The sequence below is a fragment of the Tenacibaculum sp. Bg11-29 genome, assembly GCF_002836595.1.
Classification (GTDB): Bacteria; Bacteroidota; Bacteroidia; order Flavobacteriales; family Flavobacteriaceae; genus Polaribacter.
In genome coordinates this window covers 3,617,844-3,675,514 of record NZ_PJBB01000003.1, presented here as the reverse complement: position 1 = coordinate 3,675,514, position 57,671 = coordinate 3,617,844, and the positions used below count along the sequence as shown (strand labels likewise).

Genomic DNA, 57,671 nt, shown 5'->3' with positions numbered 1-57,671 from the left:
GAGATATTTAATAGATTTAAACCTTTGTTTTTAGCGTATAAGAATAGCGCATCAAAAGTGATTAATAGAATAAGTAAATTATCTAAAAAATATCACAAACCACTTATTATAAACCCGTTAAATGAGGTTACTAATGTTCTTTTAACAGAGAGCGATATACATTGGTTAGATAATGCGACGCCTTTTGCTTTATTTAAAGCATTAAGTGCTTGTTATACAAGAAAAAAAGGACAGGACACTTTTTTATATCGTATTAGAAACGGAAAATCGTGGGTAAAATTAAATGCAGTAAATTATGTAAACGAAGTAAACTATAGTTTCTTAATAAGATATTTACAGAAGCGAGTTAATTTATCAGGAAAAAAAATATTTCTACCAAAAAATATAAATTATGCGTTGCCTACCTCCGAAAAAATGTTTGTAGGAAATATTCCTACAGGAACTAAGTTTTATGGTAAAAAATTAGCTATTGGTATTTATTGGAAAGATGCTTGGGGAGCGGATGATTTAGATTTATCAGGATTAAATATTGGAGGTAAAATAGGTTGGAATAGTACTTATAACCAAGAAGAAAGTAATTTAATGTATTCAGGCGATATAACTTCAGCACCTAATGGAGCTGTTGAATATTTATATGCAAATAAAGGTTTAAATGCACCTACGCTGATTAATAGTAATGTTTATTCAGGAGAATCAGACTGTGATTATAAAATTGTAATAGGTAAAGGAGATAGTATCTCTAAAGATTTTATGATGAACCCTAATAACCTTTTTACAGAGATTAAATGTAAATCAATACAACAACAAACCATTCTAGGAATATTAATACCTAAAAAAGAAAAGCAATGTTTTGTTTTATTGAATTTTGGAGCTGGTCATACTAGAGTTTCTGGTACTTCTGAAATTTCTAACCTTGCTACAAAAGCTTTATATCAGCAATGGAACAAGCCTTTATCTTTTAAAAAAATAATAAAAGAATTGGGGGGTGAAATTGTTAAAAAGAGCGTAGAAGCAGATTATGATTTTTCTTTAGATACTTTACAAAAGGATAGTTTTATTTCAATTTTTAAATAAAATTTTAGCTACGTAAAAAGATTGCGCACTTATATAGAATATTTGCAACAGAATTATAAGAAAGATATTAATTCTTTTAAAAGTAATCGCTTCATAAAACAAGGAGTTTATGGAGCACAAATTAAATACGATGGAAAATAAAACAACGATAACAGGAAAAGAAATAGTAGCAATGGGGTTTAAACCAGCAAAATGGTTTCCAGAAGCAATGGAGTATATCAATACAAATGAATTAACCAAGGAAGAAATAGGAACATATTTAGAACAATTTCGTTCAGAACCAGAAATTCCGTTGTTAGATAATTCAGTAGAATTTAAGGTCAATATTAAGGCAGAAAACGAATTGGAAGAAACCAATGTGAATTCTGTTATAGGTTCTATGGAAGTATTAATGAAAACACCAACGATTGTAAATGGTGCTATTATGCCTGATGCTTGCCCGATTGGCGGAACTGGAACAATACCTGTTGGTGGAATTGTGGTAGCAAAAAATGCCATTCATCCAGGTATGCATAGTGCAGATATTTGCTGTTCTGTAATGTTAACAGATTTTGGAAATGCAAACCCGAAAGACGTTTTAAATGCTGCACATTCAATTACGCACTTCGGGCCAGGAGGAAGAGATAGAAGTACACAATTTCGTTTTCCTATGGATTTGTTAGCTGAAATAGAAGCAAACCCGTTTTTAAACAATCAAAAATGTATTTCAGCAGCAAGAAGTCATTTAGGAACACAAGGAGATGGAAATCACTTCTTATTTGTAGGGAAATCTAAGAATACAGGAAACACTATGTTGGTTACACATCATGGAAGTAGAGGTTTTGGAGCTAATTTATATAAAAGAGGAATGCATATAGCTGAACAATTTAGAAGAGAATTGTCACCACAAACATTAAAACAAAATGCATGGATTCCGTTTAATACTGAAGAAGGAAAAGCATACTGGGAGGCATTGCAAATTATAAGAAAGTGGACAAAATTGAATCATGAGGTTTTACACGATTCGACGTTAGAAAAATTAGGTGTAGAAAAGGAAAATAGATTTTGGAATGAACATAATTTTGTATTTAAAGAGGGTGATTTGTTTTATCATGCAAAAGGAGCAACACCTTTAGATACTAAGTTTATGCCAGATATTACAGGACCACGTTTAATTCCGTTAAACATGAGTGAACCAGTATTAATTGTAGAAGGAAAAACAACGACAAACAATTTAGGGTTCGCTCCACACGGAGCGGGACGTAATGTTAGTAGAACACAACATAGAAAAAGTAAAACAGGCACAATTCAAGAGATTTTTGAAGAAGAAACCAAAGGGTTAGATATTCGTTTTTTCTCTGAAGAAATTGATATTACAGAATTACCATCTGCATACAAAAATGCAGCAACAGTAAGAAATCAAATGGAAGAGTTTGGTTTAGGAGAAGTAATTGATGAAGTATTACCTTATGGTTGTATTATGGCAGGAAACTGGCAGAAAAATGCTCCTTGGAAGAAGCAAAGGAGGAGATAGAAGATAAAAAACCTCACAGGTATTTGAAACCTGTGAGGTTTAATAAACAAGAAATAGTGAACGAAGAATTAACACAAAAAGCATATCAATTATTAATAGATAAAATTGATGTAGATACTTTTGAAAAGTATCTATATGAATTGGTTGAAATAAGTCAATTTAATAGTAAAACATTAATTTTTGATTTTGTGAATATCAATTATAAATTAGGAAACTATAAGAAGCCTTTATTTAATTTACTTGAATGTTATTGCTCTGATGAAGAATTATTAAGTTTTAAAATATATTTTTCATGTTTAAATTTATTGAGTAGTGATACAGATAAATTTATTTTAGAATTGATTAGTGATTTATCTAGTTTATGGGTACAAAATGATTATGAACTTGATATGTTACATGAATTTTATATGTTAAATATTAGTATGCCATCATCATTTGGTGACGATTATTATCATCTATCTGAAGCGGAAGGGATAGCTAAAGCTATAATGTACTCTAAAGAAGTTATTTTAAAATTTAACTTTTTTAAAAAAAGTCATGATTGGAAAGGTTTTTTAAAATGTATAATTGAAAAAGAAGAAGAGCATAAAAACAACATTATAAAAACTAAGTATACTTCAATAGAACAAAGTAAAAGTCTGTCGAATAAAATTATCGATTTATTGAAAGGAATACTAGGTTTAATATAAAATAAAAAAAGAATACAGTAGTAAGTTTTAATATAAAATGAGGAAATTTAAATACTTTAAAGTTAAGAAACTTTCCTTATAAGTGCGAAACGATAAACTATATTTTAGTAGAAAGAAACGGGAGAAATTAAAGAAAAATAATGGGAAAGAGAATTTTAGAACACTTAGAGAAAATAGAAAAAGATAATAATATCGAAATTTTATTAGCAGTAGAATCGGGAAGTAGAGCTTGGGGCTTTGCTTCTCCAGATTCCGATTATGACATTCGTTTTGTATACAAACATAAAACAGCTTGGTATTTGAACCTTTGGGAACAAAAAGATACGATTGAATTTATGACAGAAGATGATTTGGATGGTGTTGGTTGGGACATAAGAAAAGCACTACGATTATTATCTAAGTCGAATGCTTCATTTACAGGCTGGTTATTTTCACCTGTTGTTTATAAATCAGATGCTGTTTTTCTAAAAGAAATTAAACAATTAGCGAATGATAATTTTAATCCTGTTGCTGGCTTTTATCATTTCCATTCTATGAATAAAGGTTTTGAAGAAACTTTAGGAACAGAAAGTATGACCTTGAAGAGTTTTTTTTATACAATTCGTACAGCACTTTGCGTGAATTGGATTGTAAAGAAAAACACAATTCCTCCAGTATGTTTTAAGTACTTATACGAATTGGTTGACGAAAATTTTCATGGTAAAATAGATGAATTGATTCAACTAAAAAGCAAACGAATTGAAAAGAGTACTGAAAATGTAGCAGAAGAGTTGATTGATTTAGTTAGAGTGATTATAGCAGAGAATAACTCTCTTAAAAGTAGTTTAACAAATAAGAAATCGAACCCTAACAAGTTCAATGCATTTTTTCTAAAATATATTTAAAAAAATCGTTGCGAATACAACGAAGTGAAATAATCTATTTATCAATAAACGGATTGCTTCGTATCTCGCGCTGACAATAAAAAATTGTATAATGACACTAGAAGAACTAAAAAAATCAGGAAGTATTATTTTTGAATGTATAAGTGGGAGTAGAGCTTATGGTTTACAAACACCAACCTCTGATAGAGATATAAGAGGCGTGTTTGTTTTACCAAAAGAACAGTTTTACTCTTTAGATTACATTGGGCAAATAAATAATGAAACGAATGATATTGTTTATTATGAATTAAGAAAATTTATGGAGTTATGTTCAAGAAATAATCCGAATATTTTAGAAATGCTAAACGTCCCTGAAGATTGTACTTTATACAAGCATCCATTATTTAATGAGATTAAAAAAGAATATTTTTTATCTAAATTATGTGAAAACACTTTTGCTAATTATGCATTTACACAAATTAAAAAAGCAAGAGGATTAAATAAGAAAATTGTTAATCCTGTTGAAAAAGAACGTAAAACAATAGATGATTTTTGTGTTATAAGAACAGACAAGAGAGCTATAAAAATTGAAGACTTTCTAAAAGAAAAATCATTAGAAAAAGAAAATATCGGATTAGCAAAAATACCGAATATGAAAAATTGCTTTAATTTATTTTATAGTAAGTCTTCAAATTACAAAGGAATCTCAAGAGAAGGTGCAAATGAAGTTTGTACGAGTTCTATTTCAAAAGAAGAACAACCAATAGCAATGTTATATTGTAATTTGGATGGTTATTCATCGTATTGCAAAAAATATAAAGAGTACTGGTCTTGGGTTGAAAAAAGAAATGATGAACGCTATAAAAGCAATATTTCTCATGATAAGAATTATGATGCTAAAAATATGATGCATACTTTTCGATTATTGCACATGGCAAAAGAAATTGGAAAAGATGGAACTATTAATGTAAGACGAAACGATAGAGAGTTTTTGTTAGCTATAAAAAATGCTGAATATGAATATGATGATTTGGTAAGTAGAGCAGAAGAAATGAAAGAAGAATTAGAGTTGGTTTATCACGCATCGGATTTGTTAGAAAAACCAGATTCACAGAAAATTAATTCACTGTTAATTTCTATAAGAAACGAACACTACACACAAAATGGCTAAAAATAGAGGTAAAGTTGGCAGAGACGATTATTTATTTGGAGAAGTATTTATGCAGCGAAAAATAAAAGAAGCTGTATTTGATATGTCTTTTTTATTAGAACGAGGTTATGGTGAATCATCTTCATGTGAATTGGTAGGAAATCGTTATAAGCTTAATAAACGGCAGCAACAAGCTATAAAAGGAATGGCAGCAAGTAAAACAGCTGTTGTTAATAGGCAAAATACTAAAGTAACTGTTGAAGTGTTAGAAGGAGCGACATTAATTATTGACGGATTTAATCAATTAATATTATTAGAAAGTATATTATCTGGAGCCTGTGTTTTTAAAGGAAGAGATGGAGCGTATAGAGATTTATCAAATTTATACGGAACTTATAAAAGCGTAAGCCAAACTCAAATTGCAATTGAAACTTTTGCAGCATTTTTTAAAAAATATAAAGTTTCAAAAGTTATTTGGGTATTTGATGCCCCAGTTTCTAATAGTGGACGTATGAAAACAAAGCTAATTGATTATGCAAAAGAAAAAGAACATAATTGGGAAGTTGTGCTATTGAATAATCCAGATAAATTTATTGCTAATAGTGAGTTCATTGGAGTAAGTTCTGATGCTTGGATTTTAGATAAAATAAAATCATGGAGTAATATTATAGAAATTATAATCCCTAAAAATTACTCTAGTTTAATAACTTGCGAATAATAATGAAATGGAAAAAGAAACTCTAAAGAATAAATTAATAGAAATACAAAAACAGTATTTGTATCAAAAAAAGGAACATTACATATTAAAGTGCCAAGAAGAACATCTTAAAATGATAGCGTGTAATTTAACGAACTATTTTACAGAACAAGGTTTTCTTAAAAAATATGAATTGCCTTGTTTTGAAGAAGAAATTAAAATGAATAGAAGCATAGCTTTTAATAAATTTCAGTTTTTAAAAGAAGAAGAGCATATACTTGAAACAATGCAAAAGTTTCAAGAAATAAATATTAACGACTTTCTAATTGTTTTAGGGCAAAGAATAACATCGGCAACAATTAAAAATGAAAAAGCAATTCCACCTATAAACAAAGAAGTTTATGACGCAAGTTTTGAAATTTTTAATGCCCAAATTACGAAAGCGGTAAGAGCTTTTGAAAAACATTCAGAAAGAATCACAAATAATTTTTGGGGAAAAGCGATTGGAAATCCAGCTGAAAAGGAAAAAAAAGTACGGAGTTTATTGACGAACATGTTAAAAAATAAAACTTGGTGGAATGTATATTATCATTACAAGCATGAATTAGTTTATGAAGTAAGAATAGCATCAGGACATGGTGCACGTTGGAAAAAAGAAGACTTAGAATTTATTGGTTTTGTAGAGCCTTTTTTTAAGTGAAATTAAAGAAATATAATTTTTACTGTGCCTTTAGAATATTTTTTTGAACGATCAATGTTGTTGAAAAAGAAACACCCTAATTTGCATAAAATGTTGTCAGACTGCTTTATGCCTTCAGTAAAAATTAAATTAGGGTGTACTTAAAAATGAAGGGGTAATTATTTCTTTTTTTTGAGATTAATATATTTAGTCTATTTCAAAAATTAAAAACCCGTAATAAGTTTAATTATTACAGGTTCTTAATAATATATTTATGCAGATATTTCACGAGTCAACCATCCACTCTTACCTGCAGTAGCAATAGCGTATGGAGTAATCCAGAATAATCCAAAAGTATATAAAATACTATAAGAATATGCCCAGAAAGCTTCTTTTGAATCATATCTTTTAGCATAAAATAAAACGGGGAACGTTGATACTATCAAAATACTAAATAAAGTAGAACTTATAAATAAAACGGGGTGAGTTAATAAGAAATATAGCATAAATAATAAAAAAGGATATGACATAATCATTTTTATTGACTGGGTAACAAATAATAATCTTGCCCCAAATTTATTATCTTCTTTAAAATTTGTAAATACATATTTAGACATCGCAATGTTTTCTCGAACATTACTTCTATCCCATCTAATAAACATTTTATATAAGCCTATATAATCTTCAGGTACATTTGTATATGCATATGCATTTTTTTGAAATAAAACGCTATAGCCTTGTTTTAAGATCATGTTTGTTAACGCTCTATCTTCACCAATATCAGATGATTTACCCATAAATTTTTGATCAATCCATTCTGGTAAACAAGCAAAAACGGCAGTTGATCTGTAAGCAGCTAATGCACCAGGAGTACATAAAACAGAATTTAAACTACTTTCAGCAGAGCGTTTAAATTCAAAACTCATTACAAAACTTACATTTAGCATTTTAGGTAATAAAGCTTTTTTGTTATTTAATACTTGAATGTTACCAGCTACAGCGCCACATTTTTTATCAATAACTATTGGGCTTACTAAATTACGAAGCGTATCTTTTTTTACTATTGAATCACTATCAACTGTTACAAAAACTTCTCCTGTACCAATATTAAAACCACGATACAAGGCATGACGTTTACCCATATTTTTAGGTTGTTGCATTATAGTAACTTGACTACCTAAAATTCTTTTAGCTTCTTGCATCCAATACCAAGTATCATCTTTACTACCATCATCAATAGACAATAATTGTAATTTTTCTTTAGGATAATCACTTTTATCTAAACTTTTTAAAGTTTCTAAAACCTGTTTACCTTCATTATAAGCAGGTACTATAACAGTAATAGTAGGCAGTTCGTTATCATTTACAGATGCTATTGGCTTGTATTTAAAATATAAGTATAAATCATAAATAAAAGTCATTGCTCCAAAAGCAAACAATGTGGCAGCAAGTATAAAAAAGGTAAAACCCCAAGTTGTATTTAATCTTTCGAAATTGAATTTTGAAAAATCATCTTGTAATAAGTAAACAGAATAAGTAGCACTAATCATAATAGCAAATGAACTCACCATAATAAGAAGAGCTCGAAAGTTAATTGGAGTCGTTTTTTGGTTTGCTCTAGGATATTTGGTATGTAATGATTTTAAATTAATAGTTCCTATACTCATATTATAGTTTTATTTAAGTCCATTATATCAATTTACATACCATTAGTAATTAAAGCCTATTTGCTAGTTATTATAGGTTTCAGATTATTTTTTGTGTATATTTATTACACGTTAATCGTGCAACTGTATATTTTTTACACACTAATTATGTTGCCGCTCCTTTTTAAAGGAAGTAAACGAGGTTTATAAAAGGAAAGAATTACGGAACTAGAATAATATTAGTATTTTGTTAAAACGTTTTAAGACAGGTAATTTAAGAATTCTACCGATAAAACAGAATTGAAGAATATTCTTAATTATTGGCATGTACTGAGAAGAATTATTTTTTTAGGGATACGAAAGCTAGAATAATCTAAATATTAAAACACTTAGAATTTATACATATTATTTTTTAATAGACGAATGTTGTCATATTATTTACGCTTTTTCGTAGCTCGGGAAAATTAAATTTGGAGGTAATCTATTAATTATCGCATCTTTGCAGTAGTTCATTGAAAAGGTTCTTTTATAGTTTATGAGATATGTAGCACAGTATTGCGCTACATAATTTATAAAATATAATAAATATGAATTGGAAAATTCAAAAATTACTTAATGATGAAACCATTATTTCAAAAGAACCAGGTAATTCTATGTTACCACTTTTAAAGTCGAAACAACCAGTACGGTTACAACCTATTGTTTGGGGAAATTGCGAAGTTGGAGATATTGTTTTTTGTAAAGTTCGTGGAAACTGCTTTACGCACCTTGTAAAAGGTAAAAATGACAAACGAGGATTGTTAATAGGTAACAACCGAGGGAGAATTAACGGATGGACAAAAAATGTGTATGGAAAAGTAGTAGAAATACTATAAATACCATAGACATTCTTAAAAGAAAACAAGTAAAGAGCGTTAAAACGCTTACATATATTTTATAAATTAATTAAAAAACTAAAATTTAAACCTATGATAATACAAAAAATCACATATCAGGACGCAAAAATGCGACTTTGTGAGTTGTATTTTAGGTAGAAATTTATACCATAAAAAGTAAAAGCGTCCAAAATTAAATTTTGGACGCTTTTTTTTATAAAAAATTTAAAAGCCTGAAAACCAATTTGAATCGTGTAGCAAAAAAGGTACTTAACAAAGAATCAGTCAATTAAAGAATCTACAAAAAGTGGGCAGGAAATCTAATGCCTATATTGTTTTTAACTGGTTGATTTTTAGGTAATTATTATTTAATTTTATTTGTGTAATTCAAAAACACGTTATAAGTTTGCATCGCAATAAAGCACAAAACATTATTATTGAAATGTTACCTTAAGTACAGTATAAAGATCTTTCAATAAAATTAAAAACGAAGTACATGTTAAATACATTATTCAACAAAAACATACAAAGAGAACTAGGTTCTTTTTATTGTTTACTTCGCGACTTTCCACACTATACATAGCAAACACTATTATATATGAAAAGTCCGAAGTTTTAAAATTTCGGACTTTTTTTATGGAGTTTATTTCCAAGGGATTTTTTCGAAGTTTATAGTTTTCCTGCCTAAGTAGGAATTTTAAAAGGAAACCAATTAAAAAATTGGCTTCCGTAGAAAAAACATCTCAAAATTAAATCATGGGAAATAAATTAAAGGGAAAAGACCTAATAAAATTAGGGTTTCCAAAGAATAATAGTATCAATATTGCTTTAGGTCAAATAAACAGGTACCGTAAAAAAGAAAAGAAAGAACGCATTTTAGAAGAAGCGAAAGAAGTGCTGTTAACACCAGAAAAGTTTCAGGGAAATGCCATTTGGGGAAAAGTAGTTGAAGGATTAATAAAACCCGTAGAAGTACGTTTTCATCAATTAAAAAATACCAGAGCACCCTTTACAATTTACGGAGAAAACGAAATTGACGACTTAGCAAAATATCAATTGTATGATGCTTTAAAATTACCAATAGCGGTACAAGGCGCTTTAATGCCCGATGCACATGCTGGGTATGGCTTGCCAATTGGCGGAGTCTTAGCTACTAAAAATGCAGTAATTCCGTACGGAGTAGGAGTAGATATTGGATGTAGAATGTGTTTAACAATTTACCCGATAAAAGCATCTTATTTAAAAGGAAAACGACACCAGTTAGAAAATATCTTGTCGGAACATACCAAATTTGGAATGCGTGAAACACACAATGTAAAACACGATCATGAAATATTTGAACGTACTGAATTTAATGATATTCCGTTATTAAAACGCTTAAAAACCAAAGCCTATAAACAATTAGGAACCTCGGGAGGAGGAAACCATTTTGTGGAGTTTGGAACTGTAAATATTACAGATGCGAATAATGAGTTTGATTTACCAATTGGTGAATATGTAGGGTTATTAACCCACAGCGGAAGTAGAGGTTTTGGAGCTAACATAGCCAAACACTACACGTATTTGGCAACAAAACAATGTCCACTTCCTAAAAATGTACAGCATTTGGCGTGGTTAGATTTAAATACCCACGACGGACAAGAATATTGGTTGGCAATGAATTTGGCTGGAGATTATGCAAAGGCTTGTCATGATAATATTCACAAACGTATAGGTAAGTTATTAGGTGCAAAAGCTATTGCTAAAATAGAGAATCATCACAATTTTGCTTGGAAAGAACAAATAAATGGACAAGAATTAATTGTACATAGAAAAGGAGCAACACCTGCAAATAAAGGACAGTTAGGTATTATTCCGGGTTCTATGACAGCGCCAGGATATATTGTTAGAGGCTTAGGAAATAACGAAAGTTTAAATTCTGCTTCACACGGTGCAGGACGCTTGTTTTCTCGCAAAAAATGTAAAGAAAAATTTACCAAAAGTGAAATTAAGCATCAATTAAAAATGAATGATGTAAGTCTTATTGGGGGCGGAATTGATGAGGCACCAATGGCGTACAAAAACATTAAAAAAGTAATGAGTAATCAACAAGAATTGGTTGAAGTGTTAGGAACATTTACACCTAAAATTGTTCGAATGGACAAATAGCATTCTTTGGGCGTTACCTAAAGGTCGGGCTTTACACTATATCTTTTTATAGCTGTCATTGCGAAGTTTACTGTTTTGTAAACAGTGGCAATCTTATAATCGATTAACAGATTGCTTTGTACCTCGCAATGACGCGTATTTATATAAGCTATAAAAAGGATGCCGCTTCAATCCCTAACGCAAGTGTACTTGCAAAGGTATTAGCATAAATAATAAGAAATAATGAAAACTAAAATAATACAATTAACAGCTGCAAAAGGACCCGCAGAATGTGCTTGGGTAGTAGCCAAAGTGTTAAAACTATTTTTAAAAGAATTGATACATAATAAGATTGTATATCAGATTCTTCACAAAGAAAACGGAATAGAGAATGGCACGGTACAATCAGTTAGTATAGAATTAAAAGGAAAACAACTTCCCGAATTTTTAAACGATTGGTTAGGCTCAATTCAATGGATTGGCACATCAACATTCAGAAAATATCATAAACGTAAAAATTGGTTTATAGGATGTTATGAATTACATCAATTTGAAGAAAAAACAATCAATGAAAATGAAATTCAATTTCAGGCTATTAGAAGTTCTGGAGCTGGCGGACAACATGTAAACAAAGTAAGTTCTGCTGTAAGAGCAAAACATACACCAACAGGAATTCAAGTTTTGGTAATGGATAGTCGTTCTCAACATCAAAATAAAAAAATAGCGATAGAACGCTTAAAAGAAAAGATTCGAGAGCACAATACAAATCAGTTAAAAGAAGCTGTAAAAAGTGAATGGGAAAACCATTTAAGTTTAGAAAGAGGAAACCCTGTAAGAATATTTACAGGTTCTGATTTTAAACAAAAAAAGCAAGAGAAATCTTTTAAAACAAAACGAAGTCAGTTAAAAACCGATTTAAGAAAACAATTAGAATAAATACGTCATTACGAGGAAGAATAACGAAGTAATCTGTTAGATTAAATGAAAAGATAGCTTCGTATCTCTCACAATTAGAAACAAGAAACAATATGGGGAATAGTATAAATAATTACGTTTTTAAAGCACTAGATTCTTATCACTACGATTTAGAAGAAACAATGGAGTCCTTAAATTATGCCTTATCATATGATGATAAAAATACCATGGCATTAACATTAATGGGTAGGGTATATGCCGAAAGGTTATATAAGTATACTGAGGCGATTGGTTATTACAAAGAGGTACTAGCAATAAATATCAATGCTTTTGAGGTATATACACATTATATTAATGTGTTATTATGGAATGAAGATGTAAAAGAAGCTGATACTTTTATTGATTTTGCATTAACGGTAAAAGGATCAGATAAAGCACTATTATACTTAAAAAAGGCAGCTTTAAATGAGCAACTTAAAAAGTACAAGATTGCATTGAGTTTTATCAAATTAGCTAAAGAAAACGCTTTTAATTCAGAGTTTATACAAACTATAAAAGAACAGAAAGAAAGAGTTAAAGAAAAAATGCCAAAGAAAAAGAAGAGCAAACGTACTAAAACAGGCAAAAAAGCGAAAAAAAAGTAAACTAAATTATACTACGCAAATACAATGCGTAATAGCATTGCATATTTGTAGTGTTATTAAGAAAAAGAAAAAATGAATTAAAATAAATATGTCGTTATGAGGTAATATAACGAAGTAAGCTTCTAGTTTAAAAGAAAAGATTGCTTCGTTTCTCTCGCAATGACATTTAAAAATATCAAGCAAGTCTTGTTGTGTGTTTCTGTATAGCACCATTGTATAAATCTGTACAGTTTTTGTATTCGGTTTTTATATGCAACTAGTCTTGAAGGTTTCGATTATTTCCCAAAAAATAATCTCACTCTATATACGAAGGTTCGAATCCTTCCATAACGAAAGTTATGTAGCACAGTCCGGTTAATGCAATAGAAAAATTCGTGGGTTCGAATCCCACTATCCGAAAGGATATGGCAGAGCGGTCAAATGCACTAGATTTCGGTTCTAGTAATTATGGTAAGCCTCAGGGCGAGTTGGTTCGAGTCCAACCTCTTGGCTTGAGTAAAGCCCCTTAAGCTAATCACCTTGTAAAACTGATTATTAAAAAATAAAACGATACGTTCTAAATGAGTTTTTTAATAAACACTTAAAAAAGAACTTTGAAGTTTTTAGTTTTAAAAATAGTAAGGAATAACTTTTTATAAATCAGTTGATTTTATTTATGAATTCAATCCATTTTTAAAAAGAAGTTTCAAACTTTTTTATACCAATCACTTCCGTAATTTGTTAAGCATTTTAGCGTATCGTTTTTAAAATTAACACATATTTCTCCGTTACAGAGAATGTTATATAAAATGAATCATTCTGAAATTAATAAAGAATAAATTATCAGAATTTAAAAATTATAAAAAATGAAAAGAGTAAGAATTAATACAGGAAAAGTAGGATTAATATTTAAAAATGGAGATTATCAAAAGGTAATTACACAAGGAAGCCATTGGTTATTTTTAAACCAAAACGTAATTATATATGATTTAACAAAAGAATTTAATGCGGCTGTAGCGATAGAAATTTTATTAAAAGACATTGTTTTAGCTGAAATGCTCGAAGTTGTTAATGTAAAAGATAATGAATTGGTTATTATTTATGAGAATGATAACTTTACGAGGGTCTTACAAGCGGGGAGATATTTTTATTGGAAAGGTTTTGTAAATAGAAGATTTCAGAAGATTGACATCAGTAAAATTTATATTACAGAAGCTATTGATAAAGCATTGTTTAGTAACTATGAATTTAACAAGTACATTAGAATATTTGAAGTAGCAGCTTATGAAAAAGCAGTATTACTAGTTAATGATGCACACATTAAAACCTTAACAGGTGGAACGTATCGATTTTGGAAAAATGATACAACTATTAAAATTGCAAAAGCAGATATGAGGCAATTACAATTAGAAATAGCAGGACAAGAGTTATTAACCAAAGATAAAGCAACGATTAGAATCAATTTTTACACACAATATAAAGTTGTTGCTATTGAAAAAGCGTTGTTAGAAAACAAAGAGTATGAAAAGCAATTATATATATTAATGCAATTGGCATTAAGAATGTATGTTGGTACGTATACTCTAGATGAATTATTAGCTGAAAAAGAAAATATTGCAACAGCTGTATTTAATGAAGTATCTAAAAACACCGATGAATTGGGGGTGAAAATTATTAACTGCGGAATTAGAGATGTAATTTTAACTGGAGATATGAAAGAGATTATGAATCAGGTTTTAATTGCTCAAAAAAAGGCACAAGCTAATATAATTACTAGAAGAGAAGAAACAGCTTCTACTAGAAGTTTATTAAACACTGCTAAATTAATGGAAAGTAACGAAATGTTATTCAAATTAAAAGAAATGGAATATGTTGAGAAAATTGCAGATAAAGTAGGAGAGATTTCTGTTTCTGGAAACGGAAATATGGTAAAGCAATTAAAAGAAATTTTTGCTGCGAATAAATAATAAAAGGTTGTCGTTTATTGACAGCCTTTTTTTGATGTTATTCATGAGTTTATAGTATAAAGGGAGTAATTTAAGTAATGTTTATTTTTAACCTAATGAGTATTTTTTATTGGCAGTTTTTTGAACAACTATATTTCTTAAAATATTAGTGTCTTTATGGTATAATTAATCAATATATGTTAAAATCAGATGTTGAAAATTATCAATTTTTAATTAGATTTTTTTTACGGTTTTACCTTACTTTTTTTACGGTAAAATACTTATAGGTGCATTTTAAATTAGTTATTATTGTATGTTTATGTTTTAGGTTTTACGTAAAACATTTTTTTTTTGTGAAAAAAAAAATGTTAAAATTACCTTAAAAATAAGTACTTTTAATAAATTATAAACCACCAGTCACATATAAATAGTATGAAAAAAAAAAACTTAATTGCTTCTTTTTTTAAATCAAATATTTTCTTTTTATTCCTTCTGTTAAATCTAGTGCAAACTATAAATGTTTACTCCCAATCTTGTACAGTTATAGCAGGATTACCACAAACTATATGTGCTAATGAACCTTTGGTTTTACAAGGTATAAGAAATGGAACTTTTACAGATGGTCCAATTTGGACTCAAATTTCAGGACCATCTGTAGTAATTAGTAATCCAAATATTGATGAACCCATAATTACAGGATATACAGGTGGTAATGTTTATAAATTTAGGTATTCAGGAACTTGTGGAAATGGAAATACACCTTTTCAAGATGTAACAATTACAGTAACAAATATTACAGTTGCTGATGCAGGAAATGATGTTGCTTCATGTCCAGATAATTCGGGTTCTTTAGTTATTATTGGTAATGAGCCAAATGTTATTTCTGGTGAAACAGGAAAATGGACGTTCTTGAATGGAGATAATGCTGCAGGTGTTGTAATAACAAATACAAATTCTGCTTCGACTGTAATTACACTACCAAAAACAAATGGAGGAGTAACAACATTAGTATGGACGATAACTTCATCATCAGGTAGTTGTGAATCTTCTGATCAGATTACAGTTACTAATTATGGAGGATTAGATCCAGTATTTGCAGGAGCAGATGATGAGTTAGATGGTTGTTATACTGTAAGTCAATCAACAAACTTAGCAGGTAGTTTTGGTGGTAGTGGTTTAAATGGTCAACAAGGAACATGGTCATTTGTTAGTGGGCCTTCTTTACCTACGATTGCAAATGTTAATCGGAATAATACAGGAGTATCAAATTTAATGGAAGGTGATTATGTTTTTAGATGGGATGTCGTTGGACCGTGTGCATCAGGTAGCGATACAGTAACTATAAAAATTCTTCCAGCTACGCAAGATGTAACAGTAGCGTCAACAAGTGGGAGCCAAAGAATCTGTGACGCTTCAGTTACAGAAGTTACATTATCTGGATCTTTACCTAATTTTGCAGATGAAACTGTTTTATGGGAACAAGTAGATAGTCATGCAGCTGTAACAATTGTAGATGATGGTAGTAGTACTACTCAAGTAACTGGTTTGGTGCCACCTGGTGGGACAAATAAAACATATGAATTTAAATATACGATAAAAAATATAGTAACAAATTGTGAAACATCTGCAAATGTTTTTATAAGGTATAATGTATCAAATATTAGTATTGTAGCTAACGGAGGGGCAGATGTAGTTTTAGACTGTGATATCAATGAAATAGCTATTCCTTATACTTCTGTAGGGGGCAATAGAACAGTATATACAATAACCGATGGACCTACTGCTTCTTTATTAGCATTCCCTGTGTCATTAGGTACAAGAAGCGGTGCAAATGGAACAAGAAAGGTAACTGGTTTTGATGTTCCTGGAATGTATACTTTAAAATTAGTAAGAGAAAGAACAGGGAGCCTATTATTGGGGTGCGATGAAGCAAGTAGTACTATAAAAATTTATGTATCTAAAAGCCCGTCAGGAGCTGTTACAGGTACAGATCAACAATTTGTTTGCGGTCAAGTTGATGGAAGTATATCAGGAAATATAGTTGCATTAGGAGAAACATCTTTATGGTCTTTATTAGATGGAGATCACGGTATGACTAATGCCGCTATTGATGATAGATATGCATCAAGTACTAGTATTACAGGACTTATTCCCGGTACTTATGTTTTTCAGTATACTGTTACTTCAGGAGTTAATTGCCCTCCAGCTATAGATACAACTACAGTAATAGTAACTCCATTAAGTAATTATCCATTAGAAGCTGGTTCTCCCCAAGATGTCTGTATTAATGGTTCAGCCCAATTAGCAGCCGACCCTTTACTTGAAAGTCAAAAAGGAGAATGGTCATCACCAGATGGATTAACCTTCTCTCCAAATATAAACGATCCTAATGCAATTGTAACTGGTTTTACACTAGGAAGTAACCCATATACAATTACATGGACTGTAGATGAAGCTGATGGATATAGAGATTGTGGAGCGCCAGCTGTAGACACCGTTGTTATAACAACTACAGCGTTTGAATCACCAACACTTGCAAAAGCAGGTATAGATCAGTGTATTTCATCAGGAAGTACAACAGCAACATTACAAGCTAATAGTTCTTTGCCTTTGAAAGTAAATGAACAAGGTACTTGGACGCAAGTTTCAGGGCCAACAATAGCAACTTTTAGCCCGTCAATCAATGACACAAATGCTAGTTTAGCAAACTTAATAAATGGTCAATATGAATTTAGATGGACAATTGACAGTGTTCCATCTGGTGTAAACTGTAGCTCAACAACCGATACGGTTAATATTGTAATAGCAGATACAAATGTTCCTGTTAGTGCTGGTTCAGATCAAAGTTTGTGTGTAACATCAGTAACTGGTTCATTTCAAATGAATGCTATAGATCCAGCAATATTTGGTGGAATAGGAACTTGGAAATTAGTGTCAGGTAATACAGGTTATATAGTAGATAATATTAATAGCCCTATGGCTGAGTTCTCTAATTTATCAAACGGAACTTATGTTTTTGAATGGGATATTTCATATGGAGGATGTACTTCAAGTCTTCCTTCAGAAACAGTGACAATAAATATAGGGATTGCCCCAACAGCTGCAGTTATTACGACTCCATCAGGAGCAGTTTGTAATAGTAGTCAAACTTTAATAAATGCTAATGCTTTATTAAATCCAAACGAAGAAGTTGGTTTTTGGACAATAGTTTCAGGGCCAAATACGCCAATGATAACGTATCCTGTGGCAGAAGATAAACATAATATAAACGTTAATGGATTAGTTACAGGAAGTTATGTTTTTAGATGGACAACATCAAGTAATTCAATTATTTGTCCTGACGATTCTGCTGAGGTAACGATTAATGTATATAAAGCTTCTACAACAATATCATCAATTAATCTTTGCGAAGTAACAAGCGTTTTTTTAGAAGCTACTGAAGGTACAACGGGTGTATGGAGTTTGGTATCAATTAATACTGTAGTACCTACACCTGCTGAAAATACAGCACATTCACCATCACAATCTCCAAGTAATAGTAATGTTGCAAATGCAAATGTAATTCCTGGGAATACTTATGTTTTTGAATATACAACAGATTATCCAGGTTGTCCGAACTCTTCTGAGCAAGTAACAGTAACGATTAGTGATGGGCCAAGTGAAGCTCCAAATTTAGGGCCACCTGTTACAGTCTGTTTAGATGATCCAACACCAGGAGTAAATACTTCATTAAATGTAATGGCACTTAATGCTGCTATTCCTGCAGATGTAAATGCTGTTGAATGGAAAGTTTTATCAGAACCTACAGGAGCAAGTGCTTCTTTTCCACCTACACCACATACTTTATCATCTACCATCAGTGGATTAACTAAACCAGGTTTATATATTGTTCAACTTAATTTTTCTTCTAGTTTTTGTACAGATTTGGCTGATATTCTTAGAATTGAAGTGTTTGAAAGCCCAAAACCTATAGAAGCAGGTACTGCTAATAATAACGCTTGTCAATTAGATTATAAAACTGATGCAACACCATCAGAATCAGGAATAGGAACTTGGACAATTACGAGTCACCCAATAGGATCAGGAGGAACAGCAACAATTGATAATATTAACAATCCAGTTACTAGTTTATCAGATATAGAGGTTGGAGAATATGAGTTGACATGGACAGTTTCTAATGGCTCACCATATGGAATAGGAACTCCATGTGGCCCTCAATCAGATACTGTTATTGTTACATTTCCAGCTTTACCTCCTTCTACCGCAATAGCTGGTATAGATCAGGAATTTTGTGATGTAACAAGTACTTTTTTAAATGCAACACCTTTAACAGAAGGTACTGGTACATGGACAATAGAGAGTTCGCCAATGGGAAGTGCGGTAAATGTACTTTCACCTAATAACCCTAATAGTTTGGTAAATGGACTTGCTCCTGGTACTTACGAATTTAAATGGACAGCAGTAGGTGGTGGTTGTTCAAATTCATCAATAACAAAAATTGTTGTTTATACAGACCCTATAACGACAGAAGCTGGTCCAAATCAAGCTTTACCAGAATTTTCTAGTGTAACACTCGGAGCAACACCACCAACTGTAGGAGTTGGTACTTGGAGTCAAATATCAGGTCCTTCTACAGTTTCTTTTATAAATGTAAATAGTGCTACCACAGCATTAGGAGGAACACAAGTAGGAACTTATGTTTTTGAATGGAGTATTGATAATGGTTCTTGTAATAAAGCTACAGATCAAGTTACAATAACTATTAACCCAATTTCAGATTTAGAACTCACTAAAACAGTGTCAAATTCTAACGTAAATATTGGTGATGTAGTAACATTTACGATTGCTATTTATAATAATGATTCGAGTGGATCTAATTCAGAGGCAACAGGAGTTAGTGTGTCTGACATTTTACCGATAGGTTATTCTTTGGTGCCAGGAACTGTTTCTAACGGTGGCTCTTTTGATTTGGGAGCTCAAAAAATTACTTGGACAAATTTAAGTATTACAAGTGGGGCTACTATAAATTTAACCCTTAATGCTACAGTTAAAGAAACTGGTCCCTATGTTAATACAGCTCAAATTATTACAAGTGATAATTTTGATCCAGATAGTATACCTAATAATGATGATGGAGACCAAAGTGAAGATGATGAAGATTCAGCAGAAGTAACTATTCAGTCAACAGATTTAAGTTTAGTTAAAGGGGTACAGAATTCAGGAACAGTTTTACCAGCTAATGTAGGTGACATAATTACTTTCGAATTAGTATTAACTAATGCAGGAGTAAATGATGCTACAGGAATTAATATTAAAGATGTTATTCCTACTGGTTATAGTAATATTACGAATATAAGTAATGGAGGAACTTTATCAGGAAATATTATTAATTGGAGTGGATTAGGTTTAACAACAGCTACAGGTACTTTAAGTCTTACGTATGATGTAAAAGTTAATATTCCAGTAAATTTAACTAATGAGTATAAAAATATAGCAGAAATTATAGCAAGTGATCAATTTGATCCAGATAGTACACCTAATAATAACATTATAACCGAAGACGATCAGTCTTCATTTACTATTCCAACCCCTCAAACGGCAGATTTAAGTTTATTAAAAAGTGTAAGTAATGCGAGTCCAAATGTAGGTGATGTAGTAACCTTTACATTATTAGTAAGCAATGCAGGAAATAACGATGCCACCAATGTAAGTGTTGTAGATGTTGTGCCTGCAGGCTATAGCGGCATCACAAACATCAGTGGAGCAGGAAGTTTAGGCGGAAGTACAGATACAGTAACATGGTCTAATTTAACCGTTACCAATGGCGGATCTGTAAGTTTAACTTTTGAAGCAACAGTAGATGCCCCAACAGGCGTATTGAATGAGTATTTAAATGTAGCAGAAATCACTGCAAGTGATCAGTTTGATATTGATAGTGATGTTACGAGTGATGCAAGTGTAGATGATAATGGCGATGGAATATCGGATGATGATGAAAGTTCAGTATCGATAACAATCCAACAATCGGATTTAAGTATTGCGAAGACAGTTAGTAATATGGCTCCAAATGTAGGTGATGTTGTAACCTTTACAATCACAGTAACCAATGCAGGGCCAAATGTAGCAACAGGCGTTTCGATACAAGATATTGTACCAAACGGATATACGATCGGAACGATAAATGATAGTGGATTAGCAACAGGAACCACGATTGATTGGATAAGTTTAAGTGTACCAGCGAATAACGGAACCGTAAGTGTAAGTTATACGGCTACGGTATTAGCACCAGGAGCAGGAGTTGTTTATACGAACAATGCGGAGATTAGCGGAAGTGATCAATACGATCCAGACAGTGATCCAACGGTAGGTTCAGGAGTAGATGATAATGGCGATGGAATTTCAGATGATGATGAAACAAGTGTCACACCAACAGTTGAGCAATCAGATTTAAGTATCACCAAAGGATTATCAGCAGGAAGTGTAACGCCAAATGTAGGCGATGTATTAACTTTTGAGTTAACGATAAGTAATGCAGGCCCAAGTGCAGCAACAGGAGTTGAAGTAGTTGATGTATTGCCATTAGCAGGATATACATTAGGAACGGTAAACAATGCAGGAGTAGCAACAGGAAACACAGCAACTTGGAGTAATTTAGTAATTGCATCAGGAAGCAGTATTACATTAACCTATATGGCAACTGTTAAAGCACCAACAGGTGCCGTGAATCAGTATCGTAATGTTGCAGAGATCACCAAGAGTGATCAGCATGATCCAGATAGTGATCCGGCAGTACAACAGAGTACGACAGACCAAGATGATGATACCTTTTTTAGCATAACCCCACAACAATCAAATTTAAGTTTAGCAAAGAATTACGTTGATGATAATGGCGGCACTATAGAAGTAGGCGATGTGTTAACATTTACCATTGCATTAAGTAATGTAGGCGATGCAGCCACAGGCGTAGATATTGAAGATGTACTACCATTAGGTTATAGTTTAGTGCCAGGAAGTATTGATAATTCAGGAGTTTACAATGCAGGCGCAACAACAATTAATTGGAGTGGATTAAACGTAGCAGTAGGCGCAAGTTCAGTAAGTTTAACCTATAAAGTAACGGTAAATGCCCCAACAGGAGCAGCGAATGAATATCAGAATATCGCTCAGGTAACAGCAAGTGATCAGTATGATCCGAATAGTACACCAAATAATGATGTATCAGCAGAAGATGACCAGGATACAGAAACGGTAACCCCAAGTCAAGCAGATTTAGAATTGGCAAAAACCCCGAGTATATTAACTCCAAATGTAGGAGACGTAATCACCTATACAGTTGTTATAACCAACAACGGATCGAGTGATGCTACTGGAGTAAATGTTACCGATACCGTTCCAAACGGTTTACAAATCGTAAGTGCAGGAACCGGAACCCAAACAGGAAACGTTATTGTTTGGAGTGGCTTAAATGTATCAGCTACGGTAGGAAGTAATACATTGTCGGTAACTTATACAGCAAGAGTATTAGCCCCAGGAACAGGAATAAGTTATATCAATGTAGCAGAGATTACAGCAAGTGATCAATATGATCCAAACAGTAGTCCTAATAATAATGTTTTAACAGAAGATGATCAGGTAGCCTCAACAATTACGCCTCAAACGGCAGATTTAAGTTTATTAAAAAGTGTAAGTAATGCGAGTCCAAATGTAGGTGATGTAGTAACCTTTACATTATTAGTAAGCAATGCAGGAAATAACGATGCCACCAATGTAAGTGTTGTAGATGTTGTGCCTGCAGGCTATAGCGGCATCACAAACATCAGTGGAGCAGGAAGTTTAGGCGGAAGTACAGATACAGTAACATGGTCTAATTTAACCGTTACCAATGGCGGATCTGTAAGTTTAACTTTTGAAGCAACAGTAGATGCCCCAACAGGCGTATTGAATGAGTATTTAAATGTAGCAGAAATCACTGCAAGTGATCAGTTTGATATTGATAGTGATGTTACGAGTGATGCAAGTGTAGATGATAATGGCGATGGAATATCGGATGATGATGAAAGTTCAGTATCGATAACAATCCAACAATCGGATTTAAGTATTGCGAAGACAGTTAGTAATATGGCTCCAAATGTAGGTGATGTTGTAACCTTTACAATCACAGTAACCAATGCAGGGCCAAATGTAGCAACAGGCGTTTCGATACAAGATATTGTACCAAACGGATATACGATCGGAACGATAAATGATAGTGGATTAGCAACAGGAACCACGATTGATTGGATAAGTTTAAGTGTACCAGCGAATAACGGAACCGTAAGTGTAAGTTATACGGCTACGGTATTAGCACCAGGAGCAGGAGTTGTTTATACGAACAATGCGGAGATTAGCGGAAGTGATCAATACGATCCAGACAGTGATCCAACGGTAGGTTCAGGAGTAGATGATAATGGCGATGGAATTTCAGATGATGATGAAACAAGTGTCACACCAACAGTTGAGCAATCAGATTTAAGTATCACCAAAGGATTATCAGCAGGAAGTGTAACGCCAAATGTAGGCGATGTATTAACTTTTGAGTTAACGATAAGTAATGCAGGCCCAAGTGCAGCAACAGGAGTTGAAGTAGTTGATGTATTGCCATTAGCAGGATATACATTAGGAACGGTAAACAATGCAGGAGTAGCAACAGGAAACACAGCAACTTGGAGTAATTTAGTAATTGCATCAGGAAGCAGTATTACATTAACCTATATGGCAACTGTTAAAGCACCAACAGGTGCCGTGAATCAGTATCGTAATGTTGCAGAGATCACCAAGAGTGATCAGCATGATCCAGATAGTGATCCGGCAGTACAACAGAGTACGACAGACCAAGATGATGATACCTTTTTTAGCATAACCCCACAACAATCAAATTTAAGTTTAGCAAAGAATTACGTTGATGATAATGGCGGCACTATAGAAGTAGGCGATGTGTTAACATTTACCATTGCATTAAGTAATGTAGGCGATGCAGCCACAGGCGTAGATATTGAAGATGTACTACCATTAGGTTATAGTTTAGTGCCAGGAAGTATTGATAATTCAGGAGTTTACAATGCAGGCGCAACAACAATTAATTGGAGTGGATTAAACGTAGCAGTAGGCGCAAGTTCAGTAAGTTTAACCTATAAAGTAACGGTAAATGCCCCAACAGGAGCAGCGAATGAATATCAGAATATCGCTCAGGTAACAGCAAGTGATCAGTATGATCCGAATAGTACACCAAATAATGATGTATCAGCAGAAGATGACCAGGATACAGAAACGGTAACCCCAAGTCAAGCAGATTTAGAATTGGCAAAAACCCCGAGTATATTAACTCCAAATGTAGGAGACGTAATCACCTATACAGTTGTTATAACCAACAACGGATCGAGTGATGCTACTGGAGTAAATGTTACCGATACCGTTCCAAACGGTTTACAAATCGTAAGTGCAGGAACCGGAACCCAAACAGGAAACGTTATTGTTTGGAGTGGCTTAAATGTATCAGCTACGGTAGGAAGTAATACATTGTCGGTAACTTATACAGCAAGAGTATTAGCCCCAGGAACAGGAATAAGTTATATCAATGTAGCAGAGATTACAGCAAGTGATCAATATGATCCAAACAGTAGTCCTAATAATAATGTTTTAACAGAAGATGATCAGGTAGCCTCAACAATTACGCCTCAAACGGCAGATTTAAGTTTATTAAAAAGTGTAAGTAATGCGAGTCCAAATGTAGGTGATGTAGTAACCTTTACATTATTAGTAAGCAATGCAGGAAATAACGATGCCACCAATGTAAGTGTTGTAGATGTTGTGCCTGCAGGCTATAGCGGCATCACAAACATCAGTGGAGCAGGAAGTTTAGGCGGAAGTACAGATACAGTAACATGGTCTAATTTAACCGTTACCAATGGCGGATCTGTAAGTTTAACTTTTGAAGCAACAGTAGATGCCCCAACAGGCGTATTGAATGAGTATTTAAATGTAGCAGAAATCACTGCAAGTGATCAGTTTGATATTGATAGTGATGTTACGAGTGATGCAAGTGTAGATGATAATGGCGATGGAATATCGGATGATGATGAAAGTTCAGTATCGATAACAATCCAACAATCGGATTTAAGTATTGCGAAGACAGTTAGTAATATGGCTCCAAATGTAGGTGATGTTGTAACCTTTACAATCACAGTAACCAATGCAGGGCCAAATGTTGCGACAGGCGTTTCAATAAAAGATGTAGTACCAAACGGATATACGATCGGAACGATAAATGATGGAGGGGTAGCAACAGGAACCACGATTGATTGGATAAGTTTAAGTGTACCAGCGAATAACGGAACCGTGAGTGTAAGTTATACCACTACGATATTAGCACCAGGAGCAGGAGTTGTTTATACAAACAATGCGGAGATTAGCGGAAGTGATCAATACGATCCAGACAGTGATCCAAGCTCAGGAGCTAGTGTAGATGATAATGGCGATGGAATAGCAGACGATGATGAAACAAGTGTCACACCGATAGTTAAACAGAACGATATTTCATTAACTAAAGTAGTAACAGATGGTAATTATACACCAATTATTGGGAATGAAATTACATTTGATATTGTAGTAACAAATGATGGGCCTAGTTCAGCAACAGGAGTAAATGTGGTTGATTTACTACCTTCAGGTTATAGTTATGTAAGCCATACAGTATCATCAGGATTTTATACACCAGCAACAGGAATATGGGACGGACTTGATGATATGCCAAATAGTACATCTCAAACTTTAACAGTAACAGCAATAGTATTATCAACAGGTAATTATAACAATATTGCAGAAGTTCTGTTCGTAAATGAGTTTGATGTAGATTCTGTACATGGTAATGGAATTTTGTCAGAAGATGATATGGATGATGCAGTAGTTACACCTATGTTATCAAATTCTGATTTATCACTAACTAAAGTAGTAACAGATGGTAATCATTCACCAGTTATAGGAAGTCAAATTACATTTGATATTGTAGTAACAAATAATGGACCTAACAGAGCAACAGGAATAGATGTATTAGATTTATTACCTTCAGGTTATAGTTATGTAAGTCATACAGTATCATCAGGATTCTATACATCAACAACAGGGTTATGGGATGGGTTAGATGATATGCCAAATAACACATCTCAAACGTTAACAGTAACAGCAACAGTATTAGCAGTAGGAAACTATAATAATATTGCAGAAATAATGTCTTCAAACGGAAATGATTCGGATTCTGTTCACGGTAACGGAATTTTATCAGAAGATGATATGGATGATGTAGTCGTTACTCCAATAATTCCTTTAGCAGATTTATCTTTAACTAAAGCAGTTGTAGATGGAGATATAACACCACTGGTTGGTGATGAAATAACATTTAAATTAACAGTAACCAATGATGGACCAGAAGATGCTACGGGAGTAAAAATAACAGACTTATTGCCATCAGGTTATGATTTCGAAACATTTAGTTCTTCAACAGGAACTTATAATGAAATTTCAGGAGAATGGATTATTGGTAATTTAGCAAACGGAGCTATTGAAACATTATTAATAGATGTAATTGTTAAACCAACAGGTGTATATTTAAACACTGCGGAAATAACAGGTTCTAATATTTTAGATAATGATTCTACTCCAGGAAACGGTTTAACAACCGAAGATGATTATGCAGAGGCTAATACAACACCTATTCAAACGATTGCAGATCTTTCGATAAGTAAAACAACTGTAGGAGGTATAACAACTGCACAACCAGGTGATGCATTACGTTTTCAAATTAATGTAAGTAATGCTGGGCCTAACACAGCAACAAATGTAGAAGTGTTAGATATACTACCAATAGGATTTTCGTATGAACAGTTTAGTACAACATCAGGTGTGTATAATCCAATAACAGGGTTGTGGACAGTAGATAATATTCCAGCAAACGGTTCTCAAACATTATTTATAGATGTTATAGTTAATAACCCTACTAACACTGCAAATGAGTTTATCAACTTTACAGAAATTGTAGCTTCAGATCAAATAGATCCTGATAGTGATGTGAGTAGTGATGCTTCATCTGATGATTTAAATGATGGAATAGCCGATGATGATGAAGCTAATTTTGTTGTGCAAGTAGCATTTGCCGATTTAGAGTTAATTAAATCAGTAGGTAATCAAAATGCAAATGTAGGAGATGTTATAACTTTTACATTAAAAATTAATAATTTTGGACCAAATGATGGAACAGGAGTTGCTATTGAAGATATTTTACCAATTGGTTATAGTGCTATAAATAATATAAGTAATGGAGGCTTATTAAATGGAAATATAATTAATTGGTCTAATTTAAATGTACCATTAACAGGTTTAACAATTACGTACGAAGCCACTGTAAACATGCCAACATTACAAGATGGAGAATATTTAAACATAGCTCAAATAACAGCTAGTGATCAATTTGATCTTAATAGTACACCAGGAAACGATGACGGTGATCAAAGTGAAAATGATGAATCTAATAGTTTTATAAATACACCAACAGCAGATGTAACAGTTACTAAAGAAGTAGATGTTTTAGAGCCATCGATTGGCGATATTATTACTTTTACGATTACTGTAGGTAATGAAGGACAAATAGATGCAACATCAGTAATCATTTCAGAAGTTTTACCTTCAGGATATGAATATGTATCGTCAGTTTCAACTTCAGGTTCTTATGATAATAGTGGTGGTGAATGGAATTTACCAATGGTATCTGTAGGTTCTTTAGAAATATTAGAAATTGAAGTTAAGGTATTAGATATTAAAGATTATTTAAATACGGCATCATTAACATCTTTAGATCAAATAGATTCAGATACAAGTAATGATACTAATAGTGCTGTAATAACACCTATTTGTCTTAAAGTTCATAATAAGTTTTCACCAAATGGAAATACTGAAAATGAAGTATTTTATATTGATTGTATTAGTAATTACCCAAACAATAAATTAGAAATTTTTAATAGATGGGGAAATATTGTGTATTCTAAATTAGGATATGACAATACTTTTGAAGGAACATCTAACGGAAGAGCGGTAGTTAATAAGGATGTGCAATTACCAGTCGGAACATATTATTATGTACTTGATTTAGGAGATGGAACTAAAGTTAAGGTAGGATGGTTATATATTGTTCGATAAAAATTAAAAATAAGATAAAAACCTTTTTTAAAAAATGAAAATGTATTTAAAATTTAAAATATTATTAGTCTTGTTTTTAATTTTACAAACTATAACTTGTTTAGCTCAACAAGACCCTCAGTATACAAATTATATGTTTAACCCTTTATCTGTAAACTCAGCCTATGCAGGATCTAGAGGTCATTTATCGGTAACAGCATTGCACAGAAGCCAATGGGTTGGTGTAGATGGAGCACCACAAACACAATCATTAAGTATAGAATCTCCAATAGGTAAAAACCTTGGTTTAGGATTATCGTTGGTAAATGATCGTTTAGGGCCTGCAAAAGAAATATACATTGATGCTAATTTTTCATATACCATACGCTTAAATAATGAAAGTCAGTTATCTTTTGGAATGAAAGCAGGAGGAAGGTTACTTAATGTTGATTTATTTGATGGTTTTCAAAATCAATCAGACATCGCATCAATTAATAATAAATTTCTACCAACAGTTGGAGCAGGTATTTATTGGCGAAATGAAAAAACATATTTTGGTTTATCAGTACCAAACTTTTTAACAAATAAATATTTTAATAGAGATGATTTTAGCACTAATAATTATAAGGTAAGTGCAGAGCGTTTACATTATTATTTAATTGCAGGTAAAGTTTTTAATATTAGTTCGAGTGTGAAATTTAAACCCGCGTTTTTAGGGAAATTTGTTGCAGGAGCTCCTGCAATAGTAGATTTGTCTGCTAATTTTATGCTCTATGATACAGTAAGGTTAGGAGTTGGATATCGTTGGGATGATTCTTTTAGTGGATTAATAGGAATGCAAATTAGCCCAAGGTTATTATTAGGATATGCGTATGATTTAACAACGACAAGATTAGGCGATTTTAATTCAGGAACACACGAAATAATGCTGCGTTATGAGTTAATAACAAAAGAAAAACAATTAAAATCACCTCGTTTCTTTTAAAGTTTATGAAAATGAAAAAAGCAATTATATTAGTATTAATCTTATGGCTAGGGAGTTCATCTTTTGCGCAAAGCGTTACTACATACAATCAAATAGATAAAAGTTCAACACCTAAAGCAGATAAATTTTTTAAAAGAATGTGGTATAAAGAAGCTGCAAAAATTTATGAAAGAGAATTAAATAGTTTAAGTAAAAAGAAAAACAGAGATATTGATTATTTAAGAGTATTAAAAAAAGCAGGAGATTCTTACTTTTTTAATACAGATATGAAAAATGCGAATCGTATTTACAAGCAATTAATATCAAACTATTATCCAGAAATAGAGGCAGAATATGTATTTAAATATGCGCATAGTTTAGAAGGTATTGGAGAGTACAAAGAAGCAAAGTACTGGATGAAAAAGTTTTCTAGAATAACAAAAAAAACAGATAACAGATCAGAAAAGTACAATCAAGAAAATAAAACAATCGAAGATATACTTGATATAGAACCTCAGTTTATTTTAACTAATTTATCAATAAATACAAAGTATTCAGATTTTGGGCCTATGTATTATAAAGATAAATTAATTTATTCATCAGCGGTAGATTCATCAAATTATCATACAAGAATTTATCATTGGAATGAACAACCTTTTTTGAATATGTATGTAGGTACAATCAATAAAACAGCATCAAACGTTAAAAAGGATGGAGATTTTTCTGAAAATTTAAATACGATATATCATGAAGCAACATTAGCTTTCTCGGCTGATGAAAAAAGGGTTTATTTTACAAGAAATAATTATAATGGTAAATTAGAAAGAGATAATAAAGGAACAAATCATTTAAAGTTATATAGTGCCGATTTAATTAAAACAGGAGAAGGCAGCATAGCTGAGTGGAAAAATGTAAAAGAGTTACCGTTTAATAGTGAAAACTATTCTGTGGGGCATCCCTCAGTGAGTAGTGATGGTAAATTATTATATTTTGTTTCTGATATGCCAGGATCTATCGGAGCAACAGATATTTTTGTTGTTGATATTTTAGAAAATCAAATTAACAATAACAAAGATTCAATATATACGAGCTATTCTAAACCAAGAAATCTTGGAGATAACATAAATACAGCCGGTAGAGAAATGTTTCCTTACATAACAGATAATGCATTGTATTTTGCTTCAGATGGTTATTTAGGTTTAGGAGGATTAGACGTTTATCAAAGTACAGCTAAAGAAAGTAGTTTTAGGAAACCCGTAAATTTGGGAGCACCATTAAATAGTAAATTAGATGATTTTGCATTTATTATTAAAGAAGATAAAAACACTGGATTTGTATCATCTAATAGAAAACTAGGAAAAGGTGATGATGATATTTACTCTTTTGTTAGAGTACCTACAAAATTAATAGAAATACAAGCATGTAATCAATTGGTAAAAGGTTCGGTATCAAATACAATTACAGGAGAAACTATTTCTAATGCTAAAGTAGCACTATATAATAAAAATGAAGAATTGCTAGAAACAACAATAACAAATATAAACGGAGCTTATACGTTTACAAAAGTATTTGATTGTAAAACAAAATATAAAATTGTAGCATCAAAAACTGGGTATCAGCAAAAAAATAAACCATTATTAACAGGAACAAAAACAGGTGAAACAATTGTTCCACTAGGTTTAGAAACACTAAACGAACTTATAGTTGAAGAGAAAGGATTATTAAAAATTAAAATAGGAATTATTTATTTTGCTTTAAATGAAGCACGTGTTAGAATTAATGCAGCTATTGAACTTAATAAAATAGTAATATTAATGATGCAGTATCCTAAAATGGTAATAAGAATAGAATCACATACAGATTCACGTAACACAGATTCTTATAATTTAAGTTTATCAGATAAAAGAGCAAAATCAACTAAAGAGTACTTAATTAAAAGTGGTATTCAACCAAATAGAATTGATAGTGCCAAAGGGTATGGTGAAAGCCAATTACTTAATAAATGTTCTGATGGAGTGAAATGTAGTTCTTTAGAGCATCAATTAAATAGAAGATCAGAATTTATAATTATAAAAATGTAAAAAGCTCTTTTTACATTTTAGCTAATGTTAAGAATATGTTTCTTTTTAATGGATTTTTAACATTAGCTAAATTGGGTTGATAACAAATTAAACTTATTTGTTTCTATTCTTAATTTGAATAACTTGAGCTGCGATACTTACTGCAATTTCTTCAGGTGTTTCACTTTTTATAGATATACCAATAGGTGCGTGAATAGTATCTAAGTCATCTTGAGTAAAACCTTCTTTTAGTAAAACTTCCCACATAGTTTTTAGTTTCGCTATGCTACCTAAAACTCCGATAAATTTATAATTATTTTTAATTAGCTCACCCAAAACTAATTTGTCATCAGTGTATTTATTAGTCATAATAGCAACGTAACTAGAGTTTCCTTGCGGAATATAATTACTAATAGTATGATAGTCAGTTACTAATTTTTGATGTGCAAAACTATTATTTTCTAAGGTGTTTAAGTTTTCTCGATTATCAAAAACAAAAACATAAAATCCAAGTTTTACAAAGATTTCTGAAACAGCAACACCAACATGACCTCCACCAATAATATATAAAGTTTCCCTAAAACCAATATGTTCAATAAACGACCAATCTTTATTCGAGTTTATTTGAAAATCAAATTGATTTTCTATTAATTTATGTGAAAAATAAAATGAATTGGATGTTAAACTTAATGTGCCTTTTTCTCCATTAAGTAAACAATTAATGATATTTTGAATATCAGAAATATATTCTGAATTTAAACAATGAAAAGCAATCGTTTGTTCGCCAGAACAAATCATACCAGAACCATTTTTTATATTTCCTTTATGAATTTTTTTTTTTATAAATGTAGGTTGATTTTTTTCTAGCAGTAATTTTTGTACTTCTTCAACTAAAGAGAATTCCATAACTCCACCACCAATAGAACCAAATATAAAACCATCTTCAGCTACAAGCATTTTAAAACCTTTCCGTCCAGGAGAACTTCCAAAATTTTCAATTACTGTTAAGACATATACTTTTTGATTGCCTTTAAGTTTACTTAATATGTGTTGCCAGAATTTCATTTTTCTTTACTTATTGTCATTGCGAGGAAGTATGACGAAACAATCTGTAACAAGAGACTACTTCACTTTGTTCGAAATAAACATTTAATTAAAAATAGTTTCACTTAATGCGTAATAAATAGCAGTTATAGCAGAGAAAATAGCACTTGCTAAAAAACGCCAACTGAGTTTCACTTTATTTTGTATTAGATAATTTGCAATAAATGAAATTGGGATATTCGCTAAGAAAGACCAAACAGCAATCGTTAATAAATAAGTATTTATTTGGTCGTGATTACCAGAGAATAACTTGATAAAAGCTAAATGCCTAAAAATCCATAAGGGATTAAAATATGCAATTGCTAATATTGTTTTTATTAATGTTTTTTTTATACCGTTAAAAGAAATAGTTTTTTTATCTATCCAAGAAAAATAATTAGGTATTTCAAAAGCATAAATAGTTGCGCCAACGAATACCATTCCTAAGAATCTATAAATAGAAAATTCATTTAATAAAAATGAAGCAATTGTATCTCCTACACTATAAATAATAGCGCCTCTGAATATGTTCTGTTTTGTGTATTGTAGTTTGATACTATTTTATGAATTAAGTTGCATATCAGATTCTAGAAGAGAATATATTTCGCTATCTAAAAATTTACCATCGAAATAATAATTTTCTCTAAAATAGGCTTCTTGCTTAAAATTAAATTTTAAAAGAGCCTTCTTAGAATTTTCGTTTTTAGGATTTATATTGGCCTCTAAACTATGCAAATTTAGTATATTGAAAGCAAAGTTAATTAGGGAAATCATGCTTTCTTTCATGTAGCCTTTACCCCAATAATCAGGATTTAGAACATAACCAATTTCTCCTCTAGAATTTTGTCTGTCTAATTTCCAAACACCAAAATCACCAATTAAAGTATTCGTTTCTTTATCTCTAATAGCCCAAGTAATTCCATTTTGTTCTTTAAATATTTGTTGCATATTATGAATTCTTTTTTCTGAATCTTCAACTGTTTTAAGGATTTCTGAATCCATATATTTTGAAACCTTCGGATGCGATCTAATGTACAATAAACTTGCAGCATCTTCCTTTCTATATTCTTTAAAGAGTAGGCGTTCGCTTTCTAGTTCAGGGAATTTTTCAAAAATAGTTTCATTTATTAAATGCATCATTTATTTATCGTATAAACCCATTAATACTTTTTCAGGAGTAAAAGGTGAATGGAATTTTAATTTATAATTCGGATTGAATTCTTTTACAGCTTGTTGAATGGCAAAGTATGCACCAATTCCATACATTAAAGGTGGTTCGCCAACAGCTTTAGATTTTTGAATTGCCATGTCGTTCCCTTTTGTTTCTACCGGGATCGTTTCTACTATTTTCGGTGCTGAAAAAATATCTGGTACTTTGTATGTAGACAAAGCATTCGATAATAATCGTCCGTCTTTATTATAAGCAATTTCTTCCATGGTCATCCACCCAATTCCTTGTGCTAAAGCACCTTCAATTTGACCAATATCAATACCTAAATTTATAGATTTCCCGAAATCATGTACTATTTTTACAGCATCAATTTCGTAGGTTCCTCGTAAACAATCTAGCGTTACAGTTGTAATTGCTGTACCATAAACATGATATGCAAAAGGATGCCCTTTTTCTTTAGATTTATCAAAATGAATAATTGGCGTTGCATAATGCGCATTTTCAGATAAAGCAACACGTTCTAACATTGCTTGAGCAATTAAAGCTTCCCAAGAAAGTGATGATTTTTTGTCATCAATAAAAACAAAATCTTCTTGAAAAGAAATATTTTTTTCTTCAGATGAAAGCATTTTAGCAGCTACTTTGGTTAACCTTTCGATTAAAGAATTACAAGCCATTTCAACAGCTTTTCCATTTAAATCAGCAGTAGAACTTGCTGCAGTAGGAGAGGTGTTGGCAACACGTGTAGTATTAGTGGTTTCTAGTTTTACTTTATTTGCTGAAATTCCTAAAATTGATTGTGCAACTTGCAACATTTTAGTATTTACACTTTGCCCCATTTCTACAGCTCCTGTAGAAACACCAACACTTCCATCTTGATAAATATGAATCAGTGCACGTGCATGATTCATAGGAGTATTCGTAAATGAAATTCCAAAAGTAATTGGCATTAACGAAATCCCTTTTTTATAGATTTTATTTTCTTTATTAAAAGTAGTAATCTCTTGTTCTGATTTTTCTAAATCGAATTTGTCTTTAGCAGTAAACCAAGTATTTTTTGCTTCTACTTGTGTTGCAATTTGACCGTAAGAAAATTCATCATTTTCAACTAATAAATTTACTTCTTGTATTTCTTTTCTGTTAATACCTATTTTATCAGCTGCATCAGCAATCGCACTTTCAATAACAAACATTCCTTGTGGTCCACCAAAACCACGAAAAGCTGTGTTTGGAGGTAAGTTTGTTTTACAACTAAAAACAGTGGTACTTACATTCGGAATAAAATAACTATTGGTTGCATGAAATAATGTTCGTTCTGCAATAGCAGGAGATAAATCTGCAGCGGCACCAGAATTTTGTAAAAATTCTACTTCAAAAGCTTTAATTTTTAATCCTTTTGTCAACCCTATTTTATAGAATGAAGAATACGGATGACGTTTCCCCGTCATTCGTAAATCATCATGACGGTTTAACATATATTTTACAGGGCAGTTTAAATGTTGTACAGCAACTGCAGTCATAACAGCCCAAGGTGTTGCCTGATCTTCTTTACCACCAAAACCTCCTCCTAATCTAATAACATCTACTTCAATTTTGTGCATAGGAATCCCTAATACTTTGGCAGCAGTTTTTTGTACTTGTGTTGGCCCTTGTGTAGAAGAAGTTAATTTTATACTTCCATTTTCTAACGGAACAGCATAGCATCCTTGAGTTTCTAAATATAAATGCTCTTGTCCGTTAGAAAAAGTTTCTCCTTCAAAAACATACTCACATTCAGAGAATGAATTAGTAGAATCCCCTAATTTAAAAGAACGTGGCGCATTTATAAAACTGTTTTTCTCTTTCGCTTCTTTTGCTGTTGTAATCACAGGAAGCTCTTCAATATCAATAGTGATTAAAGCTCTCGCTTTTTTAGCAATTGCTTCTGTCTTTGCAACGATAAAAGCGATTGGTTGCCCCCAAAAATGGACTTCATTTTCTGCCCAAAGTGGTTCGTCAGGAATAATTCCTCCAATTTGATTTTCACCTACAACATCTTTATAGGTAAATATTCTTACTACTCCTTCAAGTGCTTCTGCTTTAGAATAATCTACTGATTTTATTTTTCCGTGTGCTTTTGGTGAATCGAAACACAATCCAATTAAAGCATCTTGCCGTAATATTAAATCATCTACAAATAGCGATTCTCCTCGAACGTGTGTGTAACTATCTATGTTTTTCATCTTTTTAATTTTTATAGTCATTGCGAGGAAGTATGACGAAGTAATCTGTTTATAAAAGATTGCTTCATTTCATTCACAATGACGTTTAGAGCAATTTTTCTAGTTCAATTTTGCTAGGAAACAACTCTATGAAATGAGCAAAAAATAATTGTTTAGCTAATAATCGTTTGTATTCAGAAGTTCCCCTTACATCACTAATTGGAGAGATTTCTGATTGTAAAACAGCCTCAGCATTTTTTACCGTTTCAGCATTGATTACTTTTCCAATTAAATATTGGTTTGTTTTATATAAATATTTAGGAATTGCAGCTACACCACCAACTGAAAAATGAGCATCAGTAATTGTATTGGTTTCAATATAAATTCTTCCAGCCGAATTTACACTTGCAATATCTAAATGAGTACGTTTACTTACTTTTTCAAAATTGAAAGAATCATCTGTTTGAGGAACTTTAAAAGAAATGGATTTTAAAATTTCGTTTTCCTGTAAATCGTAGACTTTATAATTTTGATGAAACTCTTGAAGCGGAATTGTTCGTACTGTTTTATCTTCTTTTTGAATAGTTAAGGTTGAGTTTAAGGCTAAAAAGAAAATAGACATATCTCCAATAGGAGAAGCATTTACAAAATTTCCACCAATGGTTCCCATATTTCTAATTTGTTCAGAAGAAATTAACTTCATAAATTTTTTTAACTTTGGAAACAATATTTGCAGTTTTTTACTTTCTGCAATTTCAGTTACAGTTGTGTTTGCTCCTAATGTACAAGTTCCTTCAGAGAATAAAATTCCTTTTAACGCAGTATCATCCGCTAATAAGTAGATATTCTCTTCAGCCATCTTATCTGCATGACGTACGTAAATATCTGTTCCGTTGGCAATTTTAATTCCCGTTTTTTCAAATATTTTAGGCTGTAAATCTTTTAATTTATTTGGAATAGTATCAAAATAATTAGGAATGAATCCTTCTTTTATCAACCATTCAATTTGATGATTGTTATCTTTTTGTTGTAGTTTTTCTTCAATTTCAAAACCTGCTTTTTCAATAGATTTATAACCCGTACATCTACATATATTCCCGCTAATAGCATCGTTACAAGTGGTGCTTTTATTGCTTTCTAAAGCAAACCCTGTCATAGAAACTACAAAACCAGGAGTACAAAACCCACATTGAGTTGCGTAATTTTCTGTCATTGCTTTTTGAACTGTATTTAGTTCTTTTGGTAAGTTGATACCTTCTATAGTAACGATATGTTTTCCATTTGCATTTCCTAAAGGGGAAATACAAGAAGTTATGCTTTGATAGGCAATATTGTTGCTTTTTAATTCTCCTACTAAAACAGTACAAGCTCCACAATCACCTTCGCGACAGCCAATTTTTGTTCCTTTTAATTGTTGATATTCTCTAATAAAATCTAGTAAAGTAATACCCGCATTTGCGGATGTTTTGATAATCTGATTGTTGAGTATAAATTGTATCATATGCAGAAGGCAAGATACAAAAACGGAACGATTTTTTTTAAGTTGTTTTTAAATGAAATATTTAATTCCGTTAAGGCATCCTAGGATTCACTATTCGAGATCGAAATACTTTTAATAATTCTTTTTTTAAATATTTTACCTTCCGATTTTCAGGGCGATAGCGCGGATTTGCAATCCGAGCCGATAATGAGTACGTAATATGTATTAATTTATAATAAAAAAATGGTAGTTTAGAGCAGTAATGCTGAGGGTTATTATTTTAATTCAACACACAATTATAATGACTTAGGAGTATGTATGGTTTTTATAGATTAATAAAAAGTAAGCACGGATTTCAAATCCGCGCCATCGGGATTTTCAAAGTGAATGCTTACAATTGTTTCGATTAATGGATAGTTTTTTAAAGAAAAGAACAACAGGTACAGTTAACATTATTAACTAGTATTCCAGGAATCGGGCTTAAAACAGCTTTATTTATGCTTATAATAACAGATGGTTTTACCAAGTTTTAAAATTCAAAACAACTCTGTAGTTATGTTGGTATAACCCCTACAATACGAGAGTCTGGGAGTAGTGTAAGAGGTCGAAGTAGCATAAGTAAAGTTGGTAATAGAAAGTTACGGAATCTTTTGTTTTTATGCTCCTTTAATGCATGCAAACACAATAAAGCATGTAGAGATATTTATGAGCGTATTGTAAACAAAGGGAAGAGTAAAAAACTAACTTTAATAGCAGTTTCAAATAAGTTAATCAAACAAAGTTTTTCGATTGCAAAATCGGGTTTGCCTTATGATGAACCCCATGTTTCAGTTTTGTGAAAATAAGTAGTAATTATACAGAAAATAAAAGCTCAAAATACCAAGTAGTAGCATTTTGAGCATAGAATAATATTGTATTAATTTAATGAAGAATTTGTTTGGTTTTTACCTCAGTTCTTTGTTGTAGGTAGTTTTTTTACAATTGTTTTTTAATAACTCAATTCCTCGTTTTTGATCAAGTTCGGATAATTCATTCCAATCTTTACAAGCTAATTCAATTTTTCCAATTTCATAATAAATTGCAGCTCTGTTGTATAAAGCATCTATGTTTTTTGAATCTAAACTATAACTTTTTGTAAAATATTCAATTGACCTGTTAAAATCTTTATTCTGGTAAGCATTAATTGCTTTAGAAAAGTATTTTCCAGCTTTTTCAATGTCACTAGTTTCCCCACCATAATAATTGTCTAATAGATAAAAAGAATCAGTAAAGAATATCATTGAGATTCCGTAAAATGTTCTTGTTTTCTCATCTTTAAAGACAAATGGTAGCTCCAAGGTTTGAAGACCTTTAAACCTCTTTAATTTCCAAAGTTTATATGATTTATCAATAGTTTTTTTTATAAGATTAATTTTAAGAGAGTCCTCTGTATTACTGTAAGATATGTATGTTTTTATTTTTTTATTATATAAATCAATTTGAATTTTCCCTTTTGCTTTAAAATTGCTGTGTTTTTTCTTGAAAGCATTGTTTAATTCTAATTCAAGACTTGATTTTAAAGTTGGAGTGTAAAATTTATTTGCGATTTGATTTATATTTGTTCCTTTTCTTTCTTTTATTTTATTAAATAACTTTTGTTCTCTGACAAAATAAAACCTCTTTAGTTTGTCATTTCCTAAACCATCTATTTTTTCACAAATAACTAGAGTATCTTTCTTTATAATCTCCAAAGTATAACCAGATGTTGAAGAAGTTTTTATGAAATTATTTTTCAAGGTATAAGGAAAAGAACTTTCATTAACTCTATGTGTAGGCTTTCCATTTATTATCATTTTTTTATTCAGAATAGTAAAATTCACATAAGATGAATCAGTTAGAAATCTGTCTATAAGACTGCTTCCGTCTTTCATTTCAATATGATATTTAATCCAATTTCCTTTAAAAGCTAATGCATCTTTTTTTTGTGCAATTAATTTTGTGGAAATAATTATTATTAAAATAAGGATGTTTTTTTTCATTTCTTAAATTACCTACAACAATTAGATAAGCGTACCTTTTCTTGTAAAAGGTACGCTTATTTCTGTTTTATGGGTACTAATATATTTAATTTAAAAGACCTAATTATTGTTTTTAAATTATTAATTGCAACAAGGTTTAAAATAAATAATTGTACAGTTTTTTTTAAAAATAATAAAACTGTGCATAAAAAATTGGTATGAGTAGCTAATCAGCTATATTTTAATTGGAATACCATGAACAATGTCTGGTTGAGCACAGTCGAAATCTATTTTTTAGAGTTTAATAGTTGCTCTCGTAAACTTCGTTTGCTACTTTCAATAAAATTGTTATTTTATTTCAGTAATGCTCGAACTGGCAATAAAGGGTCGACCTCACAGGTTTCAAAAACTTGTGAGGTCTTAGCTAAAAAAACAATTAAAATACCTCACAATATCCAATCTACAAGCTAATTTTATAAATGTTTTACTCCGTTGCGGCATCAGCATTTTTATAGATCTCTTTTAAGTTTTCTTTTGTTTCTTCGGATGGGTTTTCCCACAGACCTCTTTGAATAGCCTCTAACATACGTTCAGACATATCTTTTAAAGCCCAAGGATTATGTTCTTCAATGAAAGCTTTATTTTCATCATCAAACAAATAAGTATCGGTAATTTGTTCGTACATAAAATCTTCAATCAAATTAGTAGTAGCATCGTAGGCAAATAAATAATCCATAGTAGCAGCCATTTCAAAAGCACCTTTATAACCATGTTCACGCATACCTTGCATCCATTTAGGATTTACTACTCGAGATCGGAATACTTTTAACAATTCTTCTTTTAACGATTTTACTTTCGGATTATCAGGGCGAGAATGATCTCCAAAATAAGTTTCAGGTTGCGATCCTTTTATGGTGTTCACTGCGGCTGTCATTCCACCTTGAAATTGATAATAATCATCAGAATCTAAAATGTCATGCTCTCTATTATCTTGGTTCTGCATCACCACTTCAATATTCGCTAATCGTTTTTTAAAGGTTTCATGAGCCGATTTTCCACTATTATTTTTACCAGCATATGCATAACCACTCCAATTAATATAGGCTTGTGCTAAATCATCAGAAGTAGTCCAGTTTTTACCGTCAATTAAACCTTGTAAACCTGCACCATAAGCACCCGGTTTCGATCCGAATACACGGTATAAAGCTCTTTCATTGGCTTGTTTATCATCTAAACCTTCTTCTATCCATTGCTTTTTTTCTTCATCAAAACGCTTTTTTATAGGGTTTTGTTCAGCTGTTTCATCTAGTGAAGCTACTTTTTCAATAGCAGCATTAAATAGTGAAATTAAATCAGGAAAAGCATCTCTAAAAAAACCAGAAATACGGAGCATCACATCAACTCTAGGTCTTTTAAGTTCTAACGTAGAAAGTACTTTAAAATCTTTAACTCTTCGGTTGCTTCCTTGCCAAACAGGTTTTACACCAATTAATGCCAAAGCTTGTGCAATATCATCACCACTAGTTCGCATAGTCGAAGTTCCCCAAACCGATAAACCGATAGAAGTAGGGTATTCTCCGTTTTCTTGTAAATAACGATCAATAATATTCTGCGCACTCTTTTGACCTAATTGATATGCAGTTTCTGAAGGAACAGTACGCACATCAACAGAATAAAAATTTCGTCCTGTAGGTAAAATATCTAAACGTCCTCGTGTGGGAGCACCAGAACCACCAGCAGGAACATATTGTCCATTTAATCCTCTAATTAAATTACCAATTTCATTACTTGTTTTTTGTAAAACAGGTACCGTATGTTGTTGTATGTATTTTATAATTTGTATTGTATCAGCACCAATTTTACTGACGTTATTACCAGCTAACAATTGACTGACGATATTTTTAGCTTTGTTTTCCAGTAATTCTACTGCTTGTCCGTAGGTTCTGCAATGAATACCGAAAATCTCTTTGTCAAAAGAATCAGAATAAACCACATTTATAGGGTCGAAATTTAGTTGTAAATCATCCGCTAAACATTGTGTAATCCCTTTTAAGTTTCCTTGAGGTAAACGATGTAAAGCAACAATTAAATCGACTAATTTTTCTTGTCTGGGTAATTTTCCTAAAATATGTAAACCCCCTCTAATTTGAGACTCTTTTAACTCACATAAATAGCCGTCAATTACTTCTAATAATGCATCAATATCTTTTCCATCTTGATTTAAATCAGTTTTAAGATGTGTTTCATTAACCAGGTTTTCAATTTTAGTTTTAATAAGTGAAGCACGTTTTCTATCAACTAAAGCTGATTCGTAAAATTCATCAATTAAAAGCTCTAGCTTTAGTAAATCACCATAATTTTCAGCTCTCGTCATTGGCGGAATTAAATGGTCTAATATAATAGCTTGATTTCTTCTTTTAGCTTGGGTTCCTTCTCCTGGATCATTAATAATAAAAGGGTAAAAATGAGGAATCGGACCCAAAATAGCAGCAGGAAAACAAGTGTTTTTACTCAAGGCAACACTTTTTCCAGGTAACCATTCTAAATTTCCGTGCTTACCAATATGCACTAAAGCATCTGCTTTAAAATGATGTTGTAACCAAATATAATAGGCTAAATAAGCTGGAGGAGGAGGTAAGTCAGGTGAGTGATAGCTAGCTTGTAAATCTAAATTATAACCTCTACTAGGTTGAATACTAACAAATATATTTTCAGAAAGAAACCCTGGAATTAAAAAATGCCCTTCTTTGTAATTAGGTGATTTTTCAGGGTTTCCCCATTGTGTTTCTACTTTCTCACGAAGTTCGGCAGACAATTGATTGTAATACTGATAAAATATACCAGCATCTAATTTGATGGTATGTCTTTCATTTAAGGTATTTATCGTTTCTAGATCGTTGGTAACAGCATTGGTTAATTTATTTATAAGCTCATTGGTGGTTTTAGGATAATCATCAGCTAAACTATAATTTTCATCAGCTAATTGCGCTAATATTTGCAAGGTGCTTTGTGGCGTATCTAAACCAACACCATTTGCCAATCGACTATTTTTATTAGGGTAATTGGGTAAAACTAAAGCGATTTTCTTTTCTGAATTATTTTTCTGTTGTAGGTTTATCCAAGCTTTTGCCATTTGTGCAACAAATTCGCAACCTTCCATATTGGGTACGTAAGAAACTACTTCAGAATCGGTTAAAGTATCTTTTTCTATAGCTTCTTTAAAGGATATTACTTTAGATATAATTTTACCATCCACTTCAGGCAAAGCAATATTCATGGCAATATCGGTAGGAGGTAGTCCGAAAGTACCTTCTAACCAACTTTCACGATTACAACTTCCCATGATAGCTTGAATAACAGGAACGTTAAATACATCAAATAAACTTTGTGTGGTGTCATGAAACCCTTGTACACTAAAACCTGTAGTATTTATAATTATTTGCGGTTTTTCAATGTGATGTGATTTAAGTAAATCGAAAATTTGTTGTTGAATATCTTGTTCACGATATCCAGCAGCCATCAATGCAATTGCAGAAATTCCTTCTGCTTCTAAGGAAGCTATAATACTATGTACTGGGGCTAAATTATTAGATAAATAATAACTTCTATATCCAAAAATAATAGCTTGTTTTTTTTCTTTATTTAAGGTTGATGAATTATAAATACCTTTATCAGGGTGATATAAAAATAGATCGGGAATCGTTTTAATCGGATTCGGAGTTACCTTTATATCGGTAATTCTATTGCTAATTAATTGCAATGCCGATTTACAATTTTCAAGACCACCAGATTGAATGTATTTCCATATTAGATCAACGTCTTTTAACGGAATGTTAGAAGACTGCATCAGTTCTAAATCAGGTTTATTATCACCTGGTAAAAACACTAACTGAATATTGTTTTCTTCACAACATTCAGTGAGTGCTTCACATAAATAATTGTAATAGGCTTTACCACCCAAAAGTTTAAGAACAACAATTTTAGCTGATGAAATAACCTCATCAACATATGTATCTATAGTTAGCTCTTGTTTAAAATAACTAAGGTTAGCAAAACGAAAAGAAGGTGCATTTTCTACAGAATTATGAACTAATTTGTAGGCATTATTCATCATAAATAAATCAGAATCTGCTGAAGATAAAAAAACAATATCCCCAGGAGATTGATCGATGTAAAATACTCCTTCATCGTTAGGATTCCAGCCGCCTGGTATGGTAGAAATTAAATGCATTTATGTTTTTTTAAGAATTGTTTTTTCATCTATTAAAAGTGCAATTATTCCAGAACTTAAAGCTAAAAAAAACATTATGGTAAAGATTACGTTAAAACCAAACCTCATGGCAAAAAAACCTCCAACGATAGCAGAAATTCCTTCAAAAAGGGAGCGATAGCCAAAGAAATTAGCATAAATAGAATGTTCTTTCCCTTTTTTTAATGAAGAAGCTATAACAGCACTCCAAGATGGGTTAATAATAGTTTCACCTAAAGAAAGCCCAATCTGAATGGCAAAAACATGAGCAGGACTATTAGCAAAAGTATATGACAAATAAGCTATTGCCATGATAATATACCCGCTAAACATCATTACTCGTTTGCTTAATTTAGATTCATCCAGTTTACTTAATACAAAATAAAAGATTCCCTTAAATATGGCGTAAATACCTATAGCAATACCCGCATCTATTAAATTACCTCCAATTTTTTTAATGTAAATAGCGTAGATAGGAGCTAATAAATTAGCTCCTGAATGTATTAGTATGGAACATATCAGTAAATACTTGATATTTTTATTCATGAATAATATTTTATGCCTTTATTCCTTCAATTCCTTTACCAATAACTACTAATTTTGTTTTACGCTCTTCATTTTCACTCCAAGGTCTTTCAAAATAATAATCAAAACGCGACCCAACACCTTGTAAAACCATACGCATTGGTTTGTTAGGAATGTTTACAAAACCTTTAATTCTATAAATTTCGTGTTTTTCTACAAGTGCTTTTAAATCATTCACTAAAGTTTTGATATCTGTTGTTTCAGCATATTCTAACAAAATAGTTTTAATATCGTCATTATGATGGTGATGGTGCCCATGTTTATGGTGCTCTTCGTGAATTGAATGACGATTATCTACATCATCTTCTGCAGAAGCTTCAATACCTAGCAATAAACTATTATCTAACGTACCGTTTTCTACAGGTATAATTTTAGTATTTGGTCTTGCTTTAGCAGTTATAATTTTAGTTATCTCTTCAAATTTTTCATCGTTAACTAAATCTCTTTTGCTAACTAAAACTAAATCAGCACAGGCTAATTGATCTAAAAATAACTCCTCAATTGGTGTTTCATGGTCTAAAGAATCATCAGCTAAACGTTGTGCTTGTACACGTTCTCTGTCACAAATTTCACCAGTTGCAATTCCTACAGCATCAACTACTGTAATAACTGAATCTATAGTTATATGAGGTTTTAAGTCTGGCCAATTAACAGCTTTTACTAAAGGTTTAGGCATTGATAAACCTGAAGTTTCAATAACGATATGATCAATTTCGTGTTTACGTTCTAATAATTGTAACATAGATGGTAAAAACTCTTCTTGAACTGTACAGCAAATACATCCGTTTGGCAGTTGTACTAAATTACAATCATCATCACCACAATCAGAAGAAGCAATTAATTGCCCATCTACATCTACTTCTCCAAATTCATTAACCAACACAGCAATACGCTTTCCGTTGGCATTTTTTAGCATATTATGTACTAAAGTAGTTTTACCTACTCCTAAAAATCCGGTTACAATGGTAATTGGTATTTTCTTATTCATTTTTTTTAATTTTAAGTCGTTAATATTTTATAATAATGCTACTTTGTTGTTTCTGGGTGTTTCCCTTTGGGTCGGGCTATACGCTATATCTTTTTTGCCCTATCGGGACAAAAAAGGATGCCGCTGCTATCCCTAACGCAAAACTTACTATCCGTTTTCGTCATTCCGAATTTATTTCGGAATCACATCTCGATTGTGTTTTATTTATTAGGATGAGAACCTGAAATAAATTCAGATTGACGATTCTTTATTATAATTACTTGGTAGCAGGTTTCTTCTTTCTCTTGTATAAGAAAAGATTCCATTTTTCTTCAGCAACACCATGTTTATCCATTTCGGCTCTTGCCATGGTAAAAAATAAGTCAGACATTCTGTTTACGTAACTCATAATATAGTCATGTACACATTCTGGGTCTTCTTGCATTAAAGTAACTAAGTGTCTTTCTCCTCTTCGTATTTGTGTTCTACAAACGTGGCAAAGTGCCGATATTTCGTTTCCTCCTGGTAGTAAGAAATAATCTGAAGGAGAACTAATATTATCCTCCATTTCATCCATCCAAATTTCACAGAATTCAGCACCGTCTTTAGGTTCAGGATTTGGATTTACTTTTTTAGAATCAGATGGGCGTGCTAAATGCGACATCATATTCATCATATCTTTTTGAATACGATGTAGGTTAGGTTGCCATTCATGGTCGTTTCCTAGTTTAGAGCGCATTAATCCTATGGTTGAATTCACCTCATCTAAAGTTCCGATACATTCAATTCGTGCCGAGTTTTTAAATTCTCTTTTTCCTCCAAAAACGCCAGTACTACCTTTGTCTCCTTTTCTTGTGTAAATTTTCATACGTTATTATTTAGTTCGTTAATCAATTGTAAAAGTATTTCTGATCTACCAAAATAATGGTGGATATAAGAACCTATTACCTTATTTTTTTTATGAATTTTAGTGTCAGTTTCACCATCTCTGGCATTTAAAACTGTTGCATTTATAGTAGTTTCATTATCATTTTGTAAACTAGAATAATGAAACTCATGACCTTTAAAAATGTGGTTATTTGTTTTGGTTGTTCTATAGCCTAAATGTAATTTTTTATTAGCTATAGTCGATTCAAAATCAAAATAATTAACCATTTTAAAAGCGATGTTGCTTTCAGATATAATTGATTTTCCTAAATACATCATTCCGCCACACTCTGCATAAATTTGACCATTATTCTCAGCGAATGTTTTGATGCTTTTTAACATAGAGGTATTAGAAGAAAGTTCTTTTAAATGAGATTCAGGATACCCTCCTGGAAGAAATATAAAATCACATTTTGGAATTTCGGTATCATGAATAGGGCTAAAGAAAATAACTTCTCCCAGTTGTTTCATTGCATTTATATTATGAGGATATATAAAGTTGAAGGCTTCATCTTTAGCTACTGCAAATTTGATACTTTTTGTAAGTGTTGTTTTTTTTGATGTAATAGAAGTTGTATTAACTTTCTTTGAAGCATCTAAAATACTTTCCCATTGTATGGTTTTTTCTAAAGCATCTGCAATTTCATCAATAACACTATCAAATTTCTCAATTTCTTGAATGTTTAATCCGAGATGTCTTGAAGGAATTTCAATGTTTTTTAAATTAGCTAAATATCCAAAACAGTGTACACCAATATCCTCACAAGCTTCTTGTAACATCATATAGTGTCTTTCAGAACCTACACGATTAAAAACAACCCCCATTATTTTTACAGCTGCATCAAAATTCACAAAACCTTGAATAAGTGGCGCAACAGAGTAGGCAACAGCTTTGGCATCAATTACTAGTAAAACAGGAGTTTGTAGTTTTTTAGCCATTTCAGCTGTACTACCTTTGTCTTTTTTTGCACCATCAAACAAGCCCATTACACCTTCAATACAGTTAACTTGAGCGTCTTTACCGTAAAAATTTAGGTTAGTATCGATCTCGTTTTGCGACATCATAAATAAATCGAGATTTACTCCCGTTTTACCACATGCCAATTCATGAAATTTTGGATCGATATAATCTGGTCCTACTTTAAAAGGTTGTACAACGTTTTTTTTACGTTTTAATAAACGCAATAAACCTAAAGTAAGGGTTGTTTTACCAGCGTTACTACTAGGAGCAGATATGATGAGTTGTTTAGTCAAAGATTAATTATTTATAGGTTTTCAGTAATTAAAATTTCATAGTTAGCATTAATGCGATTGGCAAGTTCTTTGGCTTCACCAATTTTTACCATTCCTTTTTCTGCATCAATAATTTGAGTACTATGTATTCCCTTACAATAGGTTTGAAAAGCCAACACGATATCTTCTAAATTATCACCAGCATTTAATTTTCCATCTGTTATTATATGTAGGTGATGTTCAAAATTAACAGCAGCTGAAATTCGTTTTATTGGTTTAAAAGCTGCTTTTAAATTGGTTTTTCCACCAGTTTTTAAATCCATTAAAACTGTTTCAATATCTTTTAAAATTTTTGTTTGGTTTAAAAGAAGTTGTGCTTCACCATCAAACAACGAAATCATTGAAAATTCTGTGTTTTGGTTTTTAGAGTTTTCGGCTATTTTATTTACAGTTCCTTTAGCATAAGCAATAATTTTGTCTTTTAACATTGAACCGCTAGAGTCAATTAAAAAAATATGATGTTGCTTTAATAGGTTGTTTTTTCGTTTTGTTTTTAATTCAAATTTATCAGTTGCTAAATATTGACTTACCGTTTTTTTTGTGTCATTAACTGAAATATTACCTTCTACACTATCAATAGTGTTTGTTGCTTGCTGTATGGTATTAGAGGTGCTTTCTTTTTGTTTTTGAAACTCGTTTTTAGGGATAAGAATAGCTGCGTTTTCTTCTTTAGATGAACTTGTCTCAGAATTGTTTTCTGGTGATTGGTTATTTTGATTTTCAGAAGAATCTTGTTGATTAGGAGGCGTGTGTAAACTTCTATGATTTAATACAAAATCGGCAATTACGTCTACATCTTTTTTAGTAATTATAACGGTATTCTGATACGCTACATACGCTCTTGCAGTTTTTAATAATAAAATATCTGCACGTAAACCTTCCACTTGATGTTTTACGGCTAATTCGCTACAATATTCAATAATTGCATCTTCTATTTTTATAGATTTTAAGTTCTTTTTAGCAAATTCAATTTGCTTTGAAATACTATCTTCTTCACTTTTATAATTCGCTATAAAGGAAACAGGATTATCGTCAAATTTAAAACGTTGCTTAATTATTTGCTGGCGAATTTTAACCTCAGTAGGTGTTTTTATAGTAACACTTAAACCAAAACGATCTTTTAACTGAGGACGTAAATTTCCTTCTTCTGGGTTCATAGAACCAACTAAACAAAAACGACTTTTAAAATAATGTGAAACACCTTCTCTTTCTAAATAATAGTTACCAGAGGCAGCAGCATCTAATAGTATATCTGTAAGATAATCTTGTAATAAGTTAATTTCATCTACATATAAAATACCTTCGTGAGCCTGTGCCATTAAACCAAGATTAACGACTTCTTTTTTAGTATTTATCAATTGTTCTAAATCAATACTACCTAAAATTCTGTCTTCAGAAACACCAATAGGTAAATTTACGAAAGACGAATTTTGCTGCTTGCTCATTAAGTTGGCTACCGACCGAATTAAAGTAGTTTTTCCTGTACCTTTATCTCCAATAGCAAGTACGCCACCAATAAGTGGATCAACCAAATTTAAAATAAGCGCTAGCTTAAAATTATCTTGACCAACAATAGCTGAAAAAGGAAAATTGAGATGTTTTTTATCTTGTATCATAATTGAGGAACACTATTATATAACCAAACAATTCCAATAATAACAGAAGCTATTCCTGCAATACCATTCATCCATTTAAAAATAGCTAAGTTTCGTTCTAAAAATCGACTCATTACATAAATTAAAACATAGCTATAAACACCCATTGCTACAATAATACCTAATGATTCTACTGCTAAAATTAGAATAGCATCAGCTACCGTGGTACTACTTAAAACTAAAGCAGATGTTAATGCACCACCTGTTCCTGCTAAACCGTGTAACATACCAATCCAAAAAGATTTATTCATTGGGTTTACTGCTATTTCTTCTCCCTTGGTTCCATGTAAATGTATTGGGTTTGAAAGGTCATGTTCATGAGCTTCAATTTTTTTATGATCATTTACCATTTCATTAATAGCATGATTTCTTTTAATAGCTACAACTCCTAACCAAATCATAATAGGTCCTACAGCTAGTTCTGCGTAAAAGGAAATATCATTTATAAATAATGTTGCCATGCTTTTAAATAACAATGCTACACCACCAAAAAGCAATAGCGTTACTGAATGACCAAAAGCCCATTGAGATGCTTTAAAAACAGATTTAAAGTTGACCTTTTTTTTATTGATCGCATTTTCTGTAGCTAATACTGAAACAGCTGTAACATGATCAGGTTCAAAAGAATGTAAAATACCAGCCATTAAGGGCCTAATTAAAGAAGTTAAAGTCATTTTTTAATAAATTTAATAAGTGTTCCGTTTTTATGAATAAGGTAAATATCTAGTATTACCTGTTTAATTTTTGAATGTGTATGTTGATAACAGTGTTCTAATAACAATTGAAAAAAGGGTGAGTTTTGTTCAAACTCAAACAATTCAATCAATCGTCCAGCCATGTTTAATTCTTTTATTTTATCGGCATCGTAAAATCCAACTTGATTTGCTAATTCAACTACAAAATCTTTGTTCCAGCTAGATACACAACTATGCGTATCTGTAATTCCGCCAGCTAACTTTACCGCTTTACCAAGCATAATACCAATGCTTACTTTTTTAATGGGAGATTTATTTATTTTAATAAGTGTTTCACCAATCCAATTTCCATAATGAATAAAAGCATATTCAGGTAAATGACTAAATTTATCGGATAAATATTTTTCACTTCTAGCACCCGAATTAATTACTAATTCATTAATGTTATTTGCAACAGCAACGTCAATACCTTGCTCTATACTTGCTATATATGACGAAGATGAATAAGGTTTTACAATACCGCTTGTACCTAAAATAGATAAACCATTCATGATACCTACGCGTTCATTAAGTGTACGTTTTGCTAACTTTTTACCATTCGTAACATATACTGTTACAGATACACCACATTCTAAATCATAATCATGCAATAATTTTTGAATGGCACTGGTTATCATTTTTCTAGGAACAGGATTAATAGCAGGTTCTCCAATAGCTAGTTCCAATCCTTTAAGCGTAACAGTGCCAACACCTTCGCCTGCAATAAATTGAATTTCTTTTTCTTGTGTTAGTTTTAAAATACATCCAATTTCGGCTCCGTTTGTTACATCAGGATCATCACCTGCATCTTTAATTACTGAAGATTTAGCGGTATTTTCTGTAAATTCACAATGATGCACAGGAATTTCTAATACTTTATCAATAGGGAGGTGCACACTTACTGAAGCTATTTCTTTTTGATGGATTATCGCCATCAATCCTGATTTTGCAGCAGCTGTGGCAGACGTACCGGTTGTAAATCCGTCTCTTAAAGGGCCTTTAGGTACTTTTCTTAATCCCATTTTGTAGCGTTATTAGTTATTGATAATGAACTATATATGCTAGTAAGTAAATTTTCTAACTCAACTACATTAAATACTGGTTGAAAGTAAGATGGAATTTCTGGTTGTGTGATGATGATGATTTGTGTATCCGTTTTTAATGCCGCTTCTATTTTTGTACTTAAAAAACCACTGTTTCCTGTTTCTTTAGTTAAAATAATATTGATTGATTTTGCTTTAATTAACTCAATCTCTTTTTTTAAATCAGCAGAAGGCAATCCTAAAATTAATTGTTCTTCAGGGAAATTACTCTCTCTTGCAATAGCTAAAGATTCAGGTCTGTTAAGTATTCTAAAATAGGTAGTGTTTTTTTGCCACCATTGTTTTAGTCCCTTAATAGATTGCACACCTGTTAATGCTAAAAGTATATGGGTTTCCTTAAATAATTTAGAAGCATCATCATAAGTATTTACATAAGATACTAACGGATGAATTGTTTTTGATAATAATTTTCTACCAAATCGTATTACAGGTATTTGCAAACTTTCAGCCACCCTTGCGATAGTATTATGCAATATTTCGGCAAAAGGGTGCGAGGCATTAATAATCAGTTTTACCTCGTTTTTTATCAGATAATTTTCTAACTGTTTCTCATTTAAAGCGCCATACCTGTAGCTGGCAATCTTGTTTTCTTCAAAAGGAATATTTGTTTTTGTTGAATACACAAAAGGCATCGATTTTTCTTGTAGCAATTTTGCTACTTTTCTACCTTCTGTTGTTCCTCCAAATACAAGTATCATTTTTCTTTTTTATTATGTTTAATTAATTAGGCCTATTCTTTTTTAAGTTACCAACTTAAACAGAATTTATTATCTCCATCTTCTCTATCAATTTCTATTGAACCATGCTCAGCTCCATAAGTCCAATGACCAGTAAAGAACAGTTTTATTGGGTCAGTTTTCTTTTCGACTGATATATTACTAATTCTCCATATGTTGGTTGATTCGTACCCTTTTGTATTTTTGGTATTCATATCCAAAGTCCATTTAACTTTTCCTTTTTCAATCAAAGTCAATATAGGAGAAAGAGTATCATTTCTATTTTCTAACATTAATATTCCATTATCAGATAAATCAAATTCTTTAGCACTTTTTGTTATTTCAATTTGGGCAACAATCACTGCTTTAAATGGTCCATCGTCAATTCCACAGCCAATATTGAATTGATACCAAACTAGCGCAACAAGTGCTAAATAGCCAATAATTCCAATTCCTGTTATAACCGTAAATCCTATTAATATATTTTTTAAGGTTTTATTCATTTTCAACGCGCAAAACTACTCTGTAACTACAAATTTCTTATTGGTTCTAAAAATGTGTTTCCATTCAGGATTGTATAATTGCGATCTGTTTTTACGAGCTCCAATAGCATGACCTACTACAATTAATACCGTTCTTGTTTTTTTACTCTCTTTTACAATTTGTGCTAGGTTTTCTAATTTTCCTTGAAATATTTCTTCATCTTTCCAAGAAATTCGATACATAACAGCTACGGGAGTATCTGCATCAAAATGTTCTAATAGTTGCGCTTCTACTTTTTTAGCAATAGCAACACTTAAAAAAATACACATGGTTGAATTTGTTGCAGCAAAAGCAGAAATACTTTCTTTTGAAGGCATTGGTGTTTTTCCTTCACCACGAGTTAACACAATAGATTGTACTACTTCTGGTATGGTAAATTCCGATTTTAATACTGCTGCTGCTGCACTAAATGAAGAAATTCCAGGAATAATAAAATAATCCATTTCTAATTCATCAAAAATGGTCATTTGTTCTTGAATAGCACCATATAAAGAAGGATCTCCACATTGTAAACGAACAATAGCATTTCCTTTTTTATAATGTTCTTGCATTAAAGAAACTTGCTCCTCTAAAGTCATCATTGCCGAGTTTCTAACTACCGCTCCTGGCTTACACCAATTAGTCATTTCTTCAGGAATTAAGCTTCCTGCATATAACACGCAATCAGCTTCTTCTAAATATTGTTTTCCTTTTACGGTTATTAATTCCTCATCACCAGGCCCTGCACCAATAATTGCAATGGCTGTTTTACGTACCGCTTCTGCGTTTAAAGCAACAGAAAAAGTAAATTTTTCACTGTTATCTAAATGAATTTTCTGTTTTTCAACAAGTAAATCATTGTTTCCAGAAAGTAGTATTGCACAAGATTCTGAAACACCATTAACACCAATTTTAGATTGCACCATTGCACTCGGGTTTGGTATTGAAATAGTATTTATGGTATCAGAAGTAAATGTGCTGAAAGGAATATTGTTAGTCTCACTAAAATCTAAATAGGCTTGCTGTGCTGCTTTAATATCAATAGAACCAAAGTTTTTAATGGCAGAAAAGTGTAACCCCTCAGCAGCTAATTTTAATTTGAATGTTTCTTGAAATAGCTCGAAATCTAATTGCTTAGAACATCCAGAACCAACAGATAGTACTTTGGGAATTAAAAATAAACTAGGAATTTTTGCTTCGTAAACTTTATAACTTACCGCAATAAATAATTGGAATTGCGTATAATCAATATCTTTTTCATTATAAAAAACAGTTACAAAACTAGGAACCGTTTTTTCTAAATGCTGTGTCCCTTTATCTTTAATATCTAAAAGTAATGCTGTTGGTTTGTTATTAACAAACAACGCCATTATTTTATTTGTAGGCACTGAACTTTCTGTTTGCCAATCAAATTGATTTCCAAGGGTATCTAAAGCCCAAATATTTTGCACATCACTTGCCGTAGATATTATAGCTTTTGCTCCTAATACACTCGCCGTTTTTGATGCGAAATCATTCGCTCCACCTTTATGTCCGCTTAATACAGATTGTACATTTAAACCTAAATCATCAACAGAAATTACTGCAGGATCGGTATTTTTATCTTGAATATATGGTGCAATTAAGCGTACGCAAATACCCAAGGCTGTCACAAAACAAATACCATCAAGTTTCATGAAATTATCAGCTAAATAGTCTGAAATAGACGTAATAGTTGATACATTTTCATTACTAGATTGTAAAGTAGTTATGACTAATGATTTTGGAAATTCTTTCTGAATAATAAGGGCTTTTTCTATTCCTTTTTCAGTTACTGCTATGATGGCTATTTTTCTCATTTATTTTTGTTCAGCTGTGTGAATGCTAATTTTATTATGTTGGTTTACTTGAATAACACTAGTATTAATGATGTAATTCAATTTTGTAAGTTCTTCTGTAAATATTTTAGAGCTGTTTTCTCTTACAGCGTTGGTAACGAATCGTACTGCTGGGTTTAGTTGATGTATTAAATGGAGTAGTTCTTTTAAGCGACCACCATGACCACCAATAAAAACAACATCAGGAATTTCAAAATCATTTAAATTGAGATTAAAAAAATCATCAATAATAATGTCAATACCAGGAGTAGAAAAACGTGCTGTATTCTGTTGAATAATATCAGTGCATTCTGTTCGTTTTTCAAAGGCAACGATTTTTAAATGCGGAAAATGTTGTTTTGCTTCAATAGCAACAGATCCTGTACAAGCACCTACGTCCCAAAGCACTGTTTTATTTTGTAATTCTAAAGCACTAATAGTACTTAATCGAATTGGCATTTTGGTAATCATGTTTGCTCTATTCGTTAATGGAATAAAGGATGCATCAGGAATACCAAAAGGTTTATGTTTAGGTGACGTTTGTTTTAATAAAACACAGTTTAAATTATTGTGTGTTTTGTTAGAACAAGAAACTAAATCTAGTTGCTCAATATGTTCATTATCTCCGTCTAAAGCTTCTCCAATGGTTATTGAGTAATTATCAAAACCATATTGCAGCATACGTTTCGCAATTTCGGCAGGTGTTTTTTTGTTATCGGTTAATACACCAATTAATTCGTTTCTTTTAATTAGTGCTTCATCTAGGGCAGACCAATCTCTGCCGTGTATAGATACCGATTTTAATGTATTGTAGTTTGTTTGTGTTTTATGACATAACAGTTGAATACTATTAAAATAAGGAGTAGCGCTTAATTTTGCATTGGGTAATAAGCGTTGTAACGTATTTCCGAAACCATAGAAAAAAGGATCACCAGAGGCAAAAACCACAATGGTAGTAGTAATTTTTTTATACTGATTCATCAGCGCATCCATTTTACCTGAAATTTCAATCCAAGTATGGTTTTCGGGTAAGAACGATTTTACCAATTGATAATGTCGTTTTCCACCAGAAAAAACAGTTGCTTCTTTAATTAATTTCAAGACATCATCATTCAATTTCGGACTAGGATGATTGCTAATTCCAATTAAATAAAAATCGATATGTTTTTTTATTAATCTCATTTATTAATAAGAATCTTTAATTACAACATCGTTTATATTTTTACGCTTTTCCCATTGCAAACGTTCTAATTCTGGATTTTCATAAAACTTATCTACATGACCTAAGCATAAATAACCTATCAGCTGTCTGTTTTCAGGAGCATTTAAAATGGTTTTAACTTTGTTCGTATTTAAAATACTTACCCAACCTAAACCAACGTTTAAAGCTCTTGCCATTAACCACATATTTTGAATGGCGCATACTACTGAGTAAACACCAGCTTCTTTCATCGTAGTTTGCCCTAAAACAGGATGTTCACTTGGTTTATAAAAAACAGCGATGTTTAAAGCAGACTCCACAATTCCTTCTAATTTTAACTGCGTGTAGGCATCTGCTTTTTTTCCTTCAAAAAGAGTTTTCGCTTTTTCATTCTCTTCAAAAAAACTGTCTTTTATTTTATTTCTAATGTCTAAATCTTTAATAACTACAAATTCCCAAGGTTGAGAAAACCCAACAGAAGGTGCGTTTACTCCAGCAAATAGAATTTTATCTAAATCCTTTTGAAGAATAGGGGTGTTTATAAAACGATTACCTCTAACATCTCTACGCGCAAGTATTATTTGCTCTAAGGTTTCTATATTTTCTGGAGTGAATTTGTTCATTTTTAAGATTTAAAATAAGTTGAAGCTTCAGGTAATGTAAAAGCTGCATTTGTAATAGCTGCTGCAACATTGCTACCACCTCTGTTTCCTTCAATAATTACCCAATCGGTAGTTGCAATTTGTGATAATTGTTCTTTTGATTCTAAAACATTTACAAAACCAACAGGTACTCCAATTATACCAACAGGTTTAAAAGCAGTATTGTCTCTTAATTGGTCAACAATTTCGAATAAAGCAGTAGGGGCATTTCCTACTACATATAAAGCATTCGGGTATTTTTCAATAGCTTTTCTAATACCAGCTTGTGATCGGGTAATATCTGCTGATTTAGCTAGCGCTTGTGCTTCATCATCATTTAATAAACAGTGAATTTGATTTCCATATTCTTTTATAAAAGCTTTTGTGATTCCTGCTTTTACCATGGTAACATCAGTAACAATTTCTCCACCATTTTTAAGATGTGTATGCCAGTTTTCAATAGCACTCGGTGTTGCTGAATAATGATTAAAATCTTCTAAAATTCCTGTAGTATGTATAACTCTCGTTACTGCCCATTTATCAGCAATAGAAAAAGGAATTTCTTTAATATGATCGGTAACAATTCTAAAGCTTTCTTGTTGAATTTCTTTACCTGTATGTGGTTTTCTATTTAAATAACCTCTAGGAGTAACCAAATAATCTTTAAAACGATAGGTTTGCGAGTTTCCAATCATAACCAAACAAAACATATCTACATCTTCAGGGTTAAATTCTCCTAAAGTGGTAATTTTAAGTTCTTCTTCTGGTCGTGTTACATGTCTTATAATCGCAACTGGGGTAGCAGGTGAGCGTTCTGTTAAAAATATTTTCTGCAATCTACCTAACTGCCAATGTCTTTTTTTACTTTTTGGGTTGTATAAACTGGTTACAAAATCTCCCATTGCAGCAGCTTTAATTCTTTGCTCAATTTTGTTCCAAGGCGTCATTAAATCAGACAATGAAATACAGCAAAAATCATGACCTAACGGTGCACCTAACTTACTACCAGCAGCTAAAAAAGCAGAAACACCAGGAAGTGTTTCTAATTCAATAGCATCATCATTTCCTTTAGATACCACTTCATAAACAATCGCTGCCATGGCATAAATACTGGCATCTCCAGAGCCAATAACTACTACATATTTATCTTCTTTCGCTTTTTCAACAGCTTTATGTGCTCTTGCTTCTTCTTTACCTAAAGGCATTGAAATAAGTTCAGCATCTTCTTTAAAAAGTGATGCTCCAAATTGAAAATAATAATCGTAACCAATAACTACATCTGCTTTTTCTAAAGCATTTTTAACTACGGGCAACATATAATTGATATCTCCAGGACCTAAGCCTGCTACGGTTATTTTCATTTGTTTATTTTTTTAATAATCATAAGAGAAAAATAAGGTGTTTCTCTTATACTGGCAGTACTCCAGTTATTCGTTATAAATTGTTGATTCGTTCCTAAGCGTTCGGCATAAGTAACGTTATGTTTTTGAGTATCGATTACAGCGGTAATTATGTCAACAACCGATATAATTTTCATTAATACTACAGTGTCGAAATTAGCAATAGCCTCTTCTAGTTCTTCTTTGGTTTGTATGCGAGGAATTACGACTACTTTTTCGTTTTGTAAACACAATGGTATTTTACTTTCAGATGCTAAATGCAAGTAAGAGCTAATACCTGGAATTAAATTGATACTTAAATTATGCGTTTGTATTTTTTCTAACAGATAAGAAAAAGAGCTAAACGTACTAATGTCTCCTTCGCTAACAATTGCTATAGATAATCCTTTGTTATAATCAGAAAGTATTTGTTGAAAGGTTGTTTCATAAATAACCTTTGCTTGCGCTCTCTCTAAATCCATTTTTAAATAAAACCCTTCGAGTTTTTGTGAATCTAAATTATAGTTATCTAAAATTGAGCGTGAATAACTAGCTTTTCTGCCATCTTTAAATAAAGACCCAGGATAATATATTTTATCTGCGTTCTGTAAAGCTTTTACCCCTTTTAAAGTAATTAAATCAGGATCACCAGGACCTAAAGAAACACCGTATATTGTACCTTTTATCATATTCCTAAACCTTTTTTAATTTTAGTAAATACGCTGTTTTTTTGACCAACTTTTTCATCTTCTTCAAACAAAACACCTTTTACACCTAAATGGTGACCGATTTGTTCTTTTCCTACTTCCGATTCTAAACCAACAATTTGTTTTCTGTATTTACACAATTGACAATTCATATTTGCCGTACCGTTAATAGTTTCATCT

The 57,671-nt window shown here is 31.7% G+C and carries 38 protein-coding genes, 1 tRNA gene and 1 pseudogene (2 of these 40 cut by a window edge); 17 read left to right on the top strand and 23 right to left on the bottom strand.

Translation table 11 applies throughout. From position 1 onward, the window contains the following. The 7 genes from CXF68_RS16550 to CXF68_RS16520 all read left to right on the top strand — a co-directional run. Window positions 1-1,074, top strand: partial view of a hypothetical protein gene (locus CXF68_RS16550; protein WP_157821973.1) — the 3' portion only. It extends 690 nt beyond the left edge of the window; only the last 1,074 of its 1,764 coding nucleotides appear in the window; its start codon lies off the left edge, out of view; the stop codon is at window positions 1,072-1,074. 130 nt (window positions 1,075-1,204) lie between these two features. Next, the gene (locus CXF68_RS16545) at window positions 1,205-2,587 is read left to right on the top strand and encodes an RtcB family protein (RefSeq protein WP_101046223.1); all 1,383 of its coding nucleotides are present in this window, start codon (window positions 1,205-1,207) and stop codon (window positions 2,585-2,587) included. Beyond that, a complete protein-coding gene (locus CXF68_RS16540) occupies window positions 2,563-3,276 on the top strand; it encodes a hypothetical protein (protein ID WP_101046222.1) in 714 nt (237 codons plus the stop codon). Before CXF68_RS16545 ends, CXF68_RS16540 begins: the two co-directional genes overlap by 25 nt. A 140-nt stretch (window positions 3,277-3,416) precedes the next feature. Further along, entirely contained in the window at window positions 3,417-4,160 is a 744-nt protein-coding gene (locus CXF68_RS16535; protein WP_101046221.1) for a nucleotidyltransferase domain-containing protein, read from the top strand. A 91-nt stretch (window positions 4,161-4,251) separates the two neighbouring features. Continuing rightward, window positions 4,252-5,310: a DNA polymerase beta superfamily protein gene (locus CXF68_RS16530; protein ID WP_101046220.1), complete on the top strand. Its 1,059-nt coding sequence runs from the start codon at window positions 4,252-4,254 to the stop codon at window positions 5,308-5,310. Beyond that, window positions 5,303-6,007, top strand: coding sequence for a DUF434 domain-containing protein (locus tag CXF68_RS16525; RefSeq protein ID WP_101046219.1), 705 nt, complete (start codon window positions 5,303-5,305; stop codon window positions 6,005-6,007). The genes CXF68_RS16530 and CXF68_RS16525 overlap by 8 nt, the downstream gene beginning before the upstream one ends. A gap of 7 nt (window positions 6,008-6,014) precedes the next feature. Next, window positions 6,015-6,686 (top strand): hypothetical protein, encoded by a 672-nt coding sequence (locus tag CXF68_RS16520; protein ID WP_101046218.1) that lies wholly within the window; start codon window positions 6,015-6,017, stop codon window positions 6,684-6,686. A gap of 251 nt (window positions 6,687-6,937) precedes the next feature. Here CXF68_RS16520 and CXF68_RS16515 read toward each other — a convergent pair whose 3' ends face one another. Next, a complete protein-coding gene (locus tag CXF68_RS16515; protein WP_101046217.1) occupies window positions 6,938-8,332 on the bottom strand; it encodes a glycosyltransferase in 1,395 nt (464 codons plus the stop codon). Between the two features lie 566 nt (window positions 8,333-8,898). Between CXF68_RS16515 and CXF68_RS16510 the strand changes: the two genes are divergently transcribed. The 9 genes from CXF68_RS16510 (at window position 8,899) to CXF68_RS16475 (ending at window position 31,045) form a co-directional block, all read left to right on the top strand. Then, a complete protein-coding gene (locus CXF68_RS16510) occupies window positions 8,899-9,186 on the top strand; it encodes a phage repressor protein (protein ID WP_101046216.1) in 288 nt (95 codons plus the stop codon). A gap of 756 nt (window positions 9,187-9,942) precedes the next feature. Continuing rightward, window positions 9,943-11,334 (top strand): RtcB family protein, encoded by a 1,392-nt coding sequence (locus CXF68_RS16505; RefSeq protein ID WP_101046215.1) that lies wholly within the window; start codon window positions 9,943-9,945, stop codon window positions 11,332-11,334. A gap of 222 nt (window positions 11,335-11,556) precedes the next feature. Continuing rightward, window positions 11,557-12,249: a peptide chain release factor H gene (gene prfH, locus CXF68_RS16500; RefSeq protein WP_101046214.1), complete on the top strand. Its 693-nt coding sequence runs from the start codon at window positions 11,557-11,559 to the stop codon at window positions 12,247-12,249. Window positions 12,250-12,341: 92 nt separating this feature from the next. Next, on the top strand, window positions 12,342-12,872 hold the full coding sequence (locus tag CXF68_RS16495; RefSeq protein ID WP_101046213.1) for a lipopolysaccharide assembly protein LapB: 531 nt from the start codon (window positions 12,342-12,344) through the stop codon (window positions 12,870-12,872). 397 nt (window positions 12,873-13,269) lie between these two features. Next, window positions 13,270-13,360 (top strand) — tRNA-Arg (locus CXF68_RS20675). A gap of 357 nt (window positions 13,361-13,717) precedes the next feature. After that, window positions 13,718-14,818, top strand: a complete 1,101-nt coding sequence (locus CXF68_RS16490; RefSeq protein ID WP_101046212.1) for a slipin family protein — start codon at window positions 13,718-13,720, stop codon at window positions 14,816-14,818. Between the two features lie 411 nt (window positions 14,819-15,229). After that, on the top strand, window positions 15,230-28,021 hold the full coding sequence (locus CXF68_RS16485; protein ID WP_101046211.1) for a gliding motility-associated C-terminal domain-containing protein: 12,792 nt from the start codon (window positions 15,230-15,232) through the stop codon (window positions 28,019-28,021). A gap of 34 nt (window positions 28,022-28,055) precedes the next feature. Further along, the gene (locus CXF68_RS16480; RefSeq protein ID WP_101046210.1) at window positions 28,056-28,985 is read left to right on the top strand and encodes a type IX secretion system membrane protein PorP/SprF; all 930 of its coding nucleotides are present in this window, start codon (window positions 28,056-28,058) and stop codon (window positions 28,983-28,985) included. A gap of 11 nt (window positions 28,986-28,996) precedes the next feature. Then, window positions 28,997-31,045 carry an OmpA family protein gene (locus CXF68_RS16475; protein WP_101046209.1) on the top strand — a complete coding sequence of 683 codons (2,049 nt, stop codon included), beginning with the start codon at window positions 28,997-28,999 and terminating at the stop codon, window positions 31,043-31,045. A 93-nt stretch (window positions 31,046-31,138) separates the two neighbouring features. On the opposite strand, the gene CXF68_RS16470 is transcribed toward CXF68_RS16475, so the two are convergent. The 5 genes from CXF68_RS16470 to CXF68_RS16450 form a co-directional block, all read right to left on the bottom strand. Continuing rightward, complete coding sequence (locus CXF68_RS16470; protein WP_101046208.1) at window positions 31,139-32,089, bottom strand: XdhC family protein; 951 nt, start codon at window positions 32,087-32,089, stop codon at window positions 31,139-31,141. Window positions 32,090-32,173: 84 nt separating this feature from the next. Beyond that, the gene (locus CXF68_RS16465; protein ID WP_198553841.1) at window positions 32,174-32,548 is read right to left on the bottom strand and encodes a hypothetical protein; all 375 of its coding nucleotides are present in this window, start codon (window positions 32,546-32,548) and stop codon (window positions 32,174-32,176) included. A 120-nt stretch (window positions 32,549-32,668) separates the two neighbouring features. Further along, window positions 32,669-33,247 carry a GNAT family N-acetyltransferase gene (locus tag CXF68_RS16460; RefSeq protein WP_232771674.1) on the bottom strand — a complete coding sequence of 193 codons (579 nt, stop codon included), beginning with the start codon at window positions 33,245-33,247 and terminating at the stop codon, window positions 32,669-32,671. Then, complete coding sequence (locus CXF68_RS16455; RefSeq protein WP_101047565.1) at window positions 33,248-35,500, bottom strand: xanthine dehydrogenase molybdopterin binding subunit; 2,253 nt, start codon at window positions 35,498-35,500, stop codon at window positions 33,248-33,250. An 85-nt stretch (window positions 35,501-35,585) separates the two neighbouring features. Next, window positions 35,586-36,980, bottom strand: a complete 1,395-nt coding sequence (locus CXF68_RS16450; RefSeq protein WP_101046206.1) for an FAD binding domain-containing protein — start codon at window positions 36,978-36,980, stop codon at window positions 35,586-35,588. 404 nt (window positions 36,981-37,384) lie between these two features. On the opposite strand from CXF68_RS16450, the pseudogene CXF68_RS16445 reads away from it, so the two are divergent. Next, a pseudogene (locus CXF68_RS16445) lies at window positions 37,385-37,798 on the top strand (transposase); the annotation flags it as partial. Window positions 37,799-37,903: 105 nt separating this feature from the next. Here CXF68_RS16445 and CXF68_RS16440 read toward each other — a convergent pair. From CXF68_RS16440 to CXF68_RS16360, 17 genes are all read right to left on the bottom strand, one after another. After that, window positions 37,904-38,977: a hypothetical protein gene (locus tag CXF68_RS16440; RefSeq protein WP_101046205.1), complete on the bottom strand. Its 1,074-nt coding sequence runs from the start codon at window positions 38,975-38,977 to the stop codon at window positions 37,904-37,906. Window positions 38,978-39,440: 463 nt separating this feature from the next. Further along, the gene (gene cobN, locus CXF68_RS16435) at window positions 39,441-43,187 is read right to left on the bottom strand and encodes a cobaltochelatase subunit CobN (protein ID WP_101046204.1); all 3,747 of its coding nucleotides are present in this window, start codon (window positions 43,185-43,187) and stop codon (window positions 39,441-39,443) included. Continuing rightward, on the bottom strand, window positions 43,188-43,751 hold the full coding sequence (locus tag CXF68_RS16430) for an MFS transporter (protein ID WP_101046203.1): 564 nt from the start codon (window positions 43,749-43,751) through the stop codon (window positions 43,188-43,190). A 10-nt stretch (window positions 43,752-43,761) separates the two neighbouring features. Then, window positions 43,762-44,778, bottom strand: a complete 1,017-nt coding sequence (gene cobW / locus CXF68_RS16425; protein ID WP_101046202.1) for a cobalamin biosynthesis protein CobW — start codon at window positions 44,776-44,778, stop codon at window positions 43,762-43,764. A 256-nt stretch (window positions 44,779-45,034) separates the two neighbouring features. Beyond that, a complete protein-coding gene (locus CXF68_RS16420) occupies window positions 45,035-45,625 on the bottom strand; it encodes a cob(I)yrinic acid a,c-diamide adenosyltransferase (RefSeq protein ID WP_101046201.1) in 591 nt (196 codons plus the stop codon). Next, on the bottom strand, window positions 45,622-46,938 hold the full coding sequence (locus CXF68_RS16415; RefSeq protein WP_101046200.1) for a cobyrinate a,c-diamide synthase: 1,317 nt from the start codon (window positions 46,936-46,938) through the stop codon (window positions 45,622-45,624). Before CXF68_RS16415 ends, CXF68_RS16420 begins: the two co-directional genes overlap by 4 nt. Window positions 46,939-46,949: 11 nt before the next feature. Next, on the bottom strand, window positions 46,950-48,593 hold the full coding sequence (locus CXF68_RS16410) for an AAA family ATPase (RefSeq protein WP_101046199.1): 1,644 nt from the start codon (window positions 48,591-48,593) through the stop codon (window positions 46,950-46,952). Beyond that, window positions 48,590-49,306 carry a hypothetical protein gene (locus CXF68_RS16405; protein ID WP_101046198.1) on the bottom strand — a complete coding sequence of 239 codons (717 nt, stop codon included), beginning with the start codon at window positions 49,304-49,306 and terminating at the stop codon, window positions 48,590-48,592. The genes CXF68_RS16410 and CXF68_RS16405 overlap by 4 nt, the downstream gene beginning before the upstream one ends. Next, a complete protein-coding gene (gene cbiD / locus CXF68_RS16400; RefSeq protein WP_101046197.1) occupies window positions 49,303-50,388 on the bottom strand; it encodes a cobalt-precorrin-5B (C(1))-methyltransferase CbiD in 1,086 nt (361 codons plus the stop codon). Before cbiD ends, CXF68_RS16405 begins: the two co-directional genes overlap by 4 nt. Continuing rightward, window positions 50,379-51,167, bottom strand: coding sequence for a precorrin-6A/cobalt-precorrin-6A reductase (locus CXF68_RS16395; RefSeq protein WP_101046196.1), 789 nt, complete (start codon window positions 51,165-51,167; stop codon window positions 50,379-50,381). Before CXF68_RS16395 ends, cbiD begins: the two co-directional genes overlap by 10 nt. 47 nt (window positions 51,168-51,214) lie before the next feature. Then, on the bottom strand, window positions 51,215-51,688 hold the full coding sequence (locus tag CXF68_RS16390; RefSeq protein ID WP_101046195.1) for a hypothetical protein: 474 nt from the start codon (window positions 51,686-51,688) through the stop codon (window positions 51,215-51,217). Window positions 51,689-51,703: 15 nt separating this feature from the next. Next, window positions 51,704-53,545 (bottom strand): precorrin-4 C(11)-methyltransferase, encoded by a 1,842-nt coding sequence (cobM, locus tag CXF68_RS16385; RefSeq protein WP_101046194.1) that lies wholly within the window; start codon window positions 53,543-53,545, stop codon window positions 51,704-51,706. Next, a complete protein-coding gene (gene cbiE, locus CXF68_RS16380; protein WP_101046193.1) occupies window positions 53,546-54,745 on the bottom strand; it encodes a precorrin-6y C5,15-methyltransferase (decarboxylating) subunit CbiE in 1,200 nt (399 codons plus the stop codon). Window positions 54,746-54,748: 3 nt separating this feature from the next. Then, window positions 54,749-55,387 (bottom strand): 5,6-dimethylbenzimidazole synthase, encoded by a 639-nt coding sequence (bluB, locus tag CXF68_RS16375; protein ID WP_101046192.1) that lies wholly within the window; start codon window positions 55,385-55,387, stop codon window positions 54,749-54,751. A gap of 2 nt (window positions 55,388-55,389) precedes the next feature. Further along, complete coding sequence (cobJ, locus tag CXF68_RS16370; RefSeq protein ID WP_101046191.1) at window positions 55,390-56,766, bottom strand: precorrin-3B C(17)-methyltransferase; 1,377 nt, start codon at window positions 56,764-56,766, stop codon at window positions 55,390-55,392. Then, window positions 56,763-57,473 carry a precorrin-2 C(20)-methyltransferase gene (cobI, locus tag CXF68_RS16365; protein WP_101046190.1) on the bottom strand — a complete coding sequence of 237 codons (711 nt, stop codon included), beginning with the start codon at window positions 57,471-57,473 and terminating at the stop codon, window positions 56,763-56,765. Before cobI ends, cobJ begins: the two co-directional genes overlap by 4 nt. Then, on the bottom strand, window positions 57,470-57,671 hold the final stretch of the coding sequence (locus CXF68_RS16360; RefSeq protein WP_101046189.1) for a sirohydrochlorin chelatase. It continues 731 nt past the right edge of the window; 202 of the gene's 933 nt are visible here — the last part of the coding sequence; the start codon falls outside the window, past its right edge — the gene reads right to left on this strand; its stop codon occupies window positions 57,470-57,472. The genes cobI and CXF68_RS16360 overlap by 4 nt, the downstream gene beginning before the upstream one ends.

What these genes read in the sequence shown, in the direction of transcription:
- bluB (WP_101046192.1), bottom strand. Translation starts at nt 55,387, where the DNA reads ATGAACAAATTCACTCCAGAAAATATAGAAACCTTAGAGCAAATAATA.
- CXF68_RS16510 (WP_101046216.1), top strand. Translation starts at nt 8,899, where the DNA reads ATGAATTGGAAAATTCAAAAATTACTTAATGATGAAACCATTATTTCA.
- CXF68_RS16475 (WP_101046209.1), top strand. Translation starts at nt 28,997, where the DNA reads ATGAAAAAAGCAATTATATTAGTATTAATCTTATGGCTAGGGAGTTCA.
- cobI (WP_101046190.1), bottom strand. Translation starts at nt 57,473, where the DNA reads ATGATAAAAGGTACAATATACGGTGTTTCTTTAGGTCCTGGTGATCCT.
- CXF68_RS16495 (WP_101046213.1), top strand. Translation starts at nt 12,342, where the DNA reads ATGGGGAATAGTATAAATAATTACGTTTTTAAAGCACTAGATTCTTAT.
- CXF68_RS16455 (WP_101047565.1), bottom strand. Translation starts at nt 35,500, where the DNA reads ATGAAAAACATAGATAGTTACACACACGTTCGAGGAGAATCGCTATTT.
- CXF68_RS16470 (WP_101046208.1), bottom strand. Translation starts at nt 32,089, where the DNA reads ATGAAATTCTGGCAACACATATTAAGTAAACTTAAAGGCAATCAAAAA.
- CXF68_RS16390 (WP_101046195.1), bottom strand. Translation starts at nt 51,688, where the DNA reads ATGAATAAAACCTTAAAAAATATATTAATAGGATTTACGGTTATAACA.
- CXF68_RS16505 (WP_101046215.1), top strand. Translation starts at nt 9,943, where the DNA reads ATGGGAAATAAATTAAAGGGAAAAGACCTAATAAAATTAGGGTTTCCA.
- CXF68_RS16440 (WP_101046205.1), bottom strand. Translation starts at nt 38,977, where the DNA reads ATGAAAAAAAACATCCTTATTTTAATAATAATTATTTCCACAAAATTA.
- CXF68_RS16420 (WP_101046201.1), bottom strand. Translation starts at nt 45,625, where the DNA reads ATGAAAATTTACACAAGAAAAGGAGACAAAGGTAGTACTGGCGTTTTT.
- CXF68_RS16490 (WP_101046212.1), top strand. Translation starts at nt 13,718, where the DNA reads ATGAAAAGAGTAAGAATTAATACAGGAAAAGTAGGATTAATATTTAAA.
- CXF68_RS16430 (WP_101046203.1), bottom strand. Translation starts at nt 43,751, where the DNA reads ATGAATAAAAATATCAAGTATTTACTGATATGTTCCATACTAATACAT.
- prfH (WP_101046214.1), top strand. Translation starts at nt 11,557, where the DNA reads ATGAAAACTAAAATAATACAATTAACAGCTGCAAAAGGACCCGCAGAA.
- CXF68_RS16405 (WP_101046198.1), bottom strand. Translation starts at nt 49,306, where the DNA reads ATGACTTTAACTTCTTTAATTAGGCCCTTAATGGCTGGTATTTTACAT.
- CXF68_RS16535 (WP_101046221.1), top strand. Translation starts at nt 3,417, where the DNA reads ATGGGAAAGAGAATTTTAGAACACTTAGAGAAAATAGAAAAAGATAAT.
- CXF68_RS16465 (WP_198553841.1), bottom strand. Translation starts at nt 32,548, where the DNA reads ATGGTATTCGTTGGCGCAACTATTTATGCTTTTGAAATACCTAATTAT.
- CXF68_RS16545 (WP_101046223.1), top strand. Translation starts at nt 1,205, where the DNA reads ATGGAAAATAAAACAACGATAACAGGAAAAGAAATAGTAGCAATGGGG.
- cobM (WP_101046194.1), bottom strand. Translation starts at nt 53,545, where the DNA reads ATGAGAAAAATAGCCATCATAGCAGTAACTGAAAAAGGAATAGAAAAA.
- cbiE (WP_101046193.1), bottom strand. Translation starts at nt 54,745, where the DNA reads ATGAGATTAATAAAAAAACATATCGATTTTTATTTAATTGGAATTAGC.
- CXF68_RS16520 (WP_101046218.1), top strand. Translation starts at nt 6,015, where the DNA reads ATGGAAAAAGAAACTCTAAAGAATAAATTAATAGAAATACAAAAACAG.
- CXF68_RS16450 (WP_101046206.1), bottom strand. Translation starts at nt 36,980, where the DNA reads ATGATACAATTTATACTCAACAATCAGATTATCAAAACATCCGCAAAT.
- cobJ (WP_101046191.1), bottom strand. Translation starts at nt 56,766, where the DNA reads ATGAAAATAACCGTAGCAGGCTTAGGTCCTGGAGATATCAATTATATG.
- CXF68_RS16480 (WP_101046210.1), top strand. Translation starts at nt 28,056, where the DNA reads ATGAAAATGTATTTAAAATTTAAAATATTATTAGTCTTGTTTTTAATT.
- CXF68_RS16485 (WP_101046211.1), top strand. Translation starts at nt 15,230, where the DNA reads ATGAAAAAAAAAAACTTAATTGCTTCTTTTTTTAAATCAAATATTTTC.
- CXF68_RS16530 (WP_101046220.1), top strand. Translation starts at nt 4,252, where the DNA reads ATGACACTAGAAGAACTAAAAAAATCAGGAAGTATTATTTTTGAATGT.
- CXF68_RS16395 (WP_101046196.1), bottom strand. Translation starts at nt 51,167, where the DNA reads ATGATACTTGTATTTGGAGGAACAACAGAAGGTAGAAAAGTAGCAAAA.
- cbiD (WP_101046197.1), bottom strand. Translation starts at nt 50,388, where the DNA reads ATGGGATTAAGAAAAGTACCTAAAGGCCCTTTAAGAGACGGATTTACA.
- CXF68_RS16515 (WP_101046217.1), bottom strand. Translation starts at nt 8,332, where the DNA reads ATGAGTATAGGAACTATTAATTTAAAATCATTACATACCAAATATCCT.
- cobN (WP_101046204.1), bottom strand. Translation starts at nt 43,187, where the DNA reads ATGCATTTAATTTCTACCATACCAGGCGGCTGGAATCCTAACGATGAA.
- CXF68_RS16410 (WP_101046199.1), bottom strand. Translation starts at nt 48,593, where the DNA reads ATGATACAAGATAAAAAACATCTCAATTTTCCTTTTTCAGCTATTGTT.
- CXF68_RS16460 (WP_232771674.1), bottom strand. Translation starts at nt 33,247, where the DNA reads ATGATGCATTTAATAAATGAAACTATTTTTGAAAAATTCCCTGAACTA.
- cobW (WP_101046202.1), bottom strand. Translation starts at nt 44,778, where the DNA reads ATGAATAAGAAAATACCAATTACCATTGTAACCGGATTTTTAGGAGTA.
- CXF68_RS16525 (WP_101046219.1), top strand. Translation starts at nt 5,303, where the DNA reads ATGGCTAAAAATAGAGGTAAAGTTGGCAGAGACGATTATTTATTTGGA.